The organism is Parahaliea aestuarii (genome assembly GCF_008064635.1).
Taxonomy (GTDB): Bacteria; Pseudomonadota; Gammaproteobacteria; order Pseudomonadales; family Halieaceae; genus Parahaliea; species Parahaliea aestuarii.
On the sequence record NZ_VRYZ01000004.1, the window covers coordinates 230,687 to 288,357 of the forward strand.

Sequence of the window (57,671 nt, forward strand, 5' to 3'; positions counted from 1 at the left end):
GCAGTGATTCACGTCGGGAAAGGCCAGCCGGAACGGAGAACCGTACATGTCCTCGTTGACGCGAAACTTGTTTGTGGTGTCGGTGGTCGGCGTGCCATAGAAGCGGCGCGAGCCAAGCGCTTTGAAAAAGGCATTGCGGAACAGCGGCGATAGCACGTTGGCGCCGGCCGGCGAACCGACGAAGTGGCCGATGCTGTCGGCGCCATGCTGCTGGCGCAGGGTCTTGATCCGCTCGCCGATCTCCGTCATTGCCTGGTCCCAGGAGATGGTCTGCCAGCCGGACGACGTGCGCTTCATCGGCGCAGTGATACGATCGGGGCTGTTCTGCACCTGGTCAAAGTGAGTGCCCTTGACGCAGACAAAGCCCTGGCTGACCACATGTTCGCGATCGGGCTCGATCTTCTGCACCCGGTTATTGTCGACCGTAACCGCGAGGCCGCAGGTGGCCTCGCAGATACGACAGAAGGTATAGCGGGTTGCCGTCATCCCCACTCCCCGGGCCGACATGCGCGGGCCCTGTTGCGCCGATAGTTCGACTACTGTAGCAGCGCGAGAGGGAGTTCGGGAACTGCCGCAAAAGCAGCCCCCGTTTCAGGCAGGGTGAGGTTGTTGCTCAGCCGCCGACGCGGGCGGCGTCGAAGCGGGCGCGGAAGCCGTCCAGGGTGATGACAAAATCATCTCCGTCGCGGTATTCCTGCACCGACTCCTTAGGCTTTTCCTTCTCCCGGTACCAGTCGGCGTATTCGGGGAGGTCGCTGCTCTGCACGTCGTAGTGGGTGGAGTAGGTGCGCACGTGGACGCTGGGCTCGTCGCCGCTCATGTCAAACTCCATAAAGCGCATCCAGCCATCGCCGATCCCCACCGGGAACTGGCCAAACTCGTAGTCGACATCCACCAGGGTCTGGTGCCTGTCCTGGTAGTCCGATAGCAACTGCCACACCGGGTTGCCGGCTACATTGTCGTCCACCCGCTTGGACTGGGCGTGCTGGTGGCCGCACAGCACCAGGAATATCTGGTCGTGCTGGCTAATGAACTTCTGCCACACCATCTCCGGGTTGTTGTGGATCGGGTCCACCCGCTGGCCGTCGATCAGCGCGTTGGCCTTGCGCTCGCCTTCGGTGTTCATGTAGTCGTGGGTGGACACAATGGTCGGCAGCCCCGGGTAGCGCTTCACAATCTCCGCTGCCCAGGCCAGGCTCTCGTCGGGTGCATCGAACTGCAGGCCGATGTGCAGGAAGCGGTAGCCGCCGGCGGTAAAGATCTGCGCACTGTCAGCGCCGCCGTCGTGGGAGGCCACATACCAGGGCTGGTCCTTGAAAAAGGCGGTTTCAGCGCCGAAGACGGCGCGGAAGTTATCCAGGCCACCCGGGTGCAGTACGCCCAGGCTGGACCAGTCGGTGGGATCGAACTCGGCGGCCGGCGGGTGCTTGGAATCGGTCCACATGGCATCGTAATCGTGGTTGCCCGGCACCACCGAGAAGGGCACCTTGCCGGCGATCAGCGAAAAGCCTTCGTGGGCCTTGGGCATCTCCACGGTGCGGGTCTTCTCGGTGGGCTGGAAGTGGCCGTCGAACAGCGGGTTGGGGGCCGCCTTGAAACCGCGGGCCTTGTGCTCCTCGTCCATCTTCAGGGTCTGGTGCTGCCACACATCGCCCAGGGAGGTGACAAAGGCGATCTCGCCGCCGGCGCTTTCCAGATTGTCGGCAATGTACTGCATCTGTTCGATGAACATGACATTGGCGTCGAAGGGAAAACCCTCGGCAGTCTGGTGGGTATAATCCAGGTAGTTCTGTGTATCGGGAATCACCGCGATGGTGAAGGTGTCGTCACCGGCGCCCGCCAGTGGCGCCAGGCCGGTCAGCAGGCAGGCCGCCGCCACCGCACGGCACAGGGGTTTGATGGGGGTCATGCTATTCACTCCTTGCAGGCTTTATTAGAAATCGAAACTGAATTCGGCGCGCACGTTGCGACGGCTGCCACCGATAAAGGTCGGGATGCCAAAGTAATCGCCGGTATTGCCGGCATCAACCAGGTATTTTTCATCGGTCAGGTTGCCGCCCACCAGGGCCACCGACCAGTTGCCGCTGCCGCCATAGTAGGACAGGCGCGCGCTCAGCAGGCCGAAGCTGTCCTGGAACTCGTCCACCCTGGTGTCGGAGTAGGCAGCCGGTACGCGCTGCTGCAGTTCGGGCTTGTCGTTGTCGTCGAAGAAGAACATTTCAGACTGCCAGCTATACACCGGTGACAACTCCAGAGAGCCGCCGAACAACGGCAGGGCCAGGTTGGCGCCCAGTGAGAATTTATGGTCAGGGCTGTTGCGGAACTGGTTACCGTCATAGGCCCCGGAGCGCAGACGCGCCTTATTGTAGCCATAGCTGGCGAAGAGATTGACCGCCTCCGAGGCAAGATAATTGAACTGGGCCTCGAAACCGGTGGCGTCTGCCTCGCCGGCATTCACGGTAGAAAGGCGGCCATCCACCAGTCCCTGGGTCTGGAAGTTCTCATACTCGTAGTAGTACACAGAGGTATCGCCCACCAGGCGGTTATCCAGCAGCTGGAATTTCAGCCCGGTTTCCACCGAGGCCAGCTCTTCCGTGGGAATCACTTCGGAACTGCCGTCGACGTTGACGTTCAGTACTTCCGGGCGCTTGCCGATGCCGTACACGGCGTACCAGTTCAGGCTGTCGCTGAAGCTGTAGCGCACGCCGGCACGGCCAGTGGTGGTGGTAGAACTGTTGTCATCGCTGACGGCTTCGCCGTTGGCAGTGGGATTGAACAGGATGCCGCCGCCGGTCAGGTTGCTGGGGCCGAGGGGCGTGGTGCCACGCATGGACACCGTTTTGTCATCCCAGGTGACCCGCGCGCCGGCAAACACTTCCAGCTGCTCGCTGAGATGCAATGTGGCATCGGCGAACAGGTCATAGGTACGCACATCGGCACTGGTTTCGTTGCGATCCAGGTGGAAGGGCTTGAGGAAATCGGCCGTGGGGCCCAACAGGGCGTTGATCTCTTCGTTGGTCAGGCCGCGGGGCGCCAGCGGCTGCAGTACGCCGCCCAGCAGCAGGGCCATGGCGCGCTCGTCGTAACCGAGGTCCATGCTCATGTAGTTGCTGGCGTCGAAAACGCTGGCGCCAACAAAACCATCGAAGTTGCCGAGGCCGCTGAAGTTCAGGCGGATTTCCTCGGAGAGCTGTTCGCCGCCGTTGCACTGGTGGCCGGCGATCATGTTGGTGGAGGTGCCGTCGCTGTCGAAGGACTCGCAGGCGTCAAACCAGCGATAGCCGGTGATCGAGGTCAGGCTCAGGCGATCGTCGATGTAGTACTCGGCAGTGCCGCTGGCACCGCGGATTTCACGCTGAAAATACGGGGACGGAATAGTGCCAAAGGTGTCCAGGTGCAAGGGCGACCAGAAGTCGAGGTCGCCCACTATCTCACCGCTTTCCTGGTCCAGCGGCAGGAAAGTGCCGGACTTGAACGGCACCGTGCTGTTGGTATCGTCCTCATCCAGTGTCGCCACCAGGTTGAAGCTGAATTTGTCACTGGGCTCCCAGCGGGCGCTGAAGCGGTAGGCCCGGGCGTCGATGTCGTTGTAGGTCTTGTCGCTGCCAATGTCCTCCACGTAGCCATCGCGCTCGCGCATCAGGGCGCCGATGCGCACCGCCAGGGTGTCGGTGACCGGCACGTTGGCCACACCCTGCAGGTGGCGGTAGTCGTAGTCACCCACCCCGCCCTGCACTTCAAAACCGGGCTCGTCCCCGGGCGTTTTGTGAAAGATGGAAACACCGCCGTTGAGGGCCGAGCGGCCGTGCAGGGTGGACTGGGGGCCCTTCTCCACCTCGATGCGGTCGATGTCGAACAGCTCGCCGTAGGAGGACGCCGCCTGGGTGACCGCCACGCCATCCTGGAACACCGCCACCCGCAGTTCGCTCTGCGGGCTGAAGTCATTGGAGGTAATGCCGCGAATGGAAAAGCCCGGAGCGAACTTGTCCTGCAACTGGATGACAAAACCGGGGGTAATGGCGGCGATACGGTCCAGCTCGGTGCCGCCGATCTGCTCCAGGAACTCACCGTCGTAGGCGCTCATGGACATCGGCACATCAGTGATACGCTGTTCGCGCTTCTGCGCCGTGACCGTGATCACTTCCAGCGCAGTGCCCGCCGGCTTCACCGGCTCGGCGGCGGCCAGAACCGGGGCGCTCGCCAGCAAAGCAACGCTACAGTACAAATACAGGGGTTGTTGAGCCATTCCTTTTACCTCGCAGGGGGGCTTGCAATCAATTAAGGAACGGCACAGTATCGTAATTAAATGACAGAAAAATGACGGGCATCAGGTAAATTCGTGAATGACAAATCCACCCGCGGCCGCCCCCGCAACCGGAAAATAGATGGCGCCCTGCTGAACGCGGGCTGGGAGTCCCTGGCGGCCATGGGCTTTGACGGCATGACCATCGACGACGTGTTGGCACGGGCGGGCTGTGGTCGCAACTCTTTTTACCGCCGCTTCGATGGCAAGCTGGCCCTGATCCGGGACATGCTGGCGCAGGCCTACCAGCAACTTGGTGAATTACCCGACCCGGCGCTGCCGCCACGGGAACAGTTGACCGACTGGATCGACAGCATGGGCGCCGCGCTGGCCGGCCAGCGCGGCCGCGCCATGCTGAGTATTCTTGAAGCCCTGCCGCGATACCCGGAACTGCGATCAACCCGCTCCAGCATGCGCGACTCCCCGGGCAGCCCCCTGCGCTCGCTGATTCGCGACTGCTGCAGCGCAACGCCGAGCGACGACGCCCTGGCCTTCGCCGAGGACACCCTGGCCGGCGCCCAGCACTACCACATCACTACCCGGCAACGGGCCTGGACCCGGCGCGACTCGGTGCGCATGGTCGATGCGCTTGTCGGTATGCTGGAGCAGGAACTGGCTGACAGTCGCTAGCGCCGGGCGCGGAAAAAGGCCTTTAGTCGCTGGCTGCTGTCTTCGGCCAGCACCCCCTCCTGCCAGCTCACCCGGTGGTTGTAGCGCGCCTCATCCAGCAGGCTGCAGGTACTGCAGGCCACGCCGGCGCGGGGTTCCCGGGCGCCAAACACCAGGCGTTCGATACGGGCGTGAATCATTGCCCCGGCACACATGGTGCAGGGTTCCAGCGAAACGTAGAGCGTCGCCCCGGGCAGGCGGTAGTTGCCCGCTGTACGCGCAGCATCGCGCAGGGCAACAATCTCGGCATGGGCGGTGGGGTCGGCGTAGCTGATAACGGAGTTCCAGCCCTCCCCCAGCAGTTTGCCGTCGCGCACCACCACGGCGCCAATCGGCACTTCGCCCTCGTTCTCAGCGCGGTCCGCCAGGGCCAGGGCGCGGCGCATCCAGTGTTCGTCTTCCGCCAGATCAATGGCCATAGTCAGAATCCACAGAAAAACGCCAGTGTACTGAATCGCGCGGCCATGAGGTACGGCTGGGCCACCCTCCACGCGTGGCGTATGATTCTGCCGACCCGATTCACCGACTTTTGCTGGAATAGCGGAGCGACTTATGAGCACGGCGCCCATACGCCTCACCGAGTACAGCCACGGCGCTGGCTGCGGCTGCAAGATTGCCCCCGCGGTACTGGACCGGATTCTCGCCTCCAGCCTGCAGTTGCCCGATTCACCGCAATTGCTGGTGGGCAACCACAGCCGCGACGACGCCGCCGCCTACGACCTGGGCAACGGGCAGGTGGTATTGAGCACCACCGATTTTTTCATGCCCATTGCCGACGATCCCTTCGATTTCGGACGCATCGCCGCCACCAATGCCATCAGTGACATTTACGCCATGGGCGGTCGCCCGCTGATGGCCATCGCCATCCTCGGCTGGCCGGTAAGCGTACTGCCGGCCGAGGTGGCGGGCCGTGTGGTGGATGGGGGGCGCCAGGCCTGCGCCGATGCCGGCATCAGTCTGGCGGGCGGCCACAGTATCGACTCGCCGGAGCCGATCTTCGGCCTGGCGGTGACCGGCCTGGTGGACAAGACACAACTGAAGCAGAACAACCTGGCCAGCGCCGGCTGCCGGCTCTATCTCAGCAAGCCCCTGGGAGTCGGTATCCTTACCACCGCCCAGAAGCAGAAAAAGCTGCGGCCGGAGCACCAGTTCCTGGCCCGCGACGTAATGTGCACCCTCAACAGCGTGGGCGCCGAGTTGGCACAGGTCGCCGGCGTGGAAGCCATGACCGACGTCACCGGTTTCGGACTGTTGGGTCATCTGCTGGAGGTCTGTGAAGGCAGCGGCGTGAATGCGGTCATCCGCGAATCCGCCGTGCCGCTACTGCCGCCGGTGCGCGACTACATCGCCGCCGGCTGCCTGCCCGGCGGTACGTTGCGCAATTTCGACTCCTACGGCGAGCGCCTCGGCGCGCTCAGTGACCAGCAGCGCGCCCTGTTCTGTGACCCCCAGACCAGCGGCGGACTGTTGCTGGCGGTGCGACCGGAGTCCTGCATCGAAGTGGAAGCCATTCTGCGCAGGGCGGGCGCCTGCAGCGACTGCATCGGCGAGTTGCGCCCCGGGGCCAGCGGCCCGCGCATCGAGGTTCAGCCTTGAGACTGGCCGATACACAGGATTACGCCGCGCTGTTCCTGCGCGACACACCGATGTTCGACACTCGGGCGCCGCAGGAGTACCGCAAGGGCTCCTTTCCCTTCGTCGCCAGCCTGCCGCTGATGACCGACGCCGAACGCGCCCGGGTCGGCACCTGCTACAAGCGCGAAGGCCAGCAGGCCGCCATCGAACTGGGCCACAGACTGGTGAGCGGGAACACGAAGAAAGATCGGTTGCAGCAGTGGCTGGACTTCGCCCGCGCCCACCCCGACGGCTACCTGTTCTGCTGGCGCGGTGGCCTGCGCAGCCAGACGGTACAGCAGTGGCTGCGCGAAGCAGGCGTGGACTACCCGCGGGTTATCGGCGGCTACAAGGCCATGCGCCGTTTCCTCATCGACACCACCGAGCAGGTGGTGACAAGCCACCCCCTGTGCGTCATCGCCGGCCGCACTGGCTGCGCCAAAACCGACCTGCTCAACGCCCGGCCCAACAGCATCGACCTGGAGGCGCTGGCCCACCACCGCGGCAGCACCTTCGGCCGGCGCCCGGCGGGGCAACCGTCGCAGATCGATTTCGAAAACCGCCTCGGGATCGCCCTGCTGCGCGCCAATCACGCCTTTGCCGGCCGCCCCCTGCTGCTGGAGGACGAAAGCCTGCTGATCGGCCGCTGCGCCCTGCCTACGGCACTGCGGCAAACCATGGCCACGGCGCCGCGGGTGATGGTGGAACGGCCACTGGAAGAGCGTGTGGAGCACAGCTTCCGCAACTACATCCTGCACAAGCTGGACGAATGGCAGGCGGCGCAGGGCGAGGAACAGGGCTTCCTGTCCTTCGCCGGGGACCTGCGACAGTCACTGGCGAGAATACACCGGCGCCTCGGCGGGCAGCGCTACCAGGCGCTGAGCGCCCAGCTGGAGGCAGCGCTGGTGGCCCACCAGCGGGGCGACAACAGCGGCCACCGGGCGTGGATTCGGGTGCTGCTGCGGGATTACTACGACCCGATGTACGACTACCAGCTCAGGCAACAGCGGCATGAGGTGCTGATGCGTGGTGCACCGGCGGCCGTGGCCGAGTACCTGGCCTCACTGTAGGCGCGGGGGCCATGGCCTACTTCGGCACATCGTCAAACATCACGCTGATGCGGTTGCTGCTGGAAGGCCAGTTGGGCACGTTCAACTCTGTCGTTTCACCCCCGCGATCCACCAGGGACACCGTGACAGTGCCGGTGGCGGTAGCCGTCGCCGGGATATAAAGGTCCAGCCCGGTGAGGAAGGTCAGGGCGCTGAACGGGAAAACTTCACCCTTCTCCAGGTCAGACACCTTGTCGCCCTCGTGATCGAAGACGAACACCGCCAGGTTGACTCCCGTTCCGTTGCCGACGGCACGAGGGCTGATCGAAGGCAGCAGGACATTAACCCCGTCAACGAACAACTCGTCACTGCCGGCGCCCTGGTCGCCCCAGAACTCCCGCTGGCGCGCTACCACCATACCGGTGGTATCGTCGGCCGTGGGCAGGAAGGACTCTATGCTCTGTCCGGCCTGGCTGGACTGCAGGCGGAAGAGATAATCGTCGCTAACAAACGGCTCGGGATAGAAATGGTGCACGCTGGGCTGATCGAAAGACTCAGAGGGCGGCCGCAGCAGGGCAAACTCATAGTGCTGGCCCGCCTCCAGCGTCAGGGGGCCGAATTCACCACTGGCACCGATGTCAGCTCTGGCCACAGGTTCATCGACGGCGCGCTGGCCGGTGGCCTGCTCCACCGGCCAGACTTCCAGCCGGGCGCCCTGGAACCCGATATTCTCTGGGAAGAGAACCGCCCGGCCCGCCACTTCACGCGTGTCCCCATCGCCGGGCAGAACGTCGGTAGTTTCCGCGGCCACTTCGGTAAAGAATTCGTACATCAGGCCGAAGGCCTCCGGCGACGTCGCGACTTCGGTGTGGGACTTTTCCGGGAAATAGAAATTGTCCTCCGGGTTGGGGCCGATCTGCGAGTTCATGTTGTCGTTTAGATTGAAGCCGCTGTCGGCGGTGTTCCACTCCCCCCAGATACCTATGGTTGGCACGCCCCCCGGCAGCTCGTCAGGAGCGCGACCATCGATATTGACGTACTTCGACACCTTGTCCGGGCCGCCAAAATCCGGGGCGTCCAGGTAGGATGTCCACACGGAAGTACCGCGGGAGTGGCCCACCGCATAAACCGTATCGGCACCCGTCTCCGACAGTACCGAATCTATGAAAGTGTCCAGATCAGCCAGGGGATTGTCCTCCTGGCTGGTATCGTACTCAAAGGCAAAGATCAGGTCCTGAGGATAGCCATTGCTGGTAAAGCGCTGGGCCTGGCTTTCGAACTGCTGCGCCGAGCCGGACTGGCCGTGCACGAAGACAATCGGTTGGTAGTCGATCTGTGGCTCCGGTTCTGGCGGTATTTCTCTGCGATCAGAGCTATCGGAACAGGCCGTCAGGGCCAGAAACAACAGGCAGAGGAAAGACAGGAAAGACAAACGCATGACGAGATCTCCTGACCGCGAAAGGTCACCCGAGCGGCGTAACAAGCGTCAGCCGAGTGCCATTACGGGTCTTGTAATTATCACATAAGGAACATACCCGGATTTCGATCATAGACAATCATCCGACGCGCCGCAAACCCGTGGAGCGCCGCTGTCCGCTTCAGTCCAGTGGCGGGTGCGCGTATTTTTGTAGTTCCTCCTCCTTGCAGTGGTCGATGGTGCCCGTCGCGCGATCCATCATCCCCTTCCAGAGGATGGACATGCCGCCAGTGGCCATGGCTGCCCCCGCGGTGAGCAGGGTACCCTTTTCATCCAGCCCCATGCGCGGTGCGGCCAGGGTGCCCTCCAGCGACACGAAAGGGGTCACGAACATGTCGGCACTCACCCCGACGCCCTTGCGCGGCTTGGTATTGAACACCATGTTGATCGCCTCGTCGGACAGGTCCACTTCGCCGCTGGCCACAACCTGCAGTTTTTCAGTCTGGATGGTCACCGGATCGATGTTCGCCAGCCCCTTCTCAAGCAGCAGCGCAATCACGCCGCACTGGAACTGCATGTGCGTCTCGGTCTTCGAAAAGGGGTTCAATGCCGCCACCAGCTGGGCCACCAGGTCGCTGGAAAAGGTTTGCATGAGGCTGTTGGTCAGCAGGCCGGGGCCCATCGTCAGCAGTGCCTCGCCAGCGCTACTGGCCGCCAGCTCCCGCGGGCTGGCGCCGCTGGCGTTCAGGTCCAGGCTCAGGCTGAGGGGAGGAATATCCTCTGCCTTTTGCACTTCGCCTGAAGCCAGGTTGACGCGGAAATCCCTCAGCTGACTGCGCAGAGTGAGGCGGGGCTGATCCTTCCCGGCCTCCAGCACCAGCCGGTTGTGTCCTTCGCCGCCATCGGCGCCGACAACACGGCCGGTAATTTCAAGCCGCTCGTCCTGCAACACGGCCTGCAGATCGACATCTTCCAGCACCAGGAACTGAGTCACCAGTTCCTCCACCATCCAGCGGATTTGCACGCGGTTGCCCCGCAATGCGGCCAGCGGCAACCTCTTCTCGCCAAACACATAGGGCGCGGCGGCAGCCGGTTCAGCAGCAGGCTCTGCCTTCCCCTCACGGGTCTCAGCAGGGCCGGCGGGGACGGCCAGCAACTGCAGTAGATCGATCTGCTTCGATACCAGTTCCGCCGTGAGGGCGCCACGTTGGCCGTCACTCGCCGCTCCAAGGGAGGCCTCCCCCACCAGGTCGCTATCGCCCAGGCGCACTGACAACGGCGCCAGCTGCAGGCCTCCGGCGTCCAGCTCCAGTGTGGTGGAGAGCTGGAATGGCAGCTCCGGTAGTAGTGGCGATAACTCCGATGCCATTTCGCCGCGTGCATCGAGCTCAAAATTCCCCGCTACGCCCTCGGCTGCGAAGCTGCCCCGACCTTCCAGTTTCGTGCCGCCGATATCCAGGCTGAACGCGGGAACGGCGAGCGCGTGATCCCTGCGCTCGAGTGTAGCCGCAAACACCAGCGGCAACTCCGGCAGACCTTGCACCGAGGCGATGGAAGCCAGTCGCTGCAGGTTATCGATGTCGCCATTTACCTCCAGCCGATTGTCAGCGCCGCGCAACTGCGTGGTGAGCGTGAGCTCGCCGAACCCGGCCTCTAAAGCCCCCTCGAAACTGTCGGCAGCTACGCGCAGATCGGCGGTCAGGTGGCCGGCCGACGGTACCTGCCCGTCCAGCTGTAGCGGTACTGCCAGCGCCTGCAGGAGCGCCGGCACCCCCTCGACCTGAAGCCTCAATTGCAGTGTGCCGTCGACGTCGGGACGGGGAACCTCGCGTCGACCTTTCAGTATCATATCGGCATCACCGAGTTGCAGAGCCAACTGGTACTGTATGGACCCGCCACTCGCAAGTTGCCGGCGGGTGCCAATCCTGCCGGACAATCGCAGGGGCTGTTCACGCACCCGCCCCTCGCCTTCAATCTGCAGTTGATCGTTCCCGTCTGCCCGCAACTGCAGGTGCGACAAGGTATAGACCGCCTCTTCCTGCGCCGATCGCCGGCGCACACGCAAGTTGGCGAACGTTGCCTTCTCGAGCACCACACCGATACCGCCGCCCGCCTCCTGCACATCTGCGTCGCTCTCACTGGACACGATGGGCAGATTGCTCTGCCCGTCGGGTCCGCTTTCCAGCAGCACATCGACATTGCTGGCGCTTGCCAGCCGGACCTCTATCGGCCCCCGCTGCCACAGGGATGCAGTGCGCAGGGCCAATTCCGTCTGCCCGACGCTGGCCATCCACGGCTCGCTCCCCCAGTCCGCGTTGGCCAGAGATACCTGAGTGACTGCCAGGCGCAGCTCCGGCCACACATCCACATCGATATCCCCCTGCAGTCTGAGTTCACGACCGATGGTGTTGCCGATCATAGCGCCAAGCCAGGAGCGGTGGGCCGTCAGGTCAGCGAAATGCAGCCAGGCCAGCAGCCCACCCAGTAGCAGGGCTAGCGCCAGCACCATGGACAGGAGTATTTTCAGCGCGGTCATTGGGCAACGCAGGTGCGACGGGTCACTTGGGCCAGCTGCAGCGGCAATCTCCAGCGGTAAAGTCTGTGGTGCATCAGTGTAGCCGCGACAAGCCACTTTTGCCCTGCATTTCCAGCAGGTAGCACAGGGGTTACACTCACCTCACAAATTTACAGCCTCCAACGGCGTCGGGCGGCTACTGGTGGATCTCACGGGTATGGATCGTTCGGCAGAAAGCAACAACCAATCCAATACAACTGGAGATCAATGTATGACAGCGACCCGTCCGCGGAATATTACGGCACTCGGAGTGCTGGTCCTCAGCCTGGGGCTCGGCGCCTGCAGTAAACAGGAGGAAGCCACCGCACCGGCAGAGGCGCCAGAGTCCAGCGCCGGACAAAATGTAGAAGCACCAGATACAGCCCCCGCAGCCGCGCCGGTCAGCAGCGATGTCGAAGTCATCGTCACCAGTTCACTGGAGGATATGATCGGCATACTGGAAAAGGAAAACTGGTGGGGCGAGCCGAAGGCGGATGAACCCTTACAGGTGCCACACCTGCTGGTTGCGGCCATTCATCCGACCTGGCAGGAGGCCTCCAGGAACATGCCCGTACAGCAGAAGAAAGCCCTGTTCTATCGCCTGATGCTGCCGCTGGTCATGCACGCCAACAAGATGGTGATGAACTTCCGCGATGGCCTCGAGCAGGCCCGCGAGGAACTGGCCGCCGACGGCAGGGTCAGCCCGGAAAGCCTTGCACTGCTGAAACGGCTGGCCATGCTGCTGCCCGGAGAAACCCAGGAATACGTAGATGCCCTACAGGACAACACACCGGAGCTCGGCAGCATGATCGATGCCCTGCTGTACCGGGTCGACGTGGTCCCCCCCGGCCTCGCCCTCGGTCAGGCCGCTTACGAAAGTGGCTACGGTACCTCCCGTTTTGCAGTCGAGGGCAACTCCCTGTTTGGCCAGTGGACCTACAAGGACGACGGCCTCAAACCGCGGGAACAGCGCGCGAGCAAGGGCAATCACCAGATAAAAACCTTTGAATGGCCCTTCGACAGTGTCCGCGGCTACTTTATCAACCTGATGTCTCACCGGGCCTACGAGGACTTCCGCCGCCTGCGCGCCGAAGTGCGGGCTGCCGGCAAGCCAATGGATTCCCTGGTGCTGGCCGACGGTCTGCTGAGCTACTCCGAGCGCGGCAAGGAATACGTGGATTCACTCAAGGGCATGATCCGTCACAATCACCTGAACATGGCCGACGACGCGGTGCTGCGCGACGAGCCGGTGCGCTTCCTGCTGAATGAAGACGGCGCCGACAAGGCGGCCGCGCTGCGCAGCGACATCGAGAAGATGCGTGCCAGCGGCGAATTGCAGGATATCGTCAAGCGCATGCGGCTGGATTGAGGCAAGCCTGCAGCCATGTGCAGCCCTGCAGGCGCAAGGCCTGCAGGGCCCGGGCCTCACAGTTGGTAGCGAACTGACGCGTAGTAGCGTCGCGGAGCGGTGTAGGCCACATTGGTGATACCGAAGGCATCGACGCCGAAGCCGCCGACGATCTCCCGTTCGTCGCCGAGGTTGCGCCCGTGGAGGGCGAACTGCCAGCGATTGTCGGAGGTACTGTAGATCAACCCCGCATTCCAGGTGGCAAAACCATCGGCGTGCAGGGTGTCAAAGCTTTCCGATGCCTCGTCGTTGCTGTAGTAGACGTCGTCCTTGTAGTACACATCGGCCAGCAGCTTCAGTGAACTGCCGCCACTGAAGAACCAGTCGTACTGCGCCATCAGGTTCCAGGTAAGTTCTGGCGTATCTGCGAAAGGCCGGCCACTGAGGTCCTGGGGCAGGCCTGTAGCGGGGTCGATACTGTCAAAAGTATCGAACTCCGCATCGATCCAGCCCAGGCTGGCGGTCAGGGTGAGACCCTCCGTCGGCAGGGCCGAGAGCTCGATTTCGGCACCGGTGATACTCGAACTGCCGGCGTTGTCGACAATCAGTGCCAGGCCGCCGTCAAGCGACGCCGACGAACGGTTGACCAGGAACTGCTGGTCCTCGTAGTCGTTGAAGAAAACAGAACCATTCAGAATCAGGCGCCGGGCCAGCCACTGGGACTTCAGGCCGAGCTCGTAGCTGGTGATGATCTCCGGATCGGCAACGGATATCTGGTTGGTCGCTGTCGGTCGGCCGTTGAAGGCGCCACTGCGAAAGCCCTGGGACACACTGACATAGGCCATGAGGTCGTCGTTGATGTCGTACTCAAGTCCGATCTTGGGGGAGACCTCGGTCCAGCTCTGCTCGCACTGGTAGCGACTGCCGGGCCCTTCCGCGACCACATCGCTGCAGGCACCGTCATCGGTGGGACCGGGCGCCAGGATGGGCGTCTGGCTGGCGCGCTTCACCGAATAGACATCCAGTTCCTTCTTCTCATCGGTATAGCGAGCTGCGAGCGTGAGCCGCAGCTGTTCGGTAAGGCTGTAGATGGCGTGGAAATAGGCGGCGTAGCTGGTGGTGTCCTGTACCCGGTTGTAGTCGTAACTCAGATCCAGCGCCGTCGCCAGGAAACGATAGGGAATACCCGTCGGCGTGGTGACGTCCAGCGGCAGGCTGGACAGGGCCTCGAACAGGCCTCCAGCGACGGTCAGGTTGGTGGTCTGGCTGGCATCTTCAGACAGGTAGTAGAGACCGGCGACCCAGTCCAGCCGGTCATTCATCGCCAGCCCGGAGAGCAGGAACTCCTGGCTGAACTGTTCGGTATCGATCACATTCAGGTTGTAATTGTAGTCCGCGGGATCGTTGTCGGTTTCGCGGCCGATATCGGATTCAATCTTGCGGTAGCCGGTAATTGACTGCAGCTGCAGGCTCTCCAGGTGCCAGGTATTGGTCCAGCTGGCCCCGCGGGAGTCGAGGTCGTCAACGTCCCTGTCGTTGAGGACGTTGCTTTTATCGATATCGGTATTGGGCGTACAGCAGGGATCGCCCGGTGTGACAAAGGTATTGAAGAAAAACGGGAAGGTCTGGGCCGGATTGAAGGCAGCCAGTACCTGGGGGTAGGCCTCCTGGCGCTGGTGCACCGCGTCGACCACCAGATGCGAATCAAAGCTGTCACCAGCCCGCCACAGCAGATGGGCGCGGCCACCAGACATATCGTCTCCCCCGGCATCCGGCCCCCGCCGCTCCTGCCAGCCGTCAGATTCGCGGTCGATAAAAGCGACACTGGCCGACAGCGTGTTTTCGATCAGCGGCAGCGACAGATACCCGCTCACCTCACGGTGCTGGTAGGAACCGGCACTGAGCTTCAGGTCCAGGTCGAACTCGTCCCCGGGCCTGCGCGTCACGATGTTGATAGCACCGCCAATCGTGTTCTTGCCGTACAAGGTGCCCTGGGGTCCGCGCAGTACCTGCACCTGCTCGATGTCGGCAAACTCGAGATTGGCGCCGATCGTGCGGGACTGGAACACGCCGTCGATATACATACCCACACCGGGATCGGTGGTAACGGCAAAATCGAACTGGCCAACACCGCGAATAAAGGCCTGCATGGTGCTGTTGCCGCCGTCACTGCCGATGCGGAAATTAAGGTTTGGTACCAGGTTTTCCAGGCTGGTCAGTTCCGGCAGGTCGGCGTCTTCCAACAGCTGCCGCCCCAGGGCTGTCACCGACACCGAGGTACGCTGCAGGTTCTGCTCGCGGCGCTGGGCCGTAACCAGTACCTCTTCCAGTACAGTGGCCTGGCCCTTCTGCTGTGCCAGTGCGGGTGTCGCGGTGGCAAGCAAACCGGATAGAGCGGCGGCAACCGCGAGTGAAAGCCGCTGAGAAGAAGAATGGACCAACGGTGTTGCGGGCATGATGACTGCTCCTCATTATTATCATTGCAGACCGGTCTCGAGGGACTACCGGGACTGTTCGGGCAGCTTAACTCTAGCGCCTGCACAGCCTGTGGATAAGGGCACCTGCGCGAATTAAGTGTCCATGAGGAGTCGCTTATCACATACGGCAGCGAAGGCTACATTGGCTGAAACCACAATAATCAGGTGCAGAGCATGGAACAGTTCGAAGGCAAAGTGGCCGTTATCACCGGGGCAGCCAGCGGTATTGGCCGCGCCCTGGCCCAGCGGTGTGCTTCCGAGGGTATGCAGGTAGCGCTGGCTGATGTTCACCCCGGGAAACTGCAGGCCGTCGCCACAGAGCTGGAAGAAAGCGGCTGCAAAGTCCTCACTGGTGTGGTGAATGTCGCCGATGCAGAGCAGATGAACGCCTTTGCCGCGCAGTGCCGCGCCACGTTCGGCGATATCCACCTGCTGTTCAACAATGCCGGGATTCTGCGCGTGGGAATGACCTGGCAACACACCGCCGCGGACTGGGAAAAAATACTGTCCGTGAACGTCCTCGGGGTGGTGAACGGAATCAATGCTTTCCTGCCCGCCATGATCGAGGCGCAGACCGACGCCCACATAGTGAATACCGGCTCCGTCGGTTCCCTGGTGGCGGCACCCGGCATGGCGCAGTACACCGCCTGCAAAATGGCCGTACGTGGCATCACCGAGACACTGGCCTACGACCTCGCCGCGTTGCAATCACCGGTCGCGGTGTCACTGCTCTGCCCGGGACCGGTGCTTACTTCAATCAGCGATGAACTCCTGGGTATCACCGACAGCGCGGCAGCCACCGATGCGGCGGACCACCTGATGGCCGGAGAACCGGGCTTCATAACACCCCAACTCTGCGCCGACCGGGTATTCGCCGGCATTCGCGCAAACAGCTTCTGGATCTTCACCCATCCCTTCAAGGGTTACCTGCGCGCGAAAAACGAAGCCATGCTGGAGGGAAGCAACCCGCGCTACGATGAAGTCACCTTCGACGCCAACCCCTGACCAGGCGGCGGCCTACAGCGCGAACTTGTGGCCCCACAGGCTGGGTGTTGCCGATACAGTCGGCGTGTAATCGCTCCAGTCCATCTGCAGGCCCTGGCAGCCGAACTCCAGCGGAAAGCCACCCGGCGTCATCATGTAGAACGACAGCATGCGATCGTTGGTGTGGCGCCCCAGGGTGGAGGTGACGGGAATGTCCCGCGCCAATACGCGGTCCAGGCAGTAACCCACCTCATCGACAGTGCTCACCTCCAGCATCAGGTGAATACAGCCCGCGGCGTTTTCACACTCGAACAGCGCCAGCGAGTGATGCCGCGGGTTGTCGGCGTGGAGAAAATACAGGCCCAGCCCCGGGTCGGCGGGATCCTCGCTGAAACGAAAGTTCATATAGTCCGTATCGCCCATGCCCAGCAGCTCTGTGTAGAAGGCATGGGTCTCTTCCAGCTTTGACGCAGGCAGTACAGCGTGACCGAAACCTGCACTGCCGTTGCAGCCGGTTTCAAAGCCGGCGATACCCTGGGGCGAAACGAACTTCAGGTAGTCCAGGGTAGCCCCGCAATAGATTTCAAGGCGATTGCCGGAAGGGTCGGAGCAGCGGATAAAGCGACGTACGCAGCGTTCGCCGGCCTCGGCTGCGCTGCCCCATGCAAACGCTACCCCCGCCTCTTCCAGTCGCTTGCAGAGTTGATCCAGCGCGGCACCGTCGCGCACCTCCAGACCGCAGCACAACAGGTGGTCCTCCTCCCCGGGCACCACCGCAAAGCGGAAGGGACGCTCATCGATTTTCAGATAGACGCTGTCGCCAGCGGGCATCCCCGGCGCCTGCATCATGCCCAGTACTTCAGTGCCATAGCTCAGCCACTGCTGCGGATCCCGGGCGGCGATGAAGACATAACCCATGCTGGATATCATTTGCTTGCTCTCATTTAAGGTAAGGGGTGTGCCTGCAGCTGTGGGTCAAATACCCATATCCGTGGTTTCCGCACCCAGCAGCATGCCGCCGAAATTGATTTCGAAGGGCTCGGATACGTTGGCAATGTGCGCCTGGCTGGAGAGAATATCCCGGTGCTGCTGTAGCAGCGGGCTTTCATTGCGAATGCCGGAGGAGCCGGCCGCCTTCAGCATCTTCGACGAGAGTTCACGACAGCGATCCGCCACCACGGCGGTATCGTAGCGATAGCGCGCCCGGTCGAGCAGGTCGGCTTCGACGCCGTCCCGCGCGCAGCTCATCAGCTCGTCAAAATTGCAGAACAGGGTGCGCTTCATGCACTCGACTTCCGCCTTCACCCGAGCAGCTATACGCCGGGCCGTTGGATCATCGCGCATCGGGATAGGCCCGCTCCAGCGGCTGCGCCCTATCTCCAGGTACTTCTCCAGCGCGCCTTCCGTTGCGCCGAGGGTGGCGGTACATACGGCACGGGCAAAGACCTGCATAAAGGGCAATCGATAGAGCGGTGGCTTGTGCGCAAACTTGGCGCCGCCCCTGTCCTCTCGCATGCGGTGCGTACGGTGTTCCGGCACGAAAGCATCATCGACCACAATATCGTGGCTACCGGTCCCCTTGAGGCCGACCACATCCCAGTTTTCCACGATGCGATAGTCCGAACGCGGCAGCAGAAACGTGCGGTAGTTCTGCATGTCAAAGGGCGCCTCCTCGGTGGGCACTACGGCGCCGAGGAATACCCAGTCACAGTGTTCGCAGCCGCTGGAAAAGCTCCAGCGGCCACTCAATTTAAAACCACCTTCAACCGGCACCACCCTGCCCACCGGCGCGTAGGAGGAAGATATCAGCACACTGTTGTCGTCGCGCCAGACTTCCCCGGCGGCCTCGTCGTCAAACAGGTTGATCTGCCAGTTGTGCACACCGATGACTCCCAGCACCCAGGCCGAGGACATGCAGGTCTTCGCTATTTCCAGCCCCAGAGCAAAAAACACCTGCGGATCCATCTCATATCCGCCGTACTCGCGCGCTTGCAGGACCCTGAAAAATCCCGCTTCCTGGAAGTCGTCAATGGTCGCATCCGGAATACAGCGCTCACTCTCTGCGGCGGCGCGGCGCGCTGCCAGGACAGGGTGCATGCGTCGGGCGGCCTCGAGCAGTTCGTTTGCCCGCGGTGAACCCAGGCTGTACAAGGCCGGTGACGACTGCGGCGCCTGTATCGGGGTGGTGGTTGCTGTCATGTGCTATCTCCTGCCTGTCTGGCGATTTCCCGGGTCGTTGCCTGGCAATGGCGATGCCGGAAACTACCTGCCCCTGACTCTAGAGGCTGTCCCTGGCTGCCGGAAGGCGCTGCCGGTAATTACTGCGTTCACCATTCGGCGCCAATCCACGAGCGCCGGCGGTGTCCGCTGCTTCAGGCCTGCAGACGACGTACCGGGCGAGCCTCAAAGTTGTCCAGCGGCAGGTGATGGACATACTCGATGAGGAAATCGATAAAGTAGCGAACCTTGGCCGACAGGTACCGGGTGTTGGGATAGACCGCCCAGCATTGGCGGTCGTAGCCGTTCCATTGCTGGCGCGGTACTTTCACCAGCTCGCCCCGGGCCACCGCCTCGCGCACGAAAAAGTCCGGGAGCTGCGCCAGGCCGATACCCGCCCTGGCCGCCGCCAGCAGATTCGCACCGTCCTCGCTAATCCAGTTGCCCGACACCTTTACCCGGGTGGTGCCCCGAACCTTGTCGGTATTGAACAGCCAGCAGCGTTCCGGTGTGGTCAGGCAGTTGTGTTGCTGCAGATCTTCCGGGCTGGCCGGCATGGTTCGCGACTGCCAGTAGTCCGGAGAGGCACAGAGACTGAGGGAGTAGGCACCAAGGCCACGCGCCTTGAGACTGGAGTCCTCCAAATCGTCATAGCGCAGTGTGAGGTCGTAGCCGTCGGTCAGCAGGTCGACATCGCGAAAACTGGAGTGCACTTCCACCGACATATCCGGGTACTCCCTCGAGAACGCCGCCACGGCGCCCGCCATGAAGTGGGTACCGTAGCGGCTGTTGATGGCCAGCTTCAGGGTACCGCGCGGGGTAAGTTGCATATCCGAGAGGGTCGACTCAGCCCGATCGAAGTGCTCCGACATCTCTTTGCAGTGGGCAAAGAAGACCTCGCCCGACTCGGTGAGCGTGAGGCGCCTGGTGGTACGCTGCAGCAGGCGAACGCCCAGCCGGTCCTCCAGCAGACCGACCTGCTTGCTGATATAGGACTTGGAAGCACCAAGCCGCTCCGCCGCCGCGGTGAAACTGCCGACCTCGACGACGCAGATGTACTCCTCGATCCCTTCCCAACGTCCCATCATGCCACCTCCTGCTGCAGGTTTTGCTTCGGGAATCTATTCCGCCTGATACCAGATAGCCGAACTCACTGCCCGCTCCTGGATACTGGTGGGTTGCGGCGCCTCGATACCGAGCCTGCGCGCATCGTAGGTTGACCAGCGCGGTGTCGGTATTTCAATCGCACGGGCGTAGTAGAACGCGTCGCTGTCGCCGTCAAAGTCCGGGTCGCGCCAGAATGCATTCAGCTGCGTCGCGCCGAGGCTGTTGCTGTAACTCGCCGCGGTCACATCCACCGTATTGCCCACCGGCGCCGCATCACCGCCCTCTTCCAGGCGCCCCGCGTCGGACAGTGCCACATTGTAGATGCGTTCGTGACTGCGCCCGTCATCGTCAACCCAGGCTTTGATGATCTGTACCCGGTCCAGGTTGGCCCCGGCAGGGTCTTTCGCCGCCCAGATGAAAAAGCCGGGAGCGCTGTGGCGCCCGTCAGCAGGAACGTCGCTTTTCGACAGGACCCCGCCCATGGGCACGCCCCGGGCATAGGCCAATTGCAGCGCATCTGCGCGCTGCCGCAGTTCATCGCTGTAATTGAAACTGCCAAAGAAGCGCAGCAGAATGCGCGGCCCGGAGGTGGCAAAGGTTTCCCGGCGCACCAGGGCGTCAAAAATCGACTCGCGGGTATTTTCCTCGGCCCAGACACCGGCGAGACCCGCCGCTCCCCACTTGCGGGAACGGCGCAGGGAATCGGGCAGCGGAATGGCCTCGCCCATCCGGATCGCGGCAGTCCCGTCCATCAGCGGCAGTTTTCCGTGGTGATTGCTCTCCTCCACCGAAGAGCTCGCATTGTGGCTGTCGGTGCTGCCAATCACCCCGAAACGGTAGGGATTGAAGCCCTCTGTGTGGGCGAACTCGATGCCGGTTCGCAGCGCATCCCGCGCGTAACTGCCCTTGGGCTCACTGTCGTCGCCGGTCGGGCTCAGCTGGCTGTTCATAATTTCGAAATCCGCGAACTCATCCTCCGGTGACAGCATGGGATGGGTTTCGGAAGTACCTTTGATCTGGAAAATTTCGCTGACCGGCTCGTTGCGGGTACGCTGCTCGGCATAGTCTGCGGTAATCGGGCTGCCGTCGTAACGGGTTTGCCGGTACATCAGTCCGTTGGAAACGTTGCCGTTGTGGGGAATGGCGATCACCCGCTTGCCCGCCGCGCGCTGTTCGTCCAGCAGATCCCACAGGTCCTCGGGATTCTCCGACTCGAATGAGCTGAAGGGGGTCTGCGGTACATTGCTGTCGCGGTAGATCACATTGCGGTGCAGGTTCTGGCCGTCGGGCATGGACGTCCATTCATAACCGACAAAGGTGGTAAACACGCCCGGATCATAGTGGGCGTTGGCGCTCTCCACCGTCGCCCGCCAGGCGTCGCGCACTACGGCCGCCACGGACGGATCGTCGGCAAAGCGCTTCTCACCGGTAATATCCCGCGCCACGGAAAGAACCACCGGAATCAGCGACAGCGGACTGTCGTACAACAGGCGATCACGCAGGCTGCGCTCTTCCAGCGCCTCGACGCGGCTGTCGTCAGCCCGCGCGGCGCCAAGGTATTCCGCGTGGTCGGTCACCGCGGCAAAGTCCAGCGGTCGGTCGATGCGAATCGGATAACCGGCGCCGTGCTCGATGGTGCCCCCACGGGTAAATACATAGGCGTCATCGGGCGTCGAGCGGACCCCCATAGCATAGGCATCGGTCGAGTAACTGGTGTGGATGTGCAAGTCGCCCCACAGGAGGTTGCGCAGGGGATTGCGATCTACACCGGGCTTTGCCGGAGGTGATTCAACGGCCGCAGCATCAAAGACGGGAAACAGGGTGGGATCCTCCACCGGGCTGCAGCCAAAGCACAGCAGCGTCAGAACGACGAGGTAGGTACGATTCAATCCTGTTGGCATGAGCTCACCCATTTGCCGGTTGACGAGACGCCGGGCTGGCAATCAATCACGGCGGCGGCGCCTGCGGCGCAGCCAGACAAACACCAGCAGCACCGCAGCCAGCACCAGGAGAAGCACCGGCAAGTAGCGTGGTAGCCAGACAAACACCAGTGCGTTGAGTGCTGCCTGCTTTTCAAAGACATAGTTCTCCGGTACCGGCAGCACTCCCACTCGCTGCACATAGGCGGCATAGTCCGCCTGTAGCTGGGCAAATACTTGCGGCAGTTCTGTGGCGAGATTGCGGGTTTCGCCGGGGTCATCGCCAATGTGGAACAGGCGCCACTCGCCGTCGCCCAGCGGCGGACGGTTGCGCACCAGCTTGTAGGGCGCGCGGTAAAGGGCGGAGTGCCCGGCAAATTCATAGCCGGTTGGTGCCGCACCGGTTGGTGCCGCGCCGGTTGGTGCCGCGCCGGTTGGCGTCGCTGCACTTTCGACGGAGTCAGGGCCGCCGAGACGCGGCACCAGGCTGGCGCCGTCCAGGGGCTGGTTCGACAGCGAAGAGACACCGGCAAGTGCCAGCAGAGTGGGAGCAAGATCGGTGATGTAGGCAAATTCCCGGTCTATCCCCCCCCGCGGGACAACGCCCGTACCGGCGATAATCAGCGGCACACGCACCCCACCCTCACTGGCCGAAAATTTGGCGCCGGCAAGCGGCGTGTTGGATACCGCACCCCAGCCGCGCCCCGCAGCCACCCAGCTACCGCGTATACCCAGTGTTTCCACTGCCCGTGAGTAATGGCGATCCAGCCATGCGCGCACAAAGCGGCTTTCATAGGGCTCGGCCACCGTGGCGCCGTTGTCAGAAAGAACAACGAATACCGTGTTGCCGTAGTCGCCACTGTCGCGCAGATAGTCCAGCAGGCGGCCAATTTCATGGTCCATGGCGGTCGCCATGCCGGCGTAAACCTGCATGCGCCGGGCTTCAAATACCTGTTGCTCAGGGCTCAGTCTATCCCAGTCCTGCTGGCCTGGGCCCGCTGCCGCCGTGGCGCCGGCGGGCAACAGGCCGAGTTCAGCCAGGCGGTCGATGCGCCTATCGCGAGCCCTCGCCCAGCCCTCGGTGTAACGCCCCCTGTAGCGCTCAATGAACTCTGCTGGTGCCTGCAACGGCGCGTGATTTGCCTGGAATGCCAGGTAGGCAAAGAACGGGCTTTCCTGGTCTCGCCCCGCCTCAAGAAAGGCGATGGTGCGGTCGACGAAAGCGGTGGACGAATAGAAATCCGGCGGCAGGGCTGCGAGTCGCTGGCCGTTGTCATACCAGTAGGCCTCGGACTTCAACGGCAGATAGGGGCGCATCTCGTAGTTGTCGGCGCCGTTGTCCGCCTGTATCAGTGAATCATCGAAGCCCCGGGCCGGCGGCAGGTTGCGGGGCTCGTGCCCGAGGTGCCACTTTCCCGCAATTGCCGTGCGATAGCCGGCATCCTGCAACTGCGTTGCCACGGTTGTCACCCGGTCATTGAGGACGCCGCCGTAACCCGGTTTTCCGCGATGGGAGAAGGGAACCGACTCGCGCATGTTGCCGATGCCGGCGCTGTGATGATCGACACCCGTCAGCAGCATGGCGCGGGTCGGTGCACAGCTGGAGGCCGTGTGAAAGTTACTGAAGCGCACTCCCGCCCCGGCGAGGGCGTCGATATTGGGTGTGTCGATTTCACCACCGAAGGCGCCAAAATCGGAGTAGCCGATGTCGTCGACCACAATCAACACAATGTTCGGCGGGGGGAGACCCGGGGGCGTCTGTGCCTGTGCCGGTATTGCCAGCAGCAGGAGCAGCACCCACCAGCCGGGCGCATTCACCCCGCACCCGACTGGCCCCCGCGAGGTGGAGGTGGCGAACACGGCGGCCCTACTCCACATCGAAGGCAATAGGCATAGCCTTGATGGCATTGATGAAGTTGGATCGCATCCAGCGGATTTCGCCGTCGAAACGGGGCCGGTAGATACGCGCGAGAATTTCCCGGAATATCACCTCGAGTTCCAGCCGTGCCAGGTGGGAACCGATGCAGAAGTGCTCGCCGACGCCGAAAGCGCGGTGATTGTTCTTCACATCTTCCCGCTGCGACCGCGTAATATCAAAGGTATCGCCATCGCTGAAAACAGATTCATCGGCACTGGCTGAACCATAGTAGAGCTGCACCCGTTCACCCTTGCGTATCAACTGCCCACCCACTTCCACATCATCCATCGCCGTGCGTTTGAAGGTGATGACCGCCGGGTTGTAGCGCAGGAATTCTTCGATAGCGCCCTCCAGCAAATCGGGCCGGGACTGCAGCAGGTCGTACTGCTGGTGCGCGATCAACAGGCGCATGCCGTGGGTAGTGACGGTGCGGGTGGTTTCATTGCCCGCCACAATCAACAGCAGGAAAAAGTTGCTGAATTCATCGTCCGACAGCGGCTCGTCCTCTACCGTGCCATTGAGCAGTACATTGACGATGCTGTCGCCGGGGTTCGCCCGGTGGGCGGCGGCAATCTCCTGGGCCAGCATGAACATCTCGATCATCGCGCTCACCCCGTCTTCTTCCGAGGTTTGCAGCTCCGGATCATCCATGCCAATCATGATATTGGTGAGTTCGAACAGCCGCTGGCGGCGCTCCAGGGGCACGCCCATCAGTTCGCAGATGGCGATTAGCGGCAATTCCGAAGCGATGGCAGTGACAAAGTCACAGCGGCCACTCACCATTGCCCGATCGAGAATATCGCTGGCCACTTCCTCGAACCGCGCGCGATAACTGTCCACCACCTTCGGCGTGAAAGCGTTGCGAATCAGCCGACGGTACTTCAGGTGCCGGGGTGGATCCATATTGATCAGCTGCATGCGCAGGAAAACCAGGCGCTCTTCGTCGGGTTCACCCGGCATGCAGGACCTGGCTTCGGAAGAGAACAGTTGTGGGTTCTTGGAGACAAAATCCAGATCCTTCTGCCGGCTCACAGCCCAGAAGCCCTCACTCTCGCCCGCGTTTTCCTGCCAGCAGACCGGTGCCTGTTGCCGCATCCAGGCGTAAGCTTCGCGGGGGTGACCCTGCTGATACAACTCGGGATTACTCAGGTCAAAGGGGCAAGCGGACATCGCGGACTCTCCTGATTATTGTGGACACCACTATATCCGCGATGCCCACACAAAGAGAGACGCGATTGACCGCGCTCAGGGGAAACACTGTTCTCCAGCAGCTCCGGACGCCAGGCTGATCAACGCCCCGGACCTGAACCTTGCGGCCAGAACCTCAGGGGTCCCGACTTGCACCGGAGCTGCGAGTGTCGGGCCGAAACCAGATTGGCGAGCTGTAGGCACGCTCCTGCTGAACCAGTTCGGTGTCCGGCGGCAGCTCGACTCCGAGGCGGGCGCGGTCGAACAGGACCCAGCGCGGGGTGGGAATTTCCAGGACCCGCACGTAGTAAACCGCCGCCTGGGCGGGATCAAAATCCGGGTCCTGCCACACAGTCGACAGTTCCGCGCTGCCAATACTGTTTGCATAGCGCCCGTTGTCGAGGTCGACCGTATTGCCCACTGGCGGCAATTCACCCTGCTGGTCGACGTCGCGATTTCCCGACCAGGCCACGTTGTACACCCGCTCCTGCGCAGCGCCCGACTCATCCAGCCAGCCCTTGATAACCTGCATCCGGTCGAGGTTGGCACCCTCGGGATCCTTCAGGGCGTGCAACATAAATCGCGGGGCGCCATCCCCCGCCGGTGGCAGGTAGGCGCCCATCGGCACGCCTTTCTCGTAGCCGGTCAGCGCGGGGTTGGGCCCCGCCAGGTCGTTCTCGGTGAAATGCCAGCCGCCGAAGAAGCGCAGCCGGATGCGCGGCCCGGTGGTGGCATAGACCTCGCGGCGTTGCATGGCGTCGAACAGGGCCTCGCGGGTATTCTCCGTGGCCCACACCGCGGCATAGCCAGAGGCCAGTTGCAGGGTGTTGGGCATGTTTGCCTCGGGGATACCCCAGAAGGTCTGGCTGCGACGGGGGCCGGGTTCGTCGCCGGCCTTCTTGCCCCAGAAATTGTCCTCCTCCACAGCCGCCAGGGCAGTGTGGGAATCAGTACTCCCGATCATGCCGAAATTGTAGGGGTTTACGCCGGTGCTCTGCTCCAGTTGCAGGCCCACCTGCAACGCGGGCCGGGCGTACTGGTAACGCTGCATGGCCGGTGTTTGCGGCGAATTCATGGCGATGTTGTACTGGTCCCAGGTGCCGTAGTCGGCGAAGGCGTCGTCGGGAGACAGCAGTGGATGAGCCTCGCTGTCGCCCTTGATCTGGGTGACTTCCATCAGCGGCTCCCAGCGCTGGCGTTCCCGCGCATAGGCGCTGTCCAGAGGCCGGCCATCCTGTGCGGTTTCAGCGAACATGCGCCCGCCGCTCAGGTTGCTGTTGTGGGGAATGGCCAGCACTTTACCGCCGGTTTTTTCTTCGTAGTCGGCCAGCCAGCGCCACAGGTCCTCCGGGTCATCGCTGTCGAAGGCAGAGAAGGGCGTTACCTGGTTGGCGTGATCGGCGCCGTCGCCAAACACCACAATGCGGTGCAGGTTGTCGCCGCCGGGCATGGCGGACCACTCGAAGCCGACAAAGGCGGTGAACACCCCGGGCTGGTTGGCGGCATCCGCCGCCCGGTTATTGGCTTCCCAGGGGGACGGGATGCCCTGGGGCAGGGTCAGCAGGGGCTCGCCATCCTCGTAGGAATTACCGATATCCAGCATCAGGCGGCCGTAGGCCGAGGGGTCGCCCTCCGCGACGATACGCTGCCAGGCCCGGGCGGTGCTGTTCTGCATCAGGATCGGGTCACCACTGCGGATCAGCGGCATTACACCGAGGTATTCCGCGTGGTCCGCCACCACCAGAAAATCCAGTGGCCGGCTGAGCCTGGCCGGCATACCGTTGGCGGCGGTCACGGTTTCACCCCGGGCGAAGCGGTAGGCATCCTCCGGACCGAGGCCAGTCACCCCGAACAGGTTGGCATCCATGGATACCGAGGTATGCAGATGGGTGTCGCCCCAGTACACCTCCCGCGGGTAGTCTTTCCCGGCCCAGGGAGAATAGTCCTGGCGCGGGTCGCGCTCTGACTCGGCCTGTACCGCAAACGTCAGCAGCGGCAGCAGTGCGGCGGCGAGAGTGAACACAATCCGGCGTCGTTGCGACGGCATACAGTACCCCTTCTGATTATTATGCGCGGTGTACTGCCAGTATAGGCAGGCCCGCGAAGGGCCCGCCATCCCCGCCGCCAGCTGCGGCGCGGATTTAGTTCAGCATGGCGAACTGATCGCCAGCCGGTTCAGCTACCGGCGCTGTTCAGGTAGATGGTCTTGCCGCGAGCGATGGTTTCCAGCACCGGAATATCCTTGATGCTTGAGGGCTCAGCTTCCAGCGGGTCCTCGCCCAGCACCACCAGGTCGGCCTGCTTGCCAACGGTGAGGGAACCTTTCAAATCCTCTTCGAAGTACTGGTAGGCGCCGGCCTGGGTCATGGCGTACAGCGCGTCGAAGGGCGACAGGCGTTCATCGGCCCCCAGCGTCACGCCGTGGCGGGTTTCGCGATTCACGGCAATCCACATCAGCCGCATCATGTCCGGGGGCACAACCGGTGTGTCATTGTGGATGGTGAAGTGTACCCCTTTCTCCAGCGCCGATTTGGCGGGGCTGATATGGAAGGCGCGCTCGTCGCCGAAGCTCTCCCGGTGCCAGTCACCCCAGAAGAAGGAGTGTGCAGAGTAAAAAGAGGGCACCATGTCCAACTCTTTGGCGCGATCCACCTGGTCCGGGCGCATCACCTGGGCGTGGATAATTACCGAGCGATGGTCCGGCAGGGTCTCTCCCTCGAAGGCCTCCTCGACCGCATTCATCGCAAGGTCGATGGCGGCGTCACCGTTGCCGTGCATGTAGATGGGGATGCCCAGATGCAGCAGTTCGTCCGCCTGGGTTTTGAAATCCACTGGCTTCACTGTGGGATAGGCGGTGTAGGGACCTTCGACGCCTTCCGGGTTTTCGTCGTAGGGCTCCGTGGTCCAGGCAGTGCGCCCCTGGGGCGAGCCATCCAGCACGAACTTCACGCCGCCAATCCGCACGCCGCCCTGGTAGCCCTCGGCCTTGAGTCTGGCCACTTCTGCAACGTCCAGATCGCGGGCCACCGGTACCATGACAATATCGGCTTCGATGTCGCCGTTTGCCGCCATTTCCCGCAGTACTGCCACATCACCCATATTGGAGGCGCCGTCCTGGATGGTGGTGATACCGAAACTGGCGAAGTAGTCGATGGCTTTCAGCATCTGCCCTTTGAACTTCTCCGTATCGCCACTGCTGGCCAGGAACTGGGGCATCATCAGGGTATGGGTGGCGGCCTCTTCCACCACGCCGTTGGGAATATTGGTGCCTGCAATGCGCCGGAAAACGCCGCCCTGGGGGTCCGGTGTGTTCTCGTCGATACCGGCAGCTTCAAGCGCCGCGGAATTGGCGGTGCCAAGATGTCCTGAGACGTGCATCATGTAGATCGGTACGTCGGTGGAGACCTTGTCCAGGTCCGCCCGTGTGGGATGGCGCTTTTCCGCCAGCAGGGAGTCGTCATAGCCGTAGGCCATCAGCCACTGCCCTTCCGCCGGCGGATTACTGGCCAGGCGGTCGCGCAGCAATTGCTGGATATCCTGGATATTCTCCACCGGCCCCACTGGTGGCGAAGAGGCGTTCACGTAGTCGATGAGGCGCGCCTGCATGGTGACGTGGCCGTGGCTGTCGATCAGGCCGGGAATCAGCGCCCTGTCGCCAAGTTCCACTATCTTCGTCTGCTCGCCGAGCAGTTCAGCCGCCGCACTGCGATCACCAACGTAGACGATCTTGTCGCCGCGAATCGCCACCGCCTCGGCTGCGGGCTGGTCGGGGTCCATGGTGATGATGTGATCGCCGTAGAAAATCCGGTCGGCCGGCAAAGCCGCCAGCGCCGGGATCGAGGACAATGCGGTGAGTGTTGCCAAACCCAATGGCGCTAGTGTTCGCTTCATGCAGACTCCCTGGACATTTGTTTTCCGAATCGTCGCACCGGCACGAGACCGGACGCTATGAAAGATCGCGTTGCCAGCCCCATGAGAAAGATTTTCAGCGAGGAGGTACAGGACCAGAAGCCGACAGGTCATGGGGCCAGCAAAATCCGGCACTGATTAGTTGGCGAAATCGCACTGCAATGGTGCGTTAGCGCTTCAACGCCGGAAGTGTGCGAGCAATTCTACATGGGGCGTCTGCGGGAACAGGTCCAGTGGCTGCACCGTCAATGCCTGGAAGCCTGCGGTGAGGATTATCCGGCTGTCGCGGCAGAAAGTGGCCAGGTCGCAGGATATGTAAAGCACGTCGCTCAGGCGGTTGCGGGTGTCGAACAGCTCCTGCGCAGCCTGCAGTCCGTCGCGCGGCGGATCCAGCACCAGTACGCGGGCCTCGCGATGCGCCCGTAACAGCCGGGGATAGGCGCCGCCCTGGTAAAGGTTATGGGTTTGCACGCGCACCCCCGGCAGGGCCAGGGCCGCCAGGGCACGGGTGGCCTCCTCCACCGCCTCCACCGCGACGATGTCGGCAAAGCCCGCCCGGGACAGCACGCGGGTAAAGTTGCCGGAGCCGGCAAACAGTTCCAGCACCTGGGCGTCGCGCGGCAGGGGGTCGAGCCGCTGGGCCAGCCACTGCTGCATGTACAGGTTCTGATCGTCGTTGCCCTGGCGGAAGGGCAGGCGCTGGCTCACACTACTGCCGAGTTCGGCGTCGATATCGATGGTCGTCCAGTGACCGCGCTTGCGCGGGCGCCATTGCCGGTTCGGCAACTGATCGCGCAACCCTGCCAGGTGGGTTGCCGCAGCGGGGTTCAACACAGGGCAGTGGGGCACATCCACCAGTTCACGCCCCCCGGCGGACAGAAAGCCCAGGCGCTGGCCATCGCTGCGCAGTTGGGCGCGATTGCGATAGCCCAGTTCCTTCGGGCTGGGCACAAGCGGAAGCATCTGCTCCGGCGGGATGCCCAGGCGCCCCAGCTCGCCCTCGACCCGGCGCTGCTTGGCCTCACACTGGGCAGCATAAGTGCTGAACTGCCAGGGACAGCCGCCGCAATCGTCCCGGCCCTGGCCGTGGAGTTTGCAGGGCGCTGTACGACGTTGCGGTGAAGGGCTGTCAATCTTTACCAGTTCGCTCCGGGCAAAGCGGCTTTTCACTTCCGTCACGCGCACGGTAACCGCCTCGCCCGGCCAGGCGCCGGGCACAAAGACCACCCGGCCGCTGTCGTGTTCGAGCACGCCGTGGCCGCTGGAGCTTAGATCGCGGACTGTCGCGGAAAAGATAGTGCCTTTGTTCAAGGCCATAGGTCTGGGCGCCTCAGCGGTGGTCGCCGTCCCGGTAGTACCAGCGACCGGCAATTTTTTCGAAGCGGCTCAGTTCCTGCAGCCGGTGGCCGCGCCCCGCTTCCTTGAACCGGGCGACAAACTCGACGCTTCCGAAGTCATCGTTCTCGCCGCCGGCCTCGGTGCCCACGATACGCAGGCCGATCCAGCGCTGCGCGGCATCCAGCTTCACCCGGGAGGGGCGGGTCGCCGGGTGCCAGGTCGACAGCAGATAATCGGCTACGCCGCGGGCAAAAGCGGTGTAGCGTGAGCGCATCAATTGTTCGGCGGTGGCGGCGGTCTCACCGCCCGCCAGGTAGCGGCCGCAGCACGCAAGGTAGTCACTGCCGCTGCCACAGGGGCAGGCCGTATCCTCGTCAGTAGAGTCGGGCGCCATCAGCGGGGATCACTAACCGACGTTGTGGTAGACCTTCTGCACATCCTCGACGTCGTTGAGCATATCCAGAAACTTCTCGAACATGGCCTCGTCATCGGCGGGAATCGGCGCGGTCTCTTTCGGTACGAACTGAATTTCCTCCACTTCGAACTCGATCTCGCCAAAGGCCTCATTCAGTGCGGTGCGCGCCTTTGCGAATTCGGTGGGTGGTGTAAATACGGTGATCTTGCCGTCTTCACATTCGATATCCTCGACCTCCACGTCGGCCAGCATCAATGCTTCCAGCACGGCTTCCTCGTCGTCTCCGGCAAACAGGAAAATCGCGCTGTGGTCAAAGGAGTGACTGACACTGCCGGGCGTGCCCAGCTTGCTCTTGGTCTTGGTGAAGCACACCCGCACATCACCGATGGTGCGATTTGGGTTATCGGTCAGACAGTCCACAATCACCATGCAACCGCCGGGGCCAAAGCCCTCGTAGCGAGCGACGGCAAAATCCTCCCCGGCGCCGCCCTTGGCCTTGTCGATCGCCTTGTCGATCACATGGGCCGGCACCTGGTCGCGCTTGGCACGGTCAATGGCGCTGCGCAGGGCCAGGTTGCCAGCGGGGTCAATCCCCCCCTGCTTCGCGGTCACGTAGATCACGCGCGCGTGCTTACTGTAGACCCGGGCCTTCTGGTCCGAGGTCTTGGCCATTGATTCTTTGCGGTTCTGGTAGGCTCTACCCATGGGTTTCGATCCGTAAAAGCGCGGATTTTACCTCAAAACGACCGCTCCGCCAGCACCCCTGGCCTCCTGCAGCCGCGTCCCGCTGCGGGCATACCCGGAACTGGCCCGCAGCGAGCCAAACAATCCACCAGTGGGTATACTCTTGCGCTCTGGACAGGGAAGTACCGTCACACCATGCCAATGAAGCGAAAGCTATCCATCACCCTGCTCGCCACAGTGCTGCTGAGCGGCTGCGACGCCCTCGGCGCCTTCAATTTTCTGCAGGCCGGCCGCATCGCGCCGGCCTTTGACGATGTGGCCTACGGCGATCACCCCCGCCAGCGCCTGGATATCTATCTGCCCGCAAACGCAGGCCCGGCCCCGCTGCTGGTGTTCTTCTACGGCGGCGCCTGGGATTCCGGCGAGAAGTCGAAATACGCCTTTGTCGCCCGCCGTTTTACCGCCATGGGCTATGCCGTGGCAATCCCCGACTACCGCCTGGTGCCGGAAGTCCACTTTCCCGCCTTTCTTGAAGACTCCGCGGCCGCCCTGGGCAAGTTGCGATCACTGGCGCAATCTCACAGTGACCAGCTCAGCACCGCCCCGCTGATCCTCGCCGGGCACTCAGCCGGCGCCTACAACGCCATTCAGGTGGTGGCGGGCAGTGACTTCCTCGAAGATGCGGGGCTGGCGCCGCGCGACATTGCCGCCATCATCGGGCTGTCCGGTCCCTACGATTTCTACCCCTACAAGGTCGCCTCGTCCCGGGCCGCCTTCGGCGCCACCCCGGCCGCGCTCAGCCAGCCGGTCAAGCAGGATCTCTCGCGCCTGCCCCCATTGTTGCTGATCACCGGCGACAGCGACGACACCGTAAAGCCGCGCAACTCGATCCGGCTGGCCGAATTGGCCCCGGATGCGCGCTTGCAGGTAGTGAAAGGACTCGGGCACGTCGGCACTCTGACCGCACTGGGGCACTACCTTACCTCCAACCCGGACGTCATCGCTCCGATTGAGGCCTTTTTGCAGGGCCGGGAGCTGCAGCCCCCTGGGCCCGGCACTGGCATCGGCCGCACAGGGGAACCCGGCAGTGCTATTGGTACGCAGCCGTAAGGCTGGCGGTACCTGCGGCTAGCCGGCGTTACCCTTGATCAGAATCAACTTGCCGGTCTGGGGATCGCGGTAGACCCGCCCCAGTGACTCCATCCCCTCGGCACCACTCTCGATCTGCTCCCTGAGCGACCCCGGCGGCTCTGCCAACTCCTGCCCCTGGCGAATATCCACCGCCTCCTGCAACCGGAAGTGCTGGCGCAATTCCTGGCTCTGGGCGATCAGGGCAACCAGCAGCCCGAGGGCGAACACCAGCATCACGTCCATGATGTTGGCGAAACCCGCCAGCGGATCAGTGTCCGCTTCGCTGAATTGGCCCTGCTGCCAGGGCGGACGTTTAAACGCCATCGGCAATGACCGTCATCGCGCGCCAGGTTTCCTCGTACCAGCGACGCCGCACACGCCCGATAAGATAGGCGAGCAGGCCAACCAGCAGGCCGATCACCGTGGTATCAAAGGCCACAGTAAGGGCGGTGGCGAGAATGTCGAGATTGCCGGAGCCGAGGGCCGACAGGCCCGGGCCCAGCGGAATCAATGTGCCCATCAGGCCCAGGATGGGACCGCTGCGTGCCAGCAGGTCCGCCCGCTCCAGGCGGCGCTGGGCGTAGCCCTCAAAGTGCGCAACCTCTCCCCGCCGCAACCTCGCCAGTGTCAGGCTGCGCTCGGCGAGGGCCGTACCCAGCTCCCACAGCGTGAGCAACAGCGCCAGGCCGAGCGCGGCAATCACCGGGTAAAGCAGCCAGCCGACCACCTGGTGCAGTATACCCAGGGTAAAACCGTGAATGATCATGCCGATCCTCCTTGCGAATGACCCGGCGCCGGGCGGGCGTGGCGCAGGCCGCGGTAGAAGCCCGCGGCGATCACCAGCAACAGCGCCGCCAGCAGCAGCCAGCGCCAGGGGGGCGTCTCGCCTGCCTCAGCGGATTCACTCTGCGTTGCAACGGCTGGTGCCTGTTCGCCGGGCTGCTCCACCTCCTGCAGCTCAACCTCTGTCAATCGATGAATTTCCTGCGCCGCTTCCGGCTCGGCCTTCGCTCGCTCGATGACCTGTTCCAGCGCCTGCCAATCGTCCGTGTTCAAGTGCTGCTGCAACCAGGGCAGCATGGGGTGGTCCGGCGTGGTGTGGCCGCTGCCCGGCAGGCCGTTGGCACTGACCAGTTTGGCGAACTCCGCGGCCAGCTGTTCGGTTGTAGCCTCATCCGCGTGCCAGAAGTCCTTGTGAATCGCCACCAGCATGATCGCCAGCATGTTGCTCTTCACATGCACGTTGTGACCCGCCTCCAGGAAGGTATCGAGCTGCAGGTCGTAGCGATCGTCGACATACACGTCCTTCACCTCCTGCCAGGCCCAGTCGCCCACCAGGGTCGGGTTGGTCACTTGCCAGCCCCACAGGTACTCCAGGAACTCGCTGCCCATGGTGCGCGCACCGGCGTAACCGTGCTCCATCAGCCCCTGCAGCCACTCGGGGTTGAGGAAACGGCCGCGCAGTTCCTGGCGCAGTGCTACCGCCAGCGGCTCGGTGTACACCCGCTCCGGGTTGGCGTGGTTGAGTACAAAATTGTTCGGCGCGGTCCCGCTCAGGGTTTCCACCGCCAGGCTGAGGCCGCCGAGGTAATCGAAGGCGTCGTTGTTGTCGATCAGTCCGTAGAGATTGCTGGAGCGGCCGAACCAGGTATTTTCGACATCCACCAGGACACTGCGGAACGCGTCCGCCACCGGCGCGCCGAAGGCGCCACTGCCCTCCCCGCCGCGGCCATAGCTGTGACCCAGGCGACGCAAATAGACCTCCGCCAGCTGCGCCCGCTGCTGCCAGGCGCCGGAGCGCTCCACCAGACGATTGACTCCGGCGCCGTAACTGCCGGGCGCATCGCCGAACACGCGCAGGCTGGCCAGCGCGCCGGCCTCCGCTTCCGAGTGGCCGGCCGCAAGCAGGGCGCGGGCCTGCTTCACCCAGTGGGCAGCCACCTGGTTCTGTTTCAGGCTCTCGCTGCCGCCCATCGCGGCGCCGCTGCCCTGCTCGCTTTGCAATGGCTGTAGCGCCTGGGCCAGGGCCAGCGTCAGGGCAGGATAATCCTTGCGGATCGTGTCGGCGCTGGCATCCAGGGCCATCAGCACCGCTTCATCCAGCAGCGCCATCTGCAGGCTGTAGAGGTCACGGAACAGGCCGGAAGTGGTGAACACCATGTCGCGACGCACTTCGCCCGCGGCGAGCTCGCGACGCTTCAGCCCCTTCACCAGTCCGCGACTGTTCCACACCGGCTCGAGGCCCAGCATGTCGAGACCAAAAGCAATCATCACGCCCTCGTCGCGCACCACGTCGGAGGCCCACAGTACCAGCGCCTCGCGCTTGCCCGGGTTCATCGCCGTACTGGAGCGCGCATTGGCTGCCATCTCACGTCCCAGTTCCCAGGCCACCGGGCTCGGAATCAGGCTGTTATCCAGGGCGTAGAAGTTGCGCCCGGTGGGCAGGCTGTCGGGGCTGCGGATGGGATCATTGCCCGGCCCGGGGGCGATGAAGCCGCCGTCGAGACCGCGCAGCAAGGCATCCATCTCCGCATCCGGCGAGGCCAGCAGCAATTGTTGCCAGGCCCTGCGCTCCTTGTCGCTTGCCGGTGCCATGGAATCCAGCATCATGTTCACGGCTTCGCCACTCCAGTCGCGGCCGAGTACATGCAAGCCAAGTGGCATGAAGCGCTCCTGCAGATCGGTGAGGTAGTGACCCACCTCGTGCACCAGCATGTCGTCGTCCACTTCATCGAAGCTGATGCCCATCACCGCCAGTTCGGCCGACATGGCCTCCGCCAGTTCGTCCCGCAGCTCCAGGGCATCCACCTTGTCGCGGATCTGCGTTACCAGGCGCTTTTCCAGCGCGACGTTGTCGGTGCCGTGGCTGGCCTCGAAGCTCTCGATCAACTGGCGCAATTGCAGCAAATCGTCGTACAGGGGGGTGTGTTCCAGCGGCGGCGTGAGATGGTCCACCATCACCGCCAGGCCGCGACGCTTGGCCTGGATGCCCTCGCCGACGCCGTCGACGATATAGGGGTAAATGCCCGGCACATCGCTGGCGATGATGCGCGAGTAATCGTCTTCCGCCAGCCCCACCGAGCGCCGCGGCAGGAATTCGTAGGTAGAGTGGCGGCCGAGGTGGACGAAAGCGCCTGCCCGGAAAACATCCCGCAGGTAGTGGTAAAAGGCGAGGTACTGATGGGGAGGCGGAAATGCCAGGTTGGCGTGCAGCAGTTCCTCGTTGATCTCCCAGCCTCGGGGCGGCTGCGGGCCGATGAAAATATTGCCGAAGCGGATACCGGGCAGCAACAACTCCCCCTCGTAGGTCATTACCCTGCCCGGCGCTTCGCCCCAGCCGCCGAGGCCCTCGATACCGGTTTGCTGCAATGCATTGATCAGGGTCAGCGCCTCGTCCCAGCAGGGTTCGGCGCGCTTTTCTATGGTCCGGTCATAGCAGTGCTCGAGCTGGCCCAGCAGGGCCAGCGCCCGGTCGCGGGCCGGATGCTCGACCCCCTCCAGCAGGTGGTGCATTTCCTCCACGGTGTGGTGGAGAGCTTCCTCCGCCAGTGCCGGCTCGCCGGCCGCCACCGCGGCACGCAGCTGTTCATGCAGCAGGCCGAAGGGGCCGCTGACCATTTCCCGCTGGATACTGGCGGGCAGCCCGCTGAACCACTGGCGGTAAACGTCGGCGGACATGTGTGTGACTAGCGGGCTCATGCGCTGCAGCGCGGCAGGGTCGTTGGGCAGGTTGACGCCGCGCTCCTGCATCAGATCCAGCAGTGCCTCCTGCGATGGCGGCAGTTCTCCAGTGTTGTAACCCTCCGCCTTCAGGCGATTGAGCATCTGCCACAGGGAAGCCGGCACATCGAGGTTGTCGGCGCCGATATTGTGGCGCCCGGGTGGATGGTTGTAATAGACAATGGCAACGCGCTTGTCATTATTCGCTACCGCTTGCAAGCGCTGCCAGCGAGACACTCGTGACAGCAGAGTTGTCATACCCTCGGCAACCCCGGTTATTGGCTGGATGCGTATGCCGGTCATCGGATCGTCGGTTACTTCCCCCGCCGCGGCAATCACCAGTGGCTGGCTGGCACCCTGCAGTTCCGGCATGGCCACCTGGTAATACACCTTGTCGTGGGCGAGGCCGTCTGCGGAGAGCTGGCGCTCCAGCGGTGTGCGGTCGCGCAGCTTGATCGCCTTGATGACCGGCACATTCAGGGATTCAAAGGCGTCGGCCACTTGCTCCCTACCCTCGCCGCCGCCGATCACAAAGTCCTGCAGCATCACTATCGCGCTGAGCTGCCGGGCCACAGGCTTGAGCGTCTCGACGGCGGCAACGCCCGCTTCACCCCAGTAGGCGAGGCCGATCAGGCATTGCTGCTGGAAGGCCTCTTCTGCCTGCCTGCAAAGTTCACGCAACAAAGCGTTGTCCGCAGGGCGGTCGCCGCCGGCATGATCCAGTACCACCAGCAGCGGCTTGTCTTCGACAAGCGCGGGCAATGCAGTGCTGAATGCATCGCGATACTGCCAGCGCAGGCGCGGCACCGGTGTCGCTGGCGGCGCGGCAATATCTGCACCGAGAAAATTGAAGCCCCAGGCAAACAGGCTCGCGATATTGGCGCTGCCGCCGGCCTGCCAGTAACGGCGGGCGCCGAGCCATTCCGCCTGGGCGGGATAGCGCTGTTGTAACTGCACCAGTTTGGCATTGAAATCGCCGCTGTGGGCCATGCCGGCGAGTTCGCGCAGCAGTTCATCGCTGTCGAAAACCGGCGCCAGTGTCACCTGGCTAAGGCGAATCAGCCGGTGATCACTGTTGAAAATCAGGCGCGGCGTTGTGCTGGCCGCAAAGCGGGGCGTGAGCTCCGCCACGCTGGCGCCAAACAGCCCCGCCCCTAACACCAGGTCACTGGCGTCGATCAGCGCCTGCTGCTGGCGCGGTGTCATCTCCCACAACTGCACATCGCTACGCGCCACGATGCGATAGCCAGCGTGCTGTGCATTGAACTGCCGCGCCGCTTCCGCGATGGTTTCGGCATTGCGCTGGGACGTAAGCATCAACAGTTGCAGGGCATCGTCACCTCGCTCCCCCGCGCCCGATGACACTAGCGGCAGCAACAGCAACAGACAGAAGCCCGCCAGTGACAGCAGGAAGTTGGGAGTGCGTCGTGTCAGGGCCATAAATGCCTCTCCTGCAGAGCGTGTATCACGATGTGGGTTGCGCGACGGCCGTGCTGTCAGGCCGCAGCTTGCGGGCTGGTCGCCCTGGGGAGCGCCTTGATTTCGGTCGCAGCCGCCGCCAGGCAATCACCACCGAAGTGAGCGACAGCACAAAGCCGGCGACACTGAGCGCGATAACCACCAGGTCCCACAGGGGCCGGCGGTTGATCAGAAACTGGAAATCAAGACTGTGCAGGCCGTTGTAAAGCCAGCGTTCAAGCCGCCCGGTGGCGGTCAGGCAGTTGAGCAATTCACCGGTGGCGAGGTCGATGTGAAACCAGCTCTGCGCCGGGTCGTCGTAACGGACCCGCAGCACCGGCAAGGGGCGCCAGTCGTCGTGGTGGACGTAGTAGTAATTGTCGTAGGCCGTGAGCGTATCGACAGCGCTGACTGCATGACCGGTCATCATTGCGTTCAGTTGCGCCAGGGCTGCTTGCGTCCAATCCACAGGGACTGCCGCACCAACGCTTGCCGGGCGCATTGTGAGAGGCTCCCGGGAGTTGCCACCGCCAACCGTGTACAGGTGCGGCCACCCCGCCAGCCAGTGCCAGACGACCTCGCGGCTGTGCGGCCGGGCGACAAGCACCTGGCGCAGCTCCTCCGCTCCGGCGCTGCCCTGCAGGGCGGACTGTGCCGGAGGCACCTGCCGGTACGAGGCGCGCTGGGTGGCGTAGGGTACGTCCTCATCGAAAATACCCCAGGGCCCCATCGACATCAGGCCGCTGAACAGGTAGGTGGTCAGGGGAATGAGAAACCACAGCCCCAGCAGATGGTGCAGTTTCATGGCCCCACGGTAGGGCGTTACGTCCCGGCCACGGTAGCGTTTGCGCCATCGCAGCCGCATGCAACCGATAACGGCACCGGAGAGGATGGACACCAGCCCTGTGAGGGAGAGGACAACGACCACCCAGTACCAGACCTCGCCATGGCGGCGCAGTTGCAGGGGATAAATCCAGTGCAGGTTGGCGCCCAGCCAGTTCCAGGCGCGTTCACTGGTGGAGGTGTCGCGAACCACTTCCCCGGTGCGGGAGGACACATAGAGCTGGGTTCCCCGGGCGTCATTGAGTGAAACCCGATGCAGGGGCCGGTGACGATGCAGCTCGCTGGACACCGACCACTGATCCATCCCGATCCGGCCCAGGTAAGTGGGCCCGTAACCCGCTGCAATGCCGAGTGACTCTGCATAAACAGCGGCAGCGCGCAGTGCATCCCCGGTACCGAACTCCGTAAAGCGCTCGCCGGTGTCGGCGAACATACCGAGCTGCTCTCGCCCCGCAGTGCGCAACAGGTAGGCTGGTCGCCCTGTCACGGTGCTCAACCGCAGGCTGTCGATCTGGAGGTCGCCGTCAAGCTGGGCCAGTAATGCCCGGGGACCAAACTGTAGCGACTCCGCCTGCAAGGCCGGCAGCGCGGCCAGTCTTTCGTCGACACTGAGCCGGGGAAAGCCGATATACATCATCACCACGCCGGAGAAAAACCACGCGGCAAACAGCAGGCAGAGCCCTATCCCTAACCAGCGGTGAGCCAGGTACAAGCAGCGACGCCAGTTCACCACACCGCTCCATCTGCGACGCGGGGATTACCGTCACCCGGCCAGTGGGGCCGGCGATACAAACACATGGTCGCTCCTCAATCACACCTGTTGAAAGCGGGCGGAGGAGAGAATGACAGGCGGCACGGTCCGGCAAAGGGAAGACAGCCTGCACAAGGAAGCCCTCCGCTTCATCACTGCAGAATCAAGAATGCGAACGTACGTGGGAGAGAAAGAAGGGAAACCCGCCGCGACTCAGCCCGGCAGGTCAACCAGCGTGAAGCCCTCCGCTTCATCGTCGCAGTCACTGCATGTATGGCGAGAACGCCAGCAGGCCGGTTTCGGGCTTGCGGATACAGCGATGTATCCGCATACCGTTGCGGGGGCAGCGGAGGCTTTGTCAGCGGCGGCCATTAGGTTTGCACACCCTTGCCGTGACGCACCACACTTCCCGTTTACCCTGCTCCAGTTGTTCCCGGCGAAAGGAAAAACGAGCAGGCACCTGATGCAGGCGGAGGATTGTACTGGCGCGTACAAAGACACGTCAATGCGCAAACCGCCGCCCAGGCGCGCTGTACAAAGACCAGGTGTACGGCTAACCTCCTGCGCTGCTGGTGGCGCAACGGGGCTTGTCCCGTTGCCTGAAAAGGGAACCCGGTGCAATTCCGGGACTGACGCGCAGCGGTAATGGGGAACGAGATCGGCACACAGGCACTGTTCACTGGAACGGGAAGCCGCCGGTTGAGGCTGGTAACTTGAGGTTGCCGAGCTCCTGAGTCCGAAGACCTGCCAGCAGAAACGGCTTACGTCCTCGCGACCCAGGGCACCAGCAACGGTATTGCATCTCCCGCTCTGCACCGGCAGAGGAACGGGCTGCGTGCACTCCGGGTCTGGATAGTCGCGAGGATTGCCCTTACGCGTATATCCTGCAGGAGAGTGCCATGACACCCCGTAACCTGTCCCTCGCTGTCGCCGCCGCAAGCGGCCTGGCGGCGATCCCCGCATCCGCATCCACCGATACACGCCTGGAAGAACTGCTCGTCGTTGACCAGAAACTGGAAGAATCGATTCCACTGACCCTCGAACGCTATGGCAACCAGGTGGAAGTGATCACCGCCGAGACCATCCGCCAGCACAGCTTCGTCGATGTCTCCGATGCGCTGAAAACCCTGGTTCCGGGCCTGCACATGTCGCCCAAGAACGGGCCCTTCGACTATTTTTCCGCCTCCCTGCAGGGCGCTCGCAACAAGGACATTCTCTGGCTGGTGGATGGCGTACGCATCAACAACCGCCTGTACAACAACACCAGTCCACTGGATACCCTTCCCCCGCACATGATTGAGCGGGTAGAAGTACTGAAAGGCGGCCAGGGCATTTTCTACGGTACCCAGTCGGTAAGCGGCGTGGTCAACATCGTGAGCAAAGACTTCAGCGAAGAAATCGGCGGTGCTGTCGGCGGCGGGATCAACAGCAATGACGGCTCCAACCTCAACGGTTACGCACGCGGCGCCCTCGGTGCTCATCAGTTCGTCGTCTACGCCTCACAGGACCACGCCGATGGCTATACCCCCTTCGACGATGACGCCATTCAATCCAGCGTCACCGATACCGACCGCAGTTACAACGTAAAGTCCGCCGGCCTGAAGTACGCCTACAATTTGAGCGACGACACCCGCGTTTCCGCCATGTACCAGTACACCGATGCCGATCTGGATTTCGCGCGCCCAGCCCTGAACAAGAAGACCACCAACCACCGCGAGGAAGGCCTCACCACCCTCAAACTGGATTCACGCCTGTCGGACTACGCCCAACTCTACTTCAAGGGCTATCTGCACGAGTGGGACACCTACTACACCCGTATCTACAATGAGTTGGACGACAACGGCAACCTGACCGGCGGCGAAGTGGTGCTCAACGACGACGCCTACTGGGGTTACGAGGACTACGGCTTCAATGCCATGGTGGAGCTGGACTTCGACGGCAACTTTGAATATGTACTGGGTTTCGACCAGCAGAATTACTCCGGCGTGGACGAAGTGTGGCGCATCGCCGACCAGGAAGAGACAGTGAATGCGGTCTTTGCGCAATTGCGCACCTCCGAGAAGCTGTTCGAGAACAGCCTGTTTGCGCTGGGTGTGCGCAACAACCGGCCCTCCGATGCCGACCAATCCACCGTCTGGAACCTGACCGGCAAGCACGACTTCAGTGGGGGCTGGTATGTGCAGGGCAATGTCGGCACCTCTTTCCGTCTACCCGACGCGGAGGAACTGTTCCTGAACGAGTACTACGACCTGGACGGCGACGGCGTGCCCGACAATGGCTGGTTCGCCATCGGCAACCCGGAACTGGAAGCGGAGGAAAGCGAGAACCTCAATCTGTCCGTAGGTGCCAGCTTTGAGCGCTTCCAGTTCGAGCTGACCGGCTTCAGGCGCGATGTCAGCAACTACATCAGTGCCTACGTCCCGGTCACCATCGGCGGCGTTACCGGCGAGACTTTCGAGAACAGCCGAGACGAGGTGAACATCGAGGGGGCGGAACTGCAAACCAACTGGCAGATGACTGACAGCCTGCGCGGCCAGTTCAGCTACACCTGGACCGGGGCCCGCCTTAACGACGATGGGGAGCAACTCAACGACATCCCGGAACGCGAATCCAAACTGAGCCTGAACTACCGGCAACCCGGCAGCCCCTGGGGCCTGAATTTCACCACGGTTCATGTTGGCGAGATCAACGACCGGGAAACCCGCGACAGTTACACCGTCGCCGATATATCGGGGTTCCTCACCCTCGGCAGTGACCAGCAGCACCAGCTTACCCTGCGCCTGGAAAACATTGCCGATGCTGAATACGCGACCGATATCGGTACCGCTAACGAGGATGCTACCGGCAACAGCTATCTGTACCGCAGCCTGGGTATGGAGCGCACCCTTCACCTTGGTTACTCCTACCGATTCTGAAGGCGGGTATACGGTGGCCGGCCCGCTAATTCATCCTCTGAGCGGCTTTTTTACAATGGCGGGCCACCAGACACGAGGTACAGCCGATGAAAATCGCACTGATGATGGAATTCTCACAGGCGGCCAAGAACCCGATGGTTCTCAAAGAGCTGCAGGATGTGGCAGCACAACAGAACCATACCGTATTCAATGTCGGCATGGACGGGGACAACGACCACCGGCTGACCTACATTCACCTGGGCATCTGCGCCAGCCTGCTGCTCAACAGCAAGGCTGTCGATTTTGTCGTATCCGGCTGCGGCACGGGCTCGTCAATCCCATCAATTGAATGGCGCGATGCCATCTGAAAGAACAATGAGAATCCATCTGATTCATATTCATAACTTATTGATTTATAAAGATTTATTGACTTTTTGACGAAAACTCATACACTTCTCCCCCATATGCGGCGCCGGATTCCAGAACGCCGCTGAATACGGGTACACAGGAGAATCACATGAAAGGCGACGCCCGGGTCATACAGCTTCTCAACGCTCTGCTGACCACGGAACTGACCTCCATCAACCAGTATTTCCTGCATGCACGGATGTACCGCAACTGGGGCCTGGAGGGGCTGAACGAGAAGAGTTACAAAAAGTCCATCAAGGATATGAAGCAGGCCGACGAGCTGATCGAGCGCATTCTGTTCCTTGAGGGCCTGCCCAACCTGCAGCAGCTGGACCGCATTCGTATCGGCGAACACACCGAGGAGATGCTGCGCTGCGATATGGATCTGCAAGTTGAGCAACTGGCAAAACTGCGCGAGGCCATCGCCTATTGCGAGCAAGTGCAGGACTACGTCAGCCGCGATGTCCTCGAAGATATCCTCGAGTACGAGGAAGAACACGTCGACTGGATCGAAACCCAGCAGTACCTGATCAGCAACGCCGGTCTGGAAAACTACCTGCAATCGCAAATGTCGTCCTGAGACTGGGAGGAAGCCAATGAAAGGCAATGACAAGATTATCGCTGCACTGAACGGCCTGCTGAGCTTTGAGCTCGCGGCGATGGATCAGTACTTCATCCACTCGCGCATGTACGACGACTGGGGTCTGCAGAAGCTGTTCGAGCGTATCGATCACGAGTTTGACGATGAAAAGGCCCACGCCGCGGCCCTCATCGAGCGCATTCTGTTCCTTGAGGGCGTGCCCGATATGGTCACCCGCGAGCCCATCAACGTGGGCAGCACGGTACCGGAGATGCTGCAGAGCGACCTCAATGTAGAGATTGCGGTTACCGCGGCGCTGAAGGATGCCATCAAGCTCTGCGAGGACGAGAAGGACTACCAGACCCGCGAAATCCTCGGCAAACTGCTGGAAGACACCGAGGTTGACCACACCTGGTGGCTGGAGAAGCAACTGGGCCTGATCGACAGGATTGGCCTGCCGAACTATACCCAGTCCCAGATGGGCTAAGCGCTGTCCACTGGCCGGGGAATCCCCGGCCCCCCCTTACCAACACTCACACACCCGGCACTCATAGAGCCTCGTATTACTGGCGGCAAGTGCCCTGCGCCACCTCTGCACCCACGGCACCGCAAATACGAATTTTTCTTATTTGCATTTACAGTTTTTGTGTCACCCCATAGAATGGCCCCCACTTTTAGAACACAACTCTTGGGGACCCTGATGAAAAAGCCGTTGCCGGTGGCGATATCCAGCGCCATTCTCGCCTCTTCCGTTTTGACCACACCTGCCGCCCTGGCGCAGAGCGCATCGGCCAATTCACTGGAAGAAATGATCATTACCGCCATTCGCGAGGATCGCAAAAGTCGCGGGGCGACGGGGCTGGACCTCAGTATTTACGAAACGCCGCAGTCACTGACCATCATCAATGCAGAGACCATTGAAGAGTTTGGCCTGACCAATATCAATACGATGCTGAAGATGGCCACCGGGGTGAACGTTGACTCCACCGAAACCGACCGCACGTCATACAGTGCCCGCGGTTTCGACATCACCAGCATGCACATCGACGGCGTGGGCATGCCCTTCGGTAACCTGATCGTGGGCGATATCGACACCGTCGTTTACGAAAATGTCGAAATTATCCGCGGCTCCAACGGCCTGATCACCGGCCTCGGCAACCCCTCTGGCACCATCAACTATGTGCGCAAGCGCCCTACCAATGAACTGGAAAGCAGCGTCAAGCTGACCGGCGGCAGCTGGGACAACCAGCGGGCGGAAGTGGATGTCTCCGTGCCGCTGACCGAGAGCGGCTCCTGGGCGGCCCGCGCCGTCCTCGCCTACCAGGATTCCGACAGCTGGCTGGATCACTACAGCAACAACCGCCAGGTAGCCTACGTAGTAGTGGATGGCCAGTTGACCGACAACCTGACCCTGGCCGCCGGCTACACACACCAGGACAACAACAGTGACGGCGTGCTGTGGGGCGCCGTGCCGGCGCTGTACAACGACGGTACAGCGATTGACTACGACGAATCCACCAGCACCAGCATGGACTGGACTTACTGGGATACCCAAAGCGACGAACTGTTTGCCGAACTGGGCTGGCAGATCAGCGACAACTGGCGCCTGACCACCTCCGCAAGGCAGACAGACTACGAAGACAATTCCGAGATTTTCTACGTCTACACCAACACCGGCGTCGGTCTGGACCCGGAGACCGGCCTCGGCCTGTTCGGCTATCCCGGCAAGTACGCAGACGAACGCGACAGCCTGGTCCTCGACGCCAGCCTCAACGGCACGTTTGAAGCCTGGGGGCAGCAGCACCAGCTGCAGTTCGGCTACAGCAGCGCCAGCAGTGAATCCGAAGGCCTGTCCTACGCGGCACTGAGCGGCTTCGACATGATGCCCGCCTTCCCCGGCTGGAGCGGCCGCGAAGTGTCGCGTCCGAACTTCGCCGCCCCCATTATCGCCGCCGAACAGGATATCGACCTGGACCGACTCTACGGCTCCCTGATGCTGGCGCTGACGAGCAACTTCAACCTGATCCTCGGCGCCAGTGCCGTCGACTACACCAATGACGGGGTAAGTTACGGGGTGTCTACCAGCTCCACCGAAGACGGCACCAATCCCTACATCGGTTTCACCTGGGAAATCCTGGACGGCCTGAACGCCTACGGTAGCTACAGCGACATTTACCAGCCCCAGTACGTGCAGGGTGAAAACCTGAGCCCGCTGGGCTCCGCGGAAGGTAAAAGCTACGAGGTGGGCCTGAAGAAAGCCTTCAGCAACAACACCCTGCTGACCCTCGCCGTATTCAGTACCGAGCAGAGCAATCTGGAGGAGTTCAAGGAGTACGGCGATGGCGATGGTATTGACGATACCGACTACAGCGACGACTTTGACTACTCCATCTACCGCGGCATCGATGTGGAATCGGAGGGCGTGGAAATTGAACTGGCGGGACAGCTGACCGACGAACTGTCGGTGCAGGCCGGCTACACCCACCTCTCACTGGAAGATGAAAACGGTGACGAGGCGCGCACCTTCATTCCGCGCAACACCTTCAAACTGCTGATGAGCTGGAATCCGCAGGCCCTGCCGGACCTGAAGATGGGGCTGTCCACCCGCTGGCAGGACGATATCTACTTCGATTCCGCCTACGGCCGTATCAAGCAGGACAGCTACGTTGTTGTCGGTGGTTACGCCAGCTACGCCATCACCGACGGCCTGTCACTGAGCCTGAATGTGGACAACATCACCGACGAGGATTACTTCAGCTCGGTCAAGTACGAACAGGTTTTCTACGCCGCACCGCGCAGCGTAAACGTGTCAGCCAGCTGGCAATTCTGAGTTTCAGCAGCAGTACGGAATCGACCTGACGATTATACCGGTATCCCGATTCGACTCGGGATATCGTCGATCTGTGCCCTACCGCACCGACAGGCCGCGCGTCCCTGCCCAGACTATACCAAGAAGACAAGGCAAACTGATGCTCAAAGGAGTAACAGTACCTGGCTGATTGGGATAAGGGGCGATGACCTACTGTGTCGGGATAATACTGGATAGCGGCCTGATATTCGCGTCAGATTCCCGGACCCACGCCGGCGTCGACAACTTTGCCAGCTTCTGCAAACTGAGCCTTTTCGAGCAAACCGGCGATCGGGTTATCGTACTGCTGAGTTCTGGCAATCTCGGCGGCACCCAGGCAGTCATCAGTCACCTCAGGCAGCAGGGCGCGCGGCCTGATTGCCCGAGCCTGTGGAACGCCGGATCCATGTTTGACGTTGCCTTGCTGGTTTCGGACGCCATGCGCCTGGTGGACAAACGCGACGGGCCGCACCTGGCAAAAAATGAGTCCGGGTTTCACGCTTCTTTCATCCTCGGCGGGCAGATCAAGGGCGAGCCGCCGCGCCTCTTCCGCCTGTATGCGGAAGGGAATTTTATCGAGGCAGGAGACCAGACTCCCTATTTCCAGACAGGTGAAACCAAATATGGAAAGCCCATTATTGACTGGGCTATTACCCGCTCAACCACCCTCGGTGACGCCACAAAATGTGTCCTTGTCTCCTTCGAATCGACCATGCGCAGTAATTTATCGGTCGGTATGCCGATCGACCTGATCTGCTATCCACTCGACAGCCTGGCAGTGACCATGCGTCGGCGCTTCGATCCGGGCGACCACTATTTTACGGCACTCAGCAAAGAGTGGAATGCCGGCATACGTGAGGTCTTCAGCCACCTGACCGACCTGGAATGGTAGTCCTGGCCGGAAATGGTGAGAAAGAGCACAGAAGCATGAAAAATGAAACAGAAGGATAGGCTGAGAAAGGCGGAAACGCCGTTGATCATTACCTGCGAGCATGGCGGCAACCAGGTGCCGGCGCGCTATCGCCACTTGTTCAGCCACTGTCGCAGTTTATTGAAAAGCCACCGCGGATTCGACCCCGGAGCCCTGGTCATGGCCAGGGCCCTGGCCAGGCATTTCTCTGCTCCGCTGCTGACCTCCACGGTCAGCCGTCTGGTAGTGGACCTGAATCGCTCGATCGGACACCGAGACCTGCATATGGAAGCGATTCGCGCGCTGCCCACCGACCTGCGGCAAGAGATCGTAGAGCACTATTATCGCCCCTACCGCAAGGAGGTCGAGCGCCTGGTTGCAGAGAGCATTGCCCTGCGGGGCCGGGCCATTCATTTTTCCTGTCACAGCTTCACCGAAAGACTGGACGGTAGTGTGCGCCACGCCGATGTCAGCCTTCTCTATGATCCCGCCCGAAAAAACGAAAAAGTCCTGTGCGCGAAGTGGAAGTCTGCACTTACTGCCTCTGCACCCGACATTGAGGTGCGCCGTAACTATCCCTACCAGGGGCGCAATGATGGCCTCACCTCGGCACTGCGGAAAAAGTTCTCCGCGGACACCTATCTGGGCATCGAACTGGAGCTCAACCAAAGGCACCTGCTGTGCCCTTCCAGGCAATGGTTTGCGCTGCGGCAGTTAGTCATCGCGACGCTGAATACTGCACTCGTGGACTGTCATGCATGATAGATCACCCCACCCAATACCTGCACAGAGTGGAGCCCACACCATGAAAATTCGCATTGGCTACGACCTGATATTCGAATGCCCCAAACCGACACCAATGATCCTCACCTTGAAAGTGCACTCCAGCAGGGCTCCGGATCTGCTAACTCCCGACACAATACATACCGACCCGCCGGGTTCCATTGCCACCTACGGCGATAGTTATGGCAACCAGTGTGCAAGAATCGTCGCCCCGAAGGGCGTGCTGCATTTATCCGCGGACGCCACGATCAATGACAGCGGCCTGCCCGATACAGTGAAACCGCAGGCAAGTCAGACCCCGGTAGAGCACCTCCCCGATGAAGCGCTGCTGTTTCTGCTCGGCAGCCGATACTGCGAAACCGACTCTCTGGTGGATACCGCCTGGCAACTGTTCAGCAACAATGTCACTGGCTGGTCCCGCGTCCAGGCTATCTGCGATTTTGTTCACAGCCATATTGAATTCGGCTACCAGCACGCGCGCAATACCAGAACCGCGAGGGAAGTCCTGCAGGTGAGGCAGGGGGTATGCCGCGACTTCGCGCACCTCGCCATCGCCCTGTGTCGCTGCATGAACATCCCCGCCCGCTACTGCACAGGATACCTGGGGGATATCGGCATTCCACCGCCCTACGGGGAAATGGATTTCGCCGCCTGGTTTGAAGCCTATCTCGATGGCCAGTGGTATGTGTTTGATCCTCGCAACAACACACCGCGCATAGGGCGTATTCTCATCGCCCGCGGTCGCGATGCCGCCGATGTAGCCATCAGCACAGCCTTCGGACCCAACATACTCAGGTCATTCAAGGTGCACACCGACGAGATGGGTACAGCCTTGGCCGCCAATCCCGTCGTGACAATACCGTTGGCAAAGAGTCCCTTACCTCGCCTTTAACACCCTCACTCTTGCCGGGTCGGCAACGGTGAGGCGGGATACCCCCGCAGAAGACATGTCACTCCTGCTCCAGCAACAGTGTTTCACCAATCTGTGCCGCCTGGATGGCCTCTTCGCAGAAGGGGAAACGCACCCAGCCCTTCTCCGCGTACAGGCGGGTCTGGTCACTGTAGTGCTCCGAGGTCGGCTGCACACTCTGTGAATGGGTCAGGATGGTGTCCGCGATCGGGCAGTCGCTGCCGTCCCAGGTCACGACCTGGATATAGGAGTTGCCGGCGCGCGGATTGCGGTAGCCTCCCTCGTCGAGATCGACGCTGATCGCGCCGAATACCCCCATCTGGCCGGAGCCACCGTGGATGGGTACCGGTTCGCCATTGCGCTCCAGAAACTGCACCTCGCCCCAGGGAGCATCCAGTGCCACATTGGCGTCGCCAAGGCGCTGGCGGGCCGCCAGCAGTTTTTCGATCACCAGCTCGCGATTGGCCGCCACGCCGGTGTCGATGCCACGGGGCGTATTGAGCGGGTCGGTGGCGGTGAAGTCCACGGCCCAGAACTCGTCGCTGACCACTACGTTCTGGAAGGCGCTGCCGTAAGTGTCGCGAATGCCGCCCCAGAATTCGGTGAACACCTGGGCGCCCCGGCTGTCCACGTCAACCTTGCGATCCCAACTGGCCAGTACACTACAGGTTTCTGACAAAGCCTCACGGGTAGCCGGGTCGAGCGGATTTGAGAGATCGGCGAGCCGGTCTTCACAGATCGCCAGCACATCGTCGAGCACGATTTCAGCCGCATATACCCGGTTCAGGTACATCACGGTTTTCATGTCATCCAGGCTGAACAGCGGTGCGTCGCCGATGCCGTCGCTGCCCGCCAGCCGGTCGGCGATCATATTGTGGGTGATGCGGGTGCGCAGGAATTGCTGGTTCCCTTCATGGCCCATCCAGCCGAACACCACAGGGAAGCCTTCCAGCGGCATGGTGGCGTCGCTCAGCCAGTAGCTGTTGTTGCTGTTGCCGACAGCACCGCGCCCGAGAATTTGCGGGTGGGCGTCGAGGCCGTAGACATTGGTGCCTGCGGGCGCATCGGGGTCCTCACCCCACTCGCAGGCAGAACGGCTGCCGTCCAGGCCGATGAAGGCATTGGTGGACACACTGGCCACGATGGCCATGATGCCGGTCTGGCAGTCGTCCAGTTGCGCCTGGGTGACCCGCGGCACCGCACTGATCTGGCCATAGAACATGCCCCCGTGACGGTCGGCGGCAAACTCGTGAAACACCGGGTTGCCGATATGGCGCAGGGCCTCGCGGTACTCCTCTACATTGCTGGCCTGGGATTTCTCCACCCACTGGCGCAACGAGCGCAGCCCGGTATCCAGGTTGGCGTCGCGCAGGGTCACCAGGGTGCCGGCGAAGGTGGGCCAGCCGCCAATGGCCGGATTGATGCCCGCCAGGTCCAGCACCAGGCCATAGTGGGTGCTGTAGAAGGTGCGCTCCACCGTCACCAGTGATCCGTCGTCCTGCAGTTCCTCGGCAGCCACGGTGCGGGTTTCGATATCCCGCCACTCGCCATCGTAATCGTACTGCATGGGGTTGTCGGGATTGAGTGTCACCTCGTACAGGGTAAAGCGGGTGGCGTAGTCCACCGTGTGGGTCCAGGCCACGTCGCGGGTAAAACCGATGCCGATCCAGGGCAGGCCCTGCAGCGACGCGCCAGCGGCATCGTACTCCCCGGGAATGGTCAGGTGGGCCTCGTACCAGCGGCCGGAGCCGTTCCAGGGTTGATGGGGATTACCCAGCAACATGCCGGCGCCGGACTGGGTGGCATCTGCACCGAGGGCGATGGCATTACTGCCCACTTCACTCGGGCGAATAGTCTGGCCAACGGCACTGAGGTCACCGGCGAGGCCGGCGCGCACACCCAACTGGTCGACGCTGACGACCTGCATTTCGGGCGGGCCCTGCACCGCAAGGATGGCGTCGCGCACGATGCCCTGGTCGGTACTCGCCTGCAGCGCGATCTTGCGCAGGTACATCATCAGGTCCAGTTCGTCGAAGGCGTACACCCAGGGCTCTCCCCGACAGCCGTTTTCGCCCTCGGGCAGGCCGTCGACACCGGTCTCGTCCAGGTAGCGGTTCATGCCCGCGGCGAAACCGGTAACCAGGTCGCGGTCCCGCTGCGGCAGCGAGTCAAAATAATCGGCCTTGAACTCGTCGCGGCTGCCATTGATAAAGCGCCACAGCAAGTCGCGGTCGATATCCTCACCGGTCAGTTCCGCCCAGCGCCCGCCAGCCAGGGCAATCTCGTGCATGGTGACGCAGAAATTGTCCTGGGAGTAGGCATAGCCGTAGCCATAGCCGAGGCTGCCCCAGTCTTCGGCCTTGATATGGGGAATGCCGTACTCTGTGCGGCGAATCTCGGCGCTGAACCCGGCGGGTTCAAGCGGTGGCTCGACGGGTGGCCCGGGGTTACCGCCATTGTCCGTCATGCTGTTGTCGCTACTGTCGCTACAGGCCGTCAGCACGAGCGACAGGGCGAGAACGGGCAGCAGGGTTGCGTGGCGCATGGTTTTTCTCCTTATTGTCTGGTGTACGGCGCCAATACTAACGCATCGCTGCTGGCGATGGACCCTGAATACCTGCGACGAGACACTGGAAGTGATAGATTCGAGTACCGGCGCCATTTGACCGACCGTCCCTGCAATCGGGAGGCCTGGTATACGCCACCGCGAGCGAGCGCTGTGGCGAACAATGGCTACACACCAATGTGCACGAGGTTTATGCGGATGAATGCCAAGCTTAAAGGCCCCTGGTCAGAACAGCAGATTGCGGACTTTTTCGCCGAGTCGGTCTTTCCCTTGCGCCTTGCGGCGGTGGCCCCCGACGGTTTCCCCGTGGTGGCCTCCCTCTGGTACCTGTTGCAGGGCGACACCCTGCACTGTGTATCGCACCAGGATTCACGCCTGATCGGCTTGTTGCGCGACAACGACCGGGTCGGCTTCGAGCTGGCACCCAACGAACCGCCCTACCACGGCGTGCGCGGGCAGGGAATTGCCACCTTGTCGCCGTTGGGCGAGCGCGACACACTGGAGAAATTGCTGGTGCGCTACCTGGGCGATACCAACTCGACGCTGGCCCAGTGGCTGCTGTCGCGCCAGGCCGAGGAAATCCTGATTGCAATTAAACCATCGCGGCTTTTCAGCTGGGATTACCGGCAACGCATGGAGGATGTCGCGACGTAGCCTTACAGTGCGACTACGCTGGCAGAATTGCAAAAGCCTAATCACCAACCAATAAGGATAAGAAATGAACAAGCGCGTTGTTGTCTGGGGCACAGGGAATGTCGGTCGCCCCGCCATCAGGGCGGTGCTGGCCCATCGCGATCTGGACCTTGTGGGAGTCATCGTCTCCAATCCTGCCAAGGTCGGACGCGACGCGGGCGAACTGGCCGGCATCGATCCAGTCGGCCTAACCGCGACCGACGACTGGCGAGCGGTGGTAGAACAGGATGTCGACTGCATCGTGTATGCCGCGAACGCGGATACCCGCGGCGAAGCGGCCTTCATCGAACTGATCTCGGTACTGGCGGCCGGGATCAACGTGGTTTCCACGGCGTTTTATCCGCTGCTCTACCCCCGGGGACAGGGCGCACTGAGGGAAGCGATCGATCCGGTGGAAGCAGTCTGCCAGCAAAACAACAGCTCGGTCTTTGTCTCGGGCATTGATCCCGGCTGGGCCATGGACATCCTGCCGGTACTGTTGAGCGGCGTCGTTTCCGATATTGAGGAAATCCGTATGCAGGAGATCTTCAACTACGGCCTGTATGACCAGCCGGAAGTGGTAAGAGAAGTCATCGGCTTCGGCAAATCGATGGATGAGCTGCCGCGAATGCTGGAGGATTCGGCGATGAAAACGGTGTGGGGGCCCATGGTGCAACTGGTTGCCGCGGCTCTCGACTACCCCCTGGACAGCATCGAGACCGCCGTCGAGCGGCTACCCCTTGAAAAGGACATCGATGTCCCGGGAATGGGCCTGTTCGAGAAAGGCACCCAGGGCGCCTTCCGCTTCGAGGTACGGGGCATGCGCAACGGCAGCGCCCGGATCGTGGTGGAACACATTACCCGGATAGACGACGACTGCGGCCGCGACTGGCCCTATCCCCATGAAGGCCGGGGTTGCCACCAGGTCATCATCAGCGGCAACCCGAAGCTGGTGGTTAGCTGCCACGGCGAGGACCCGGTTGAACCCGGCCCGGCTGGCGGTGGCAACTGCTCGGCAGCCAATCGCCTGGTCAACGCAATACCCGCTGTGTGCGCCGCGAACCCGGGCATTCTATCGCCACTGGACCTGCCCACTGTGCACGGCGGAGCCCAGTTGAGGGTGTGAGCCCCCGCTCACGCCCCGGGATCTCTGGCCAGGCGTACCGGGATTCCACTCATGCGCGGCATGGCATTGATACTGGCCCGTTCACTGGCCGTAGTCAGCAGCAGGTTGGTATTGGAGCCCTGCGCACCGTAGTCGGATTGCCCCGGCAGGCCACCGAAGCCGTGTGGAATGGCAATGACGCCCGGGCGCAGCGCCTCGTCAGTTTTTACCCGCACCGGAATGCTGCCGTGGGCGGAGGCAATGGTCACCGCTTCTCCATCGCTAAGCGCTTCCGCCGCCATGTCGTCAGGATGCATATAGGCGTAGTTGCAGGGTACCCGCGCGCGAATCGAGGGCAGGTCTCGCCCGGCGGAATTGAGTGTATCGCGCAGGCGACGTACCGCCATGCGATAGGGGAACGCCGCCCCGCCATCGTCGCTCGCCAGCACCTGCGCCAGTTCATCGGCAACGTCGTCCGGCAGCAGACTGAAGCGCGCCGTATTGCCGGGCTCCGCCGGCAGGACATACTGGGGCTCGTCGTCGTAGATACCCCGCTCTGCCGCCTGCAATGTCGCAAATGGCACAGGCGCGTGGCGCGCGGCTATCGCCAGCACCTCGTCGGTGGTCGGCGGCACATCCATGGGCAGCGGCGCGTCCATGTAGTGCAGTTCAACGCCCAACCGCCTGGCGAGGCCCCAGAAGTACAGGTGGTCATCCACCACCTCCGCGCCCGCTGGCGGACTCGCCACCGCCGGCGTATAGCGGGTGTAGGGCGCGTGCGTCACCAGGGATTCATAAATGAAAATCGGTAAGTCGGGACGCTCATAGTGCAGGCTCGGCGGCAACACATAGTCAGACAGCTGTGCCGTGGTGGTCATGAAAGGCTCGATAGTCACCAGCAATTCGAGCGAGTTGAGCGCCTCTACGATCTTTTCCTGGTCGGGAACCGCGGAAGCCGGGTTACCGCCGTGTACGATCAGTGCCCGCAGCCGGTCAGCGCCAGGCTCGAGGATTTCATCAGCCAGGATGCCCGTGGGCAACTCACCGTCGATCAGGCCATAGCCACCGATACGACTGCGGAAGCCGCCCTCCCACCAGCGTCCGGCGGGCATAACCTGGGCATGGCGCGGCCAGCGCGGTAGCAGTACACCTGGATTGGGAATGGCCTCCCCCTCCCGCAGGAAACGCCCGCAGACCACGTTGAGCGCTTCGATCAGGTGTTCCGACAAATTGCAGAAGGCCGACATATCCGGGCCGGTGGCGCTGCTGGCCGCCCCCCGCGAACAGTCGTGGGCGAACAGGCGCGCCGCGGCGACCAGGTCATCGGCAGCGATGCCCGCCCGCTGTGCCACGTATGCGGGCGTGAAGGGGGCTACCGCCCCGCGCAGTTCCTCCAGTTGGCCAGCGTGAGCGGCGACAAAGGCGCGGTCTTCCCAGCCCCGGTCAAGAATCACATGCAGCAGGCCCGCCAGGATACTGGGATCCTCACCGGGGAGGGACTGCAGGTGGATGTCGGCAAATCTGGCGGTTTCGGTTTCGCGTGGGTCAATCACAATGACCTTCATGCCCCGTTCGCGCGCCTCCTTCATGCGCTTGACCGGATTGCGGGTGTCAAAGCCGTTGTGGCTCACTGTGAGCAGGGGATTGGCGCCCACCAGCAAAATTACTTCGCTGCGCGCGAAGGGGTCCTTGCCCGCCGGCCACACGCCGATCCGGCCCGCAGCCACCGTTTTCGCGGATTGATCGATGGTGACCGACGAAAAGTACTTGGGGCTGCCGAGGCGAGCCAGCAGGTCCTGTAACAGGGGCTGCGAGGACGCGGTAAAGAAGCCGCCGCCGCCCTTGTAGCCGCCTATGGCATGGGCACCGTGGGCGTCGCGAACAAGCGCCAGTTTCGCGGCAATCTCATCCAGCGCCTGCTCCGCCGAAATCGCCTGGAAGCTGCCATCGGGCTGGCGCTTGAGCGGGCGCAGAATACGACTTTCGGCGCGCGCCGCCTCCACCGCCTTGAGCCCCTTGAAGCAGGCAAAGCCGCGGGTCTGGGGGTCGTCGTGATCGCCGCGGATCGCGAGCAACTGGCCCTCGTCATCCGTGGTCACCACAACGCCGCAGTGGCCCATGCACATACGGCAGAAGGAGAGAGATTCCCGCATTACTGTTAGCCTTTTTTGCATGCCGGTAGGCTGCAGATTAGCAAGAACAGGAAGGGGTACAACGACCCTTCCCCACTACAGGCGGGGAAGCGGCAAAATGTTCACCGGGGGTTTTAGTAGGTGTACCGGCGAGGGCCTGACAGCTCGAACCAGCCGCTTCACAGAATTACCTTCAGCCGTGACATGAAATTAGTTACCCGCCGCGTGGGCATATTGTCTGCCATTTGCCGCTAATAGAGATACCAACTACTCGCGGCACGGAATGTCCCGAGCATTGCTGGTGAAATCCTTCTCTATTTCATCTGGTACAAGGAATGGACACTATGAAAAAAATGATACTGGCAGTAGTCATCGGCACGCTTGCAGGTGGTGCGTACGCCTTGCCAAATGGCAAGCCGTTTCAGGAGCTGGCTGCACAGGTAAATGACCTGCAGCAGGAAGTAGCCGCGCTTGAAGAAGCTATGGAGGCAGGCGACGCTGAACTCCGAAATGAGATTGCAGCTATTGCTGAAAAGCTGTACCTACTGGGCCAGTTGCAGAATCAGATTGACAGCTTGCGTACAGATGTCGACCTGAATGCGGGGGAAATTGGCCAGCTAAGCGATGACATATACTCCCTGCAAACGGATGTAGATGCGGACATAAACACACTGGCGCTGGCACTGGAAACTACTGATGCTGCGGTAAAGACGGTGGCAGAGAATCTTAGCCAGGAAGTGGCTAATCGCATCGAGGCAGACGAAGACGCAGAAGAACGCCTGGCCGTACTGGCGCAAATGGTCGCGACCGGTGAGTGTGGCGATGGCGCCTATGTCACCAGCGTGAGCGAGGACGGCACTATAAACTGCGCATCGCCCGTGATTGCCGGCACCGGATATGATTACCAGAATCTGACCCAGCATACACCGGTATTCACACTGCAGCCGAGCTCAGGTCGAAACCTCAGTATCACCTGCCCTGCCGGGACAGCTTATATCGACGGTGGCTATAACATGAATGGCAACAACGGCGGTGCGATCGCGCTGGTGACGACTAACGCCCCGGCATTCACACCAATAGCACAGGAGAACGGCAACCAGGAAATGGTACTGGATAGCTCTGTGTATCAACGCAGAGTGTACTGGTTTGCCAATGGCTTTGATGTCACCGCCACCCAGGCGGTGAACCTGTTTGCTATCTGCAAGGTCCTTCCCGCAGCGGATATCCAGGCGCCTGATGAGGGTGAGGACAATGGCGACGGGAGTGGCGGCTCAGGAAGTGGCGGAGGCGGCCTCACCGGCGAACGCTGAGAAGCCACTGACAGACTGGCAAGCACTCAGCTATCCAGTCATCTGAACCGACGGGGCGGGGTGTTCAAACACTGCCGCCCCGCACAACGAGAGAGCCGATCAGCGGAGCCTGCAAGCTTCACTCCGGCCACATCCATCGGCCAGCGAGTTGCTAGTGGTGCTGATCCACCTTGTTGCGCACTTCGCTCCACCGGGGATGCCCGGTCCGCAGGCGCTGCACAATCCAGAACGGGTGCCCCTCCGGATCACGGGCGCCGTAGGCGCGGTCCGTCCAGTACTCCGGCCCGTAATCCGTTTCCATGGGCTCGGTTTCAATGACGGCGCCGAATTGCCGGGCCCGCTGGCAGTGGGCGTCCACATCGTCGACATGGATCATGATGGACTGGGTATTGCCGCCGGCGACACCCGGGCTGAGTGTTCGCGGCCCCTTGCCGGCATCACCCACCATGATCACGCCGTCGCCATACACCAGTTCACTGTGCATGATGCCGCCCTCGGGGGACTCCACCAGCAGGCGCACCTCGAAACCGAAAGCATCACAGAGCCACTGGATGGCCGCTCGTGGATCCTCATAGTAGAGCGCTGGCGCGATCCGCGGCCAGCCATCCGGCGTGGGTTGCAGCGTACTTGTCATACCAACCTCTCAACATGCCCTGGAGACAGGAAAATGCCCATCCAGAAGCATGATTGAAAATTCACCCGCCAAGTTTGGCTCATTCCACAGAATCTGCATTATCCGCGTCGTGCCATTTTCAGTGCGCAATACCGCTTGCCATCAATGAAATGGCCAGACCACTGGAATCAGCGCAGTTGTCACCACCGTGGCCAACACCGCCATCGGCACGCCGATCTTCAGGTAGTCGGTAAAGCGGTAGCCGCCCGGCCCCATGACCATCAAGTTGGTTTGGTAGCCCAGGGGGGTCAGGAAACTGGCGCTGGCGCCAAACATCACCGCGATAACAAAGGGCGTGGGACTGACCCCCAACTGCCCGGCAACGCCGGTTGCTATGGGAAACAGCAAGACCGCCGCCGCGTTATTGGTGATCACCTCGGTAAACAGGCTGGTGACGAGATAAACCAGTAACAGTGCCAGCCAGGGACTCTCAATGCCGCCGCTTAACAGGATACCTACAATCCAGGCGGCTGCCCCGCTCTCCTCCAGCGCAGTCCCCAGGGCAAAGGCCGCAGCGATGACCACCAGGACCGGCAAATTGACGCTGACGTTCATGCGCGCGCGATTGACTGTCACACAACCGGTCACCAGCAACAGACCCGCGGCCAGCAGGGCCACCTCCAGCACCGACATGAAGCCCAGGACATTGACCACCACCATGGCAAGCAGAATGCCGGTTGCCAGTGGCGCCTTGGAAAAGTTCGGCGGTGTGGAATCCCGCAGCGGGCTGACCAGCATAAAGTCCCTGCGGTACTGATACTGCTCAACGAAGGTCTCACTGGTCTCCAGTAACAGGGTATCGCCTACCTTCAGAGTGACATCACCCACCTTGCCCGACAGGCGACGCCCGCCGCGGCTGATGCTCAG

The 57,671-nt window shown here is 62.2% G+C and carries 43 protein-coding genes and 2 riboswitches (2 of these 45 running past the window's edge); of the genes, 17 read left to right on the plus strand and 26 right to left on the minus strand.

Annotation, left to right across the window (positions count from 1 at the left end):
* The 3 genes from FVW59_RS10570 to FVW59_RS10580 form a co-directional block, all read right to left on the minus strand.
* Window positions 1-486: the start of a molybdopterin-containing oxidoreductase family protein gene (locus FVW59_RS10570; protein ID WP_187275842.1), read on the minus strand. The gene continues 1,686 nt to the left of window position 1, outside the view; only the first 486 of its 2,172 coding nucleotides appear in the window; it begins with the start codon at window positions 484-486; its stop codon lies off the left edge, out of view.
* 127 nt (window positions 487-613) lie between these two features.
* The gene (locus FVW59_RS10575) at window positions 614-1,909 is read right to left on the minus strand and encodes a metallophosphoesterase (RefSeq protein ID WP_148064235.1); all 1,296 of its coding nucleotides are present in this window, start codon (window positions 1,907-1,909) and stop codon (window positions 614-616) included.
* 24 nt (window positions 1,910-1,933) lie between these two features.
* Entirely contained in the window at window positions 1,934-4,246 is a 2,313-nt protein-coding gene (locus FVW59_RS10580; RefSeq protein WP_148064236.1) for a TonB-dependent receptor, read from the minus strand.
* Between the two features lie 93 nt (window positions 4,247-4,339).
* On the opposite strand from FVW59_RS10580, the gene FVW59_RS10585 reads away from it, so the two are divergent.
* Window positions 4,340-4,933, plus strand: coding sequence for a TetR/AcrR family transcriptional regulator (locus FVW59_RS10585; protein ID WP_148064237.1), 594 nt, complete (start codon window positions 4,340-4,342; stop codon window positions 4,931-4,933).
* On the opposite strand, the gene tadA is transcribed toward FVW59_RS10585, so the two are convergent.
* The gene (gene tadA, locus FVW59_RS10590) at window positions 4,930-5,391 is read right to left on the minus strand and encodes a tRNA adenosine(34) deaminase TadA (RefSeq protein WP_148064238.1); all 462 of its coding nucleotides are present in this window, start codon (window positions 5,389-5,391) and stop codon (window positions 4,930-4,932) included. The genes FVW59_RS10585 and tadA overlap by 4 nt on opposite strands.
* A 133-nt stretch (window positions 5,392-5,524) precedes the next feature.
* Here tadA and selD point away from each other — a divergent pair, with 133 nt between their 5' ends.
* Together selD and mnmH are read left to right on the plus strand one after the other, a co-directional pair.
* Window positions 5,525-6,568 carry a selenide, water dikinase SelD gene (gene selD / locus FVW59_RS10595; RefSeq protein WP_148064239.1) on the plus strand — a complete coding sequence of 348 codons (1,044 nt, stop codon included), beginning with the start codon at window positions 5,525-5,527 and terminating at the stop codon, window positions 6,566-6,568.
* 2 nt (window positions 6,569-6,570) lie between these two features.
* Entirely contained in the window at window positions 6,571-7,656 is a 1,086-nt protein-coding gene (mnmH, locus tag FVW59_RS10600) for a tRNA 2-selenouridine(34) synthase MnmH (RefSeq protein ID WP_222711489.1), read from the plus strand.
* 16 nt (window positions 7,657-7,672) lie between these two features.
* Here mnmH and FVW59_RS10605 read toward each other — a convergent pair whose 3' ends face one another.
* Window positions 7,673-9,073: a hypothetical protein gene (locus tag FVW59_RS10605; RefSeq protein ID WP_148064240.1), complete on the minus strand. Its 1,401-nt coding sequence runs from the start codon at window positions 9,071-9,073 to the stop codon at window positions 7,673-7,675.
* A gap of 160 nt (window positions 9,074-9,233) precedes the next feature.
* Entirely contained in the window at window positions 9,234-11,588 is a 2,355-nt protein-coding gene (locus tag FVW59_RS10610; protein ID WP_148064241.1) for an AsmA family protein, read from the minus strand.
* A gap of 250 nt (window positions 11,589-11,838) precedes the next feature.
* Here FVW59_RS10610 and FVW59_RS10615 point away from each other — a divergent pair, with 250 nt between their 5' ends.
* Entirely contained in the window at window positions 11,839-12,975 is a 1,137-nt protein-coding gene (locus tag FVW59_RS10615) for a glucosaminidase domain-containing protein (RefSeq protein WP_187275843.1), read from the plus strand.
* Between the two features lie 56 nt (window positions 12,976-13,031).
* On the opposite strand, the gene FVW59_RS10620 is transcribed toward FVW59_RS10615, so the two are convergent.
* Complete coding sequence (locus FVW59_RS10620) at window positions 13,032-15,410, minus strand: TonB-dependent receptor (protein ID WP_148064243.1); 2,379 nt, start codon at window positions 15,408-15,410, stop codon at window positions 13,032-13,034.
* A gap of 195 nt (window positions 15,411-15,605) precedes the next feature.
* Between FVW59_RS10620 and FVW59_RS10625 the strand changes: the two genes are divergently transcribed.
* Complete coding sequence (locus FVW59_RS10625) at window positions 15,606-16,436, plus strand: SDR family NAD(P)-dependent oxidoreductase (RefSeq protein ID WP_148064244.1); 831 nt, start codon at window positions 15,606-15,608, stop codon at window positions 16,434-16,436.
* A gap of 12 nt (window positions 16,437-16,448) precedes the next feature.
* Here FVW59_RS10625 and FVW59_RS10630 read toward each other — a convergent pair whose 3' ends face one another.
* The 11 genes from FVW59_RS10630 to FVW59_RS10680 form a co-directional block, all read right to left on the minus strand.
* Window positions 16,449-17,345 carry a VOC family protein gene (locus tag FVW59_RS10630; RefSeq protein ID WP_148064245.1) on the minus strand — a complete coding sequence of 299 codons (897 nt, stop codon included), beginning with the start codon at window positions 17,343-17,345 and terminating at the stop codon, window positions 16,449-16,451.
* A 45-nt stretch (window positions 17,346-17,390) separates the two neighbouring features.
* A complete protein-coding gene (locus tag FVW59_RS10635; protein ID WP_148064246.1) occupies window positions 17,391-18,614 on the minus strand; it encodes an acyl-CoA dehydrogenase family protein in 1,224 nt (407 codons plus the stop codon).
* Window positions 18,615-18,787: 173 nt separating this feature from the next.
* Window positions 18,788-19,720, minus strand: a complete 933-nt coding sequence (locus tag FVW59_RS10640) for a LysR family transcriptional regulator (RefSeq protein ID WP_148064247.1) — start codon at window positions 19,718-19,720, stop codon at window positions 18,788-18,790.
* A 33-nt stretch (window positions 19,721-19,753) separates the two neighbouring features.
* Window positions 19,754-21,640, minus strand: coding sequence for a DUF3604 domain-containing protein (locus tag FVW59_RS10645; RefSeq protein ID WP_148064248.1), 1,887 nt, complete (start codon window positions 21,638-21,640; stop codon window positions 19,754-19,756).
* 42 nt (window positions 21,641-21,682) lie between these two features.
* On the minus strand, window positions 21,683-23,518 hold the full coding sequence (locus tag FVW59_RS10650; RefSeq protein WP_187275844.1) for a sulfatase family protein: 1,836 nt from the start codon (window positions 23,516-23,518) through the stop codon (window positions 21,683-21,685).
* 7 nt (window positions 23,519-23,525) lie between these two features.
* A complete protein-coding gene (locus FVW59_RS10655) occupies window positions 23,526-24,746 on the minus strand; it encodes a cytochrome P450 (protein WP_148064250.1) in 1,221 nt (406 codons plus the stop codon).
* Window positions 24,747-24,900: 154 nt separating this feature from the next.
* Complete coding sequence (locus FVW59_RS10660; RefSeq protein ID WP_148064251.1) at window positions 24,901-26,811, minus strand: DUF3604 domain-containing protein; 1,911 nt, start codon at window positions 26,809-26,811, stop codon at window positions 24,901-24,903.
* 128 nt (window positions 26,812-26,939) lie between these two features.
* A complete protein-coding gene (locus FVW59_RS10665; RefSeq protein ID WP_187275845.1) occupies window positions 26,940-28,655 on the minus strand; it encodes an amidohydrolase in 1,716 nt (571 codons plus the stop codon).
* A gap of 195 nt (window positions 28,656-28,850) precedes the next feature.
* Window positions 28,851-29,990: a class I SAM-dependent RNA methyltransferase gene (locus tag FVW59_RS10670; protein WP_148064253.1), complete on the minus strand. Its 1,140-nt coding sequence runs from the start codon at window positions 29,988-29,990 to the stop codon at window positions 28,851-28,853.
* Between the two features lie 13 nt (window positions 29,991-30,003).
* A complete protein-coding gene (locus tag FVW59_RS10675) occupies window positions 30,004-30,405 on the minus strand; it encodes a YchJ family protein (RefSeq protein WP_148064254.1) in 402 nt (133 codons plus the stop codon).
* Between the two features lie 12 nt (window positions 30,406-30,417).
* Window positions 30,418-31,131 carry a YebC/PmpR family DNA-binding transcriptional regulator gene (locus tag FVW59_RS10680; protein ID WP_148064255.1) on the minus strand — a complete coding sequence of 238 codons (714 nt, stop codon included), beginning with the start codon at window positions 31,129-31,131 and terminating at the stop codon, window positions 30,418-30,420.
* A gap of 174 nt (window positions 31,132-31,305) precedes the next feature.
* Here FVW59_RS10680 and FVW59_RS10685 point away from each other — a divergent pair, with 174 nt between their 5' ends.
* The gene (locus FVW59_RS10685; RefSeq protein WP_148064256.1) at window positions 31,306-32,220 is read left to right on the plus strand and encodes an alpha/beta hydrolase; all 915 of its coding nucleotides are present in this window, start codon (window positions 31,306-31,308) and stop codon (window positions 32,218-32,220) included.
* Between the two features lie 18 nt (window positions 32,221-32,238).
* Here the strand turns inward: FVW59_RS10685 and FVW59_RS10690 are convergent, their stop codons facing one another.
* From FVW59_RS10690 to FVW59_RS10705, 4 genes are read right to left on the minus strand one after another with little or no spacing between them, the layout of a single operon-like run.
* Window positions 32,239-32,565 (minus strand): DUF2149 domain-containing protein, encoded by a 327-nt coding sequence (locus FVW59_RS10690; protein WP_148064257.1) that lies wholly within the window; start codon window positions 32,563-32,565, stop codon window positions 32,239-32,241.
* Complete coding sequence (locus FVW59_RS10695) at window positions 32,555-33,007, minus strand: MotA/TolQ/ExbB proton channel family protein (RefSeq protein ID WP_148064258.1); 453 nt, start codon at window positions 33,005-33,007, stop codon at window positions 32,555-32,557. The genes FVW59_RS10690 and FVW59_RS10695 overlap by 11 nt, the downstream gene beginning before the upstream one ends.
* Window positions 33,004-37,401, minus strand: a complete 4,398-nt coding sequence (locus FVW59_RS10700; RefSeq protein WP_148064259.1) for a cobaltochelatase subunit CobN — start codon at window positions 37,399-37,401, stop codon at window positions 33,004-33,006. The genes FVW59_RS10695 and FVW59_RS10700 overlap by 4 nt, the downstream gene beginning before the upstream one ends.
* Before the next feature lie 25 nt (window positions 37,402-37,426).
* On the minus strand, window positions 37,427-38,992 hold the full coding sequence (locus FVW59_RS10705) for a PepSY-associated TM helix domain-containing protein (protein WP_187275846.1): 1,566 nt from the start codon (window positions 38,990-38,992) through the stop codon (window positions 37,427-37,429).
* Window positions 38,993-39,287: 295 nt separating this feature from the next.
* Window positions 39,288-39,492, minus strand: a riboswitch (cobalamin riboswitch).
* 74 nt (window positions 39,493-39,566) lie between these two features.
* Window positions 39,567-39,779, plus strand: a riboswitch (cobalamin riboswitch).
* A gap of 133 nt (window positions 39,780-39,912) precedes the next feature.
* Here FVW59_RS10705 and FVW59_RS10710 point away from each other — a divergent pair.
* The 8 genes from FVW59_RS10710 (at window position 39,913) to FVW59_RS10745 (ending at window position 48,328) form a co-directional block, all read left to right on the plus strand.
* Complete coding sequence (locus tag FVW59_RS10710) at window positions 39,913-41,928, plus strand: TonB-dependent receptor plug domain-containing protein (protein ID WP_148064261.1); 2,016 nt, start codon at window positions 39,913-39,915, stop codon at window positions 41,926-41,928.
* An 86-nt stretch (window positions 41,929-42,014) separates the two neighbouring features.
* The gene (locus tag FVW59_RS10715) at window positions 42,015-42,275 is read left to right on the plus strand and encodes an RpiB/LacA/LacB family sugar-phosphate isomerase (protein ID WP_246139702.1); all 261 of its coding nucleotides are present in this window, start codon (window positions 42,015-42,017) and stop codon (window positions 42,273-42,275) included.
* A 149-nt stretch (window positions 42,276-42,424) separates the two neighbouring features.
* On the plus strand, window positions 42,425-42,895 hold the full coding sequence (gene bfr / locus FVW59_RS10720) for a bacterioferritin (protein ID WP_148064262.1): 471 nt from the start codon (window positions 42,425-42,427) through the stop codon (window positions 42,893-42,895).
* Between the two features lie 16 nt (window positions 42,896-42,911).
* Window positions 42,912-43,382: a bacterioferritin gene (gene bfr, locus FVW59_RS10725; protein WP_148064263.1), complete on the plus strand. Its 471-nt coding sequence runs from the start codon at window positions 42,912-42,914 to the stop codon at window positions 43,380-43,382.
* 213 nt (window positions 43,383-43,595) lie between these two features.
* Window positions 43,596-45,725 carry a TonB-dependent siderophore receptor gene (locus FVW59_RS10730; RefSeq protein WP_148064264.1) on the plus strand — a complete coding sequence of 710 codons (2,130 nt, stop codon included), beginning with the start codon at window positions 43,596-43,598 and terminating at the stop codon, window positions 45,723-45,725.
* Window positions 45,726-45,909: 184 nt separating this feature from the next.
* Complete coding sequence (locus tag FVW59_RS10735) at window positions 45,910-46,635, plus strand: proteasome-type protease (protein ID WP_148064265.1); 726 nt, start codon at window positions 45,910-45,912, stop codon at window positions 46,633-46,635.
* A gap of 42 nt (window positions 46,636-46,677) precedes the next feature.
* Complete coding sequence (locus FVW59_RS10740) at window positions 46,678-47,415, plus strand: N-formylglutamate amidohydrolase (RefSeq protein ID WP_148064266.1); 738 nt, start codon at window positions 46,678-46,680, stop codon at window positions 47,413-47,415.
* Between the two features lie 43 nt (window positions 47,416-47,458).
* Window positions 47,459-48,328, plus strand: coding sequence for a transglutaminase-like domain-containing protein (locus tag FVW59_RS10745; RefSeq protein WP_148064267.1), 870 nt, complete (start codon window positions 47,459-47,461; stop codon window positions 48,326-48,328).
* Between the two features lie 58 nt (window positions 48,329-48,386).
* Here the strand turns inward: FVW59_RS10745 and FVW59_RS10750 are convergent, their stop codons facing one another.
* Complete coding sequence (locus FVW59_RS10750) at window positions 48,387-50,891, minus strand: penicillin acylase family protein (protein ID WP_187275847.1); 2,505 nt, start codon at window positions 50,889-50,891, stop codon at window positions 48,387-48,389.
* A gap of 219 nt (window positions 50,892-51,110) precedes the next feature.
* On the opposite strand from FVW59_RS10750, the gene FVW59_RS10755 reads away from it, so the two are divergent.
* Together FVW59_RS10755 and FVW59_RS10760 are read left to right on the plus strand one after the other, a co-directional pair.
* Entirely contained in the window at window positions 51,111-51,566 is a 456-nt protein-coding gene (locus FVW59_RS10755; protein WP_148064269.1) for a pyridoxamine 5'-phosphate oxidase family protein, read from the plus strand.
* Between the two features lie 64 nt (window positions 51,567-51,630).
* Window positions 51,631-52,710 carry an NAD(P)H-dependent amine dehydrogenase family protein gene (locus tag FVW59_RS10760; RefSeq protein ID WP_148064270.1) on the plus strand — a complete coding sequence of 360 codons (1,080 nt, stop codon included), beginning with the start codon at window positions 51,631-51,633 and terminating at the stop codon, window positions 52,708-52,710.
* A gap of 8 nt (window positions 52,711-52,718) precedes the next feature.
* Here FVW59_RS10760 and FVW59_RS10765 read toward each other — a convergent pair whose 3' ends face one another.
* Entirely contained in the window at window positions 52,719-54,842 is a 2,124-nt protein-coding gene (locus FVW59_RS10765) for a molybdopterin-containing oxidoreductase family protein (protein WP_222711471.1), read from the minus strand.
* Between the two features lie 323 nt (window positions 54,843-55,165).
* On the opposite strand from FVW59_RS10765, the gene FVW59_RS10770 reads away from it, so the two are divergent.
* Window positions 55,166-56,131 (plus strand): hypothetical protein, encoded by a 966-nt coding sequence (locus FVW59_RS10770; protein ID WP_148064273.1) that lies wholly within the window; start codon window positions 55,166-55,168, stop codon window positions 56,129-56,131.
* Window positions 56,132-56,282: 151 nt separating this feature from the next.
* Here the strand turns inward: FVW59_RS10770 and FVW59_RS10775 are convergent, their stop codons facing one another.
* Complete coding sequence (locus tag FVW59_RS10775; RefSeq protein WP_222711472.1) at window positions 56,283-56,765, minus strand: VOC family protein; 483 nt, start codon at window positions 56,763-56,765, stop codon at window positions 56,283-56,285.
* A gap of 141 nt (window positions 56,766-56,906) precedes the next feature.
* Window positions 56,907-57,671, minus strand: the final stretch of a protein-coding gene (locus FVW59_RS10780; RefSeq protein ID WP_148064275.1) for an SLC13 family permease. Its footprint extends 1,011 nt past the window's final position; the window shows 765 of its 1,776 coding nt (coding positions 1,012-1,776); the start codon falls outside the window, past its right edge; the stop codon is at window positions 56,907-56,909.

Bases quoted from the DNA above. Each gene is read 5' to 3' on its own strand.
- bfr (WP_148064262.1), top strand. From the start codon at position 42,425: ATGAAAGGCGACGCCCGGGTCATACAGCTTCTCAACGCTCTGCTGACC.
- FVW59_RS10690 (WP_148064257.1), bottom strand. From the start codon at position 32,565: ATGGCGTTTAAACGTCCGCCCTGGCAGCAGGGCCAATTCAGCGAAGCG.
- FVW59_RS10670 (WP_148064253.1), bottom strand. From the start codon at position 29,990: ATGGCCTTGAACAAAGGCACTATCTTTTCCGCGACAGTCCGCGATCTA.
- FVW59_RS10750 (WP_187275847.1), bottom strand. From the start codon at position 50,891: ATGCGCCACGCAACCCTGCTGCCCGTTCTCGCCCTGTCGCTCGTGCTG.
- FVW59_RS10775 (WP_222711472.1), bottom strand. From the start codon at position 56,765: ATGACAAGTACGCTGCAACCCACGCCGGATGGCTGGCCGCGGATCGCG.
- FVW59_RS10760 (WP_148064270.1), top strand. From the start codon at position 51,631: ATGAACAAGCGCGTTGTTGTCTGGGGCACAGGGAATGTCGGTCGCCCC.
- FVW59_RS10635 (WP_148064246.1), bottom strand. From the start codon at position 18,614: ATGACAGCAACCACCACCCCGATACAGGCGCCGCAGTCGTCACCGGCC.
- FVW59_RS10605 (WP_148064240.1), bottom strand. From the start codon at position 9,073: ATGCGTTTGTCTTTCCTGTCTTTCCTCTGCCTGTTGTTTCTGGCCCTG.
- FVW59_RS10660 (WP_148064251.1), bottom strand. From the start codon at position 26,811: ATGCCGTCGCAACGACGCCGGATTGTGTTCACTCTCGCCGCCGCACTG.
- bfr (WP_148064263.1), top strand. From the start codon at position 42,912: ATGAAAGGCAATGACAAGATTATCGCTGCACTGAACGGCCTGCTGAGC.
- FVW59_RS10765 (WP_222711471.1), bottom strand. From the start codon at position 54,842: ATGCGGGAATCTCTCTCCTTCTGCCGTATGTGCATGGGCCACTGCGGC.
- FVW59_RS10640 (WP_148064247.1), bottom strand. From the start codon at position 19,720: ATGATGGGACGTTGGGAAGGGATCGAGGAGTACATCTGCGTCGTCGAG.
- FVW59_RS10625 (WP_148064244.1), top strand. From the start codon at position 15,606: ATGGAACAGTTCGAAGGCAAAGTGGCCGTTATCACCGGGGCAGCCAGC.
- FVW59_RS10685 (WP_148064256.1), top strand. From the start codon at position 31,306: ATGCCAATGAAGCGAAAGCTATCCATCACCCTGCTCGCCACAGTGCTG.
- FVW59_RS10580 (WP_148064236.1), bottom strand. From the start codon at position 4,246: ATGGCTCAACAACCCCTGTATTTGTACTGTAGCGTTGCTTTGCTGGCG.
- FVW59_RS10770 (WP_148064273.1), top strand. From the start codon at position 55,166: ATGAAAAAAATGATACTGGCAGTAGTCATCGGCACGCTTGCAGGTGGT.
- FVW59_RS10745 (WP_148064267.1), top strand. From the start codon at position 47,459: ATGAAAATTCGCATTGGCTACGACCTGATATTCGAATGCCCCAAACCG.
- FVW59_RS10575 (WP_148064235.1), bottom strand. From the start codon at position 1,909: ATGACCCCCATCAAACCCCTGTGCCGTGCGGTGGCGGCGGCCTGCCTG.
- FVW59_RS10740 (WP_148064266.1), top strand. From the start codon at position 46,678: ATGAAACAGAAGGATAGGCTGAGAAAGGCGGAAACGCCGTTGATCATT.
- FVW59_RS10630 (WP_148064245.1), bottom strand. From the start codon at position 17,345: ATGATATCCAGCATGGGTTATGTCTTCATCGCCGCCCGGGATCCGCAG.
- FVW59_RS10655 (WP_148064250.1), bottom strand. From the start codon at position 24,746: ATGTCCGCTTGCCCCTTTGACCTGAGTAATCCCGAGTTGTATCAGCAG.
- FVW59_RS10675 (WP_148064254.1), bottom strand. From the start codon at position 30,405: ATGGCGCCCGACTCTACTGACGAGGATACGGCCTGCCCCTGTGGCAGC.
- FVW59_RS10695 (WP_148064258.1), bottom strand. From the start codon at position 33,007: ATGATCATTCACGGTTTTACCCTGGGTATACTGCACCAGGTGGTCGGC.
- FVW59_RS10700 (WP_148064259.1), bottom strand. From the start codon at position 37,401: ATGGCCCTGACACGACGCACTCCCAACTTCCTGCTGTCACTGGCGGGC.
- FVW59_RS10735 (WP_148064265.1), top strand. From the start codon at position 45,910: ATGACCTACTGTGTCGGGATAATACTGGATAGCGGCCTGATATTCGCG.
- FVW59_RS10665 (WP_187275845.1), bottom strand. From the start codon at position 28,655: ATGAAGCGAACACTAGCGCCATTGGGTTTGGCAACACTCACCGCATTG.
- tadA (WP_148064238.1), bottom strand. From the start codon at position 5,391: ATGGCCATTGATCTGGCGGAAGACGAACACTGGATGCGCCGCGCCCTG.
- FVW59_RS10680 (WP_148064255.1), bottom strand. From the start codon at position 31,131: ATGGGTAGAGCCTACCAGAACCGCAAAGAATCAATGGCCAAGACCTCG.
- FVW59_RS10610 (WP_148064241.1), bottom strand. From the start codon at position 11,588: ATGACCGCGCTGAAAATACTCCTGTCCATGGTGCTGGCGCTAGCCCTG.
- selD (WP_148064239.1), top strand. From the start codon at position 5,525: ATGAGCACGGCGCCCATACGCCTCACCGAGTACAGCCACGGCGCTGGC.
- FVW59_RS10615 (WP_187275843.1), top strand. From the start codon at position 11,839: ATGACAGCGACCCGTCCGCGGAATATTACGGCACTCGGAGTGCTGGTC.
- FVW59_RS10755 (WP_148064269.1), top strand. From the start codon at position 51,111: ATGAATGCCAAGCTTAAAGGCCCCTGGTCAGAACAGCAGATTGCGGAC.
- FVW59_RS10620 (WP_148064243.1), bottom strand. From the start codon at position 15,410: ATGCCCGCAACACCGTTGGTCCATTCTTCTTCTCAGCGGCTTTCACTC.
- FVW59_RS10715 (WP_246139702.1), top strand. From the start codon at position 42,015: ATGAAAATCGCACTGATGATGGAATTCTCACAGGCGGCCAAGAACCCG.
- FVW59_RS10645 (WP_148064248.1), bottom strand. From the start codon at position 21,640: ATGCCAACAGGATTGAATCGTACCTACCTCGTCGTTCTGACGCTGCTG.
- FVW59_RS10730 (WP_148064264.1), top strand. From the start codon at position 43,596: ATGAAAAAGCCGTTGCCGGTGGCGATATCCAGCGCCATTCTCGCCTCT.
- FVW59_RS10710 (WP_148064261.1), top strand. From the start codon at position 39,913: ATGACACCCCGTAACCTGTCCCTCGCTGTCGCCGCCGCAAGCGGCCTG.